The organism is Ruegeria sp. SATB045 (genome assembly GCF_059613525.1).
In genome coordinates this window covers 1-57671 of record NZ_JBXWSR010000011.1, presented here as the reverse complement: position 1 = coordinate 57671, position 57671 = coordinate 1, and the positions used below count along the sequence as shown (strand labels likewise).

General features: G+C 57.8%; 40 protein-coding genes and 1 pseudogene (1 of these 41 running past the window's edge). 9 read left to right on the top strand and 32 right to left on the bottom strand.

The window, feature by feature from the left end; genetic code table 11:
• The 3 genes from AC2FNR_RS01970 to AC2FNR_RS01960 form a co-directional block, all read right to left on the bottom strand.
• Window positions 1–707, bottom strand: the 5' portion of a protein-coding gene (locus AC2FNR_RS01970; protein ID WP_496847801.1) for an enoyl-CoA hydratase-related protein. It extends 67 nt beyond the left edge of the window; the window shows 707 of its 774 coding nt (coding positions 1–707); it begins with the start codon at window positions 705–707; its stop codon lies beyond the left edge, outside the window.
• 97 nt (window positions 708–804) lie between these two features.
• Window positions 805–2082 carry a CaiB/BaiF CoA transferase family protein gene (locus AC2FNR_RS01965; protein ID WP_496847794.1) on the bottom strand — a complete coding sequence of 426 codons (1278 nt, stop codon included), beginning with the start codon at window positions 2080–2082 and terminating at the stop codon, window positions 805–807.
• A 23-nt stretch (window positions 2083–2105) separates the two neighbouring features.
• Window positions 2106–3605, bottom strand: coding sequence for a CoA-acylating methylmalonate-semialdehyde dehydrogenase (locus AC2FNR_RS01960; RefSeq protein ID WP_496847783.1), 1500 nt, complete (start codon window positions 3603–3605; stop codon window positions 2106–2108).
• 93 nt (window positions 3606–3698) lie between these two features.
• On the opposite strand from AC2FNR_RS01960, the gene AC2FNR_RS01955 reads away from it, so the two are divergent.
• Window positions 3699–4616 carry a LysR family transcriptional regulator gene (locus AC2FNR_RS01955; protein WP_496847793.1) on the top strand — a complete coding sequence of 306 codons (918 nt, stop codon included), beginning with the start codon at window positions 3699–3701 and terminating at the stop codon, window positions 4614–4616.
• Between the two features lie 116 nt (window positions 4617–4732).
• Here AC2FNR_RS01955 and AC2FNR_RS01950 read toward each other — a convergent pair whose 3' ends face one another.
• The 7 genes and pseudogenes from AC2FNR_RS01950 to AC2FNR_RS01920 form a co-directional block, all read right to left on the bottom strand.
• The gene (locus tag AC2FNR_RS01950; RefSeq protein ID WP_496847792.1) at window positions 4733–5509 is read right to left on the bottom strand and encodes an enoyl-CoA hydratase; all 777 of its coding nucleotides are present in this window, start codon (window positions 5507–5509) and stop codon (window positions 4733–4735) included.
• A gap of 41 nt (window positions 5510–5550) precedes the next feature.
• Window positions 5551–6528 carry an NAD(P)H-dependent flavin oxidoreductase gene (locus AC2FNR_RS01945; RefSeq protein WP_170356416.1) on the bottom strand — a complete coding sequence of 326 codons (978 nt, stop codon included), beginning with the start codon at window positions 6526–6528 and terminating at the stop codon, window positions 5551–5553.
• 216 nt (window positions 6529–6744) lie between these two features.
• Window positions 6745–7194, bottom strand: a complete 450-nt coding sequence (locus tag AC2FNR_RS01940) for an AMP-binding enzyme (protein WP_496847791.1) — start codon at window positions 7192–7194, stop codon at window positions 6745–6747.
• A gap of 57 nt (window positions 7195–7251) precedes the next feature.
• Window positions 7252–8604, bottom strand: coding sequence for an AMP-binding protein (locus AC2FNR_RS01935; protein WP_496847790.1), 1353 nt, complete (start codon window positions 8602–8604; stop codon window positions 7252–7254).
• 163 nt (window positions 8605–8767) lie between these two features.
• A pseudogene (locus tag AC2FNR_RS01930) lies at window positions 8768–10071 on the bottom strand (coniferyl aldehyde dehydrogenase).
• 668 nt (window positions 10072–10739) lie between these two features.
• Window positions 10740–11819: a Hint domain-containing protein gene (locus AC2FNR_RS01925; protein ID WP_496847789.1), complete on the bottom strand. Its 1080-nt coding sequence runs from the start codon at window positions 11817–11819 to the stop codon at window positions 10740–10742.
• Between the two features lie 271 nt (window positions 11820–12090).
• On the bottom strand, window positions 12091–12768 hold the full coding sequence (locus tag AC2FNR_RS01920; protein ID WP_496847788.1) for a type 1 glutamine amidotransferase domain-containing protein: 678 nt from the start codon (window positions 12766–12768) through the stop codon (window positions 12091–12093).
• A 256-nt stretch (window positions 12769–13024) separates the two neighbouring features.
• On the opposite strand from AC2FNR_RS01920, the gene AC2FNR_RS01915 reads away from it, so the two are divergent.
• Window positions 13025–13606, top strand: coding sequence for a TetR/AcrR family transcriptional regulator (locus AC2FNR_RS01915; RefSeq protein WP_496847787.1), 582 nt, complete (start codon window positions 13025–13027; stop codon window positions 13604–13606).
• Window positions 13607–13800: 194 nt separating this feature from the next.
• On the opposite strand, the gene AC2FNR_RS01910 is transcribed toward AC2FNR_RS01915, so the two are convergent.
• The 7 genes from AC2FNR_RS01910 to AC2FNR_RS01880 all read right to left on the bottom strand — a co-directional run bounded on the left by AC2FNR_RS01910 (window position 13801) and on the right by AC2FNR_RS01880 (window position 24797).
• Window positions 13801–14268, bottom strand: a complete 468-nt coding sequence (locus AC2FNR_RS01910; RefSeq protein WP_496847786.1) for an NAD-dependent epimerase/dehydratase family protein — start codon at window positions 14266–14268, stop codon at window positions 13801–13803.
• Between the two features lie 144 nt (window positions 14269–14412).
• Entirely contained in the window at window positions 14413–16926 is a 2514-nt protein-coding gene (locus tag AC2FNR_RS01905; RefSeq protein ID WP_496847785.1) for a CoA transferase, read from the bottom strand.
• Between the two features lie 100 nt (window positions 16927–17026).
• Window positions 17027–18682: a GMC family oxidoreductase gene (locus tag AC2FNR_RS01900; protein ID WP_496847784.1), complete on the bottom strand. Its 1656-nt coding sequence runs from the start codon at window positions 18680–18682 to the stop codon at window positions 17027–17029.
• Between the two features lie 16 nt (window positions 18683–18698).
• Window positions 18699–20198, bottom strand: coding sequence for a CoA-acylating methylmalonate-semialdehyde dehydrogenase (locus AC2FNR_RS01895; protein ID WP_496847783.1), 1500 nt, complete (start codon window positions 20196–20198; stop codon window positions 18699–18701).
• Between the two features lie 198 nt (window positions 20199–20396).
• Window positions 20397–21203, bottom strand: a complete 807-nt coding sequence (locus AC2FNR_RS01890) for a crotonase/enoyl-CoA hydratase family protein (RefSeq protein WP_170356406.1) — start codon at window positions 21201–21203, stop codon at window positions 20397–20399.
• Between the two features lie 117 nt (window positions 21204–21320).
• The gene (locus AC2FNR_RS01885; protein ID WP_170356405.1) at window positions 21321–22976 is read right to left on the bottom strand and encodes a BCCT family transporter; all 1656 of its coding nucleotides are present in this window, start codon (window positions 22974–22976) and stop codon (window positions 21321–21323) included.
• A 195-nt stretch (window positions 22977–23171) separates the two neighbouring features.
• Window positions 23172–24797, bottom strand: coding sequence for an AMP-binding protein (locus tag AC2FNR_RS01880; protein WP_496847782.1), 1626 nt, complete (start codon window positions 24795–24797; stop codon window positions 23172–23174).
• A gap of 286 nt (window positions 24798–25083) precedes the next feature.
• On the opposite strand from AC2FNR_RS01880, the gene AC2FNR_RS01875 reads away from it, so the two are divergent.
• The 4 genes from AC2FNR_RS01875 to AC2FNR_RS01860 all read left to right on the top strand — a co-directional run bounded on the left by AC2FNR_RS01875 (window position 25084) and on the right by AC2FNR_RS01860 (window position 28914).
• Complete coding sequence (locus tag AC2FNR_RS01875; RefSeq protein ID WP_496847781.1) at window positions 25084–25974, top strand: LysR family transcriptional regulator; 891 nt, start codon at window positions 25084–25086, stop codon at window positions 25972–25974.
• 293 nt (window positions 25975–26267) lie between these two features.
• On the top strand, window positions 26268–27827 hold the full coding sequence (locus AC2FNR_RS01870) for a caspase family protein (protein WP_496847780.1): 1560 nt from the start codon (window positions 26268–26270) through the stop codon (window positions 27825–27827).
• Window positions 27797–28498, top strand: coding sequence for a hypothetical protein (locus AC2FNR_RS01865; protein WP_496847779.1), 702 nt, complete (start codon window positions 27797–27799; stop codon window positions 28496–28498). The genes AC2FNR_RS01870 and AC2FNR_RS01865 overlap by 31 nt, the downstream gene beginning before the upstream one ends.
• A gap of 11 nt (window positions 28499–28509) precedes the next feature.
• Window positions 28510–28914 (top strand): hypothetical protein, encoded by a 405-nt coding sequence (locus AC2FNR_RS01860; protein WP_496847778.1) that lies wholly within the window; start codon window positions 28510–28512, stop codon window positions 28912–28914.
• Window positions 28915–28918: 4 nt separating this feature from the next.
• On the opposite strand, the gene AC2FNR_RS01855 is transcribed toward AC2FNR_RS01860, so the two are convergent.
• Window positions 28919–30382, bottom strand: coding sequence for a caspase family protein (locus tag AC2FNR_RS01855; RefSeq protein WP_480869790.1), 1464 nt, complete (start codon window positions 30380–30382; stop codon window positions 28919–28921).
• 150 nt (window positions 30383–30532) lie between these two features.
• Here AC2FNR_RS01855 and AC2FNR_RS01850 point away from each other — a divergent pair, with 150 nt between their 5' ends.
• Window positions 30533–31588, top strand: a complete 1056-nt coding sequence (locus AC2FNR_RS01850) for an OmpA family protein (protein WP_496847777.1) — start codon at window positions 30533–30535, stop codon at window positions 31586–31588.
• A gap of 5 nt (window positions 31589–31593) precedes the next feature.
• On the opposite strand, the gene AC2FNR_RS01845 is transcribed toward AC2FNR_RS01850, so the two are convergent.
• The 4 genes from AC2FNR_RS01845 to AC2FNR_RS01830 all read right to left on the bottom strand — a co-directional run bounded on the left by AC2FNR_RS01845 (window position 31594) and on the right by AC2FNR_RS01830 (window position 39755).
• A complete protein-coding gene (locus AC2FNR_RS01845) occupies window positions 31594–33528 on the bottom strand; it encodes a caspase family protein (RefSeq protein ID WP_496847776.1) in 1935 nt (644 codons plus the stop codon).
• A 19-nt stretch (window positions 33529–33547) separates the two neighbouring features.
• Complete coding sequence (locus tag AC2FNR_RS01840; RefSeq protein ID WP_496847775.1) at window positions 33548–37159, bottom strand: two-partner secretion domain-containing protein; 3612 nt, start codon at window positions 37157–37159, stop codon at window positions 33548–33550.
• Window positions 37086–38825 (bottom strand): ShlB/FhaC/HecB family hemolysin secretion/activation protein, encoded by a 1740-nt coding sequence (locus tag AC2FNR_RS01835; RefSeq protein ID WP_496847774.1) that lies wholly within the window; start codon window positions 38823–38825, stop codon window positions 37086–37088. Before AC2FNR_RS01835 ends, AC2FNR_RS01840 begins: the two co-directional genes overlap by 74 nt.
• 174 nt (window positions 38826–38999) lie before the next feature.
• Entirely contained in the window at window positions 39000–39755 is a 756-nt protein-coding gene (locus AC2FNR_RS01830) for a M15 family metallopeptidase (RefSeq protein ID WP_496847773.1), read from the bottom strand.
• 292 nt (window positions 39756–40047) lie between these two features.
• Between AC2FNR_RS01830 and AC2FNR_RS01825 the strand changes: the two genes are divergently transcribed.
• Complete coding sequence (locus AC2FNR_RS01825) at window positions 40048–40581, top strand: OmpA family protein (RefSeq protein ID WP_480846910.1); 534 nt, start codon at window positions 40048–40050, stop codon at window positions 40579–40581.
• Between the two features lie 36 nt (window positions 40582–40617).
• A complete protein-coding gene (locus AC2FNR_RS01820; RefSeq protein ID WP_496847772.1) occupies window positions 40618–42801 on the top strand; it encodes a serine/threonine protein kinase in 2184 nt (727 codons plus the stop codon).
• Between the two features lie 8 nt (window positions 42802–42809).
• Here the strand turns inward: AC2FNR_RS01820 and AC2FNR_RS01815 are convergent, their stop codons facing one another.
• From AC2FNR_RS01815 to AC2FNR_RS01770, 10 genes are all read right to left on the bottom strand, one after another.
• Window positions 42810–43532 carry a PP2C family protein-serine/threonine phosphatase gene (locus AC2FNR_RS01815; RefSeq protein WP_170356391.1) on the bottom strand — a complete coding sequence of 241 codons (723 nt, stop codon included), beginning with the start codon at window positions 43530–43532 and terminating at the stop codon, window positions 42810–42812.
• A complete protein-coding gene (tagF, locus tag AC2FNR_RS01810) occupies window positions 43529–44215 on the bottom strand; it encodes a type VI secretion system-associated protein TagF (RefSeq protein ID WP_170755855.1) in 687 nt (228 codons plus the stop codon). Before tagF ends, AC2FNR_RS01815 begins: the two co-directional genes overlap by 4 nt.
• Window positions 44215–47787: a type VI secretion system membrane subunit TssM gene (tssM, locus tag AC2FNR_RS01805; protein WP_496847771.1), complete on the bottom strand. Its 3573-nt coding sequence runs from the start codon at window positions 47785–47787 to the stop codon at window positions 44215–44217. The genes tagF and tssM overlap by 1 nt, the downstream gene beginning before the upstream one ends.
• Window positions 47784–49217, bottom strand: a complete 1434-nt coding sequence (gene tssL, locus AC2FNR_RS01800) for a type VI secretion system protein TssL, long form (RefSeq protein ID WP_496847770.1) — start codon at window positions 49215–49217, stop codon at window positions 47784–47786. Before tssL ends, tssM begins: the two co-directional genes overlap by 4 nt.
• A gap of 93 nt (window positions 49218–49310) precedes the next feature.
• Window positions 49311–50651 (bottom strand): type VI secretion system baseplate subunit TssK, encoded by a 1341-nt coding sequence (gene tssK / locus AC2FNR_RS01795; protein WP_496847769.1) that lies wholly within the window; start codon window positions 50649–50651, stop codon window positions 49311–49313.
• 36 nt (window positions 50652–50687) lie between these two features.
• The gene (gene tagH, locus AC2FNR_RS01790; protein WP_496847768.1) at window positions 50688–52151 is read right to left on the bottom strand and encodes a type VI secretion system-associated FHA domain protein TagH; all 1464 of its coding nucleotides are present in this window, start codon (window positions 52149–52151) and stop codon (window positions 50688–50690) included.
• Between the two features lie 10 nt (window positions 52152–52161).
• A complete protein-coding gene (locus tag AC2FNR_RS01785; protein ID WP_170356385.1) occupies window positions 52162–52467 on the bottom strand; it encodes a PAAR domain-containing protein in 306 nt (101 codons plus the stop codon).
• Between the two features lie 2 nt (window positions 52468–52469).
• Window positions 52470–53060: a DUF6931 family protein gene (locus AC2FNR_RS01780; RefSeq protein ID WP_170356384.1), complete on the bottom strand. Its 591-nt coding sequence runs from the start codon at window positions 53058–53060 to the stop codon at window positions 52470–52472.
• An 11-nt stretch (window positions 53061–53071) separates the two neighbouring features.
• On the bottom strand, window positions 53072–55201 hold the full coding sequence (locus tag AC2FNR_RS01775; RefSeq protein WP_496847767.1) for a type VI secretion system Vgr family protein: 2130 nt from the start codon (window positions 55199–55201) through the stop codon (window positions 53072–53074).
• Window positions 55202–55235: 34 nt separating this feature from the next.
• Window positions 55236–57671: type VI secretion system contractile sheath domain-containing protein (locus AC2FNR_RS01770; protein WP_496847766.1), on the bottom strand; the 2436-nt coding region annotated here is incomplete at its 5' end.

Genomic DNA, 57671 nt, shown 5'->3' with positions numbered 1-57671 from the left:
GTCGCGAACGCTGCCTGGAACAGGCGGCGTTCATGCAGCACGCCCGGGGTCAGCCCGGTCTCCAGCGCGTTGTTCACTGCTTCTTTGGCCATAGCCACGGCGGGAGCGTTCAGACCGGCGATCTGATGTGCAGCCTCCAGTGCAGTTTGCAGCAGATCTTCGGTAGGAACCACGCGGGCGACGATGCCCGATTCCTTGGCTTCGGCTGCGCCAATTGTCCGCCCGGTCAGGATTAGGTCCATCGCAAAGGCTTTGCCAATCGATTTGGTCAGGCGCTGAGACCCCCCGATTCCCGGCAAAATGCCCAGTTTGATCTCGGGCAGACCAAATTGCGCGTCTTCGCTGGCGATGATGAAATCGCACATCAGCGCCAGTTCGAACCCACCACCCAGCGCAAAGCCGCTGACCGCCGCGACAACCGGTTTCTTGATGAACCGCATCTGATCCCAATCGGCAAAGATATCATTTGCCAGCAGGTCTACCAGATGCTTTTCCGCCATTTCCTCGATATCGGCACCCGCAGCAAAGGCACGGGGGCTGCCGGTGATGACCACGGCACCGATGCGGTCATCGGCGTCGAATTCCTTGAGGGTCTGCATCACCTCGGCGGCCAGTTGCAGGTTCAGCGCGTTCAGGCTTTTGGGCCGGTTCAGCGTGATCAGGCCAACACTTTCGCGACGCTCGACAATGATCTCCTCCAGTGCGATGCGCTCGGATTTGGCTGCGGGTGCGGCTTTCTTGGCGGTGTCGGCGGCTTTGGCCTTGGTCTTGTTGGTCGTCATGAGTTTTCTCCCGGAATCTGATTCAGTTCTTGAGACCAAAATCGGTCCAGTTAGTGCCCTCGGCGGGCGCTTCATCGCTGTGCTTGGCCTTGGCCGAGCCGTTCTGATCGTAGGATTCGAAATCCGCCATCTTTTCAGCCAGAATCGCCTCGCGGTGCTGGTTCAGCCCCGGCGCGACCTGCGGCTGGTTAGGGTCCATATCCTTGTAGGCCGACAGCTTGATCGGGTTGCCGGCGGTGCGGAACGGCTTTTTGCCCTTACCCTCGACCTGCACGATCATGTTGCGCGACAGCAGTTGCGGATGGTCCAGCAGCTTGTCGATGGTGTTGACCGGGCCGCAGGGCACACCGGCCTCGTTCAACGCGTCCAGCCAGTGTTCCATCGGCATTTTGGTGGTAACGGCTTCGATCGCCTCAACCATCTTGGGACGGTTGCGCACCCGCAGATCGTTGGACGCAAAATCCGGATCCATCGCCAGATCGGGCGCGTTCAGCGCATCGGCCATCAGCAGGAACAGCTGGTCGTTCCCGGCGGCGATGACAAAGCGTTCATCCTTGGCCTGAAACGTCTCGAACGGGGCCAGCGAGGGGTGGCAGTCGCCGGTGCGCGTGGGCACGACGCCTTCGACATCATACCGCGCCAGCGCGGTTTCCATCAGCGCTGCCTGACAGTCCAGCATGCCAATATCGACCCGCTCGCCTTGTGCGTTCTTGGTACGCTTATACAGCGCCGACAGGATGCCAATCACGCCGAACAACGCCGCGCCCAGATCGCCAAAACTGGTGCCGACGCGCGCCGGGCGCTCGCCGGGCCAGCCGGTCAGGCTCATGACGCCGCCCATGGCCTGCACGACCATGTCATAGCCGGGCAGATCGGTCATCGGACCGGAATGGCCAAAGCCCGAGATCGAGGCATAGATCAGATGCGGATGCGTCTTGGCCAGCCGTTCTGCGCCATAGCCAAGGCGGTCCATCACGCCGGGGCGGAAGTTTTCGACCAGAACATCGGACGTATCCAGCAGGCGTTCCAGCAATTCACGGTCGCGGGGCGATTTCACATCCAGAACGATGCTTTCCTTGCCCCGGTTGAAGCACATGAAATAGGCGCTTTCAGCGTCGATAAAGGGGGGAAAGGCGCGCGTGTCGTCGCCTGTCCCGAATTTTTCAACCTTGATCACCCGCGCCCCCAGATCGGCCAGCACCATGGTGCAATAAGGCCCCGCCAGCACGCGCGAGAAGTCAAGAACGGTGATCCCCGACAGGGGACCGCCTTCCAGTTTTTCGTCTTCGGGTTTTTGCATGGTTCCTCCTCCCAACCAGACAATCAGCGCGCGACGGGCATAGTGAACTCAGCGCCTTTTGAGATGCTTTCAGGCCAGCGTTGCATGATGGACTTCTGCTTGGTGTAGAAGCGGACGCCCTCTTCGCCGTAGGCGTGGGTGTCGCCGAACAGGCTCTTCTTCCAGCCGCCAAAACCGTGCCAGGCCATCGGCACTGGGATCGGCACGTTCACACCAACCATGCCCACCTGAATCTGACGCCCGAACTCGCGCGCGGCGTTGCCGTCACGGGTGAAGATGCTCACGCCGTTGCCGAACTCGTGGTCGTTGATCAGCTGTACACCCTCGGCAAAGCTGTCGACGCGGATGCAGGACAGAACCGGGCCAAAGATTTCCTCTTTGTAGATCGTCATGTCCTTGGTGACATTGTCGAACAGCGTGCCGCCCATCCAATAGCCATCCTCATGACCCTCAACCGTATAGCCACGGCCATCGGACACCAGCGTCGCGCCTTCTTCAACGCCTTTGGCGATGTAGCCGGTGATCCGCTCATGCGCCGCCTTGGTGACGATCGGACCCATCTCGGCATCCATCTCGACCCCGTTCTTGACCTTGAGGCTTTTCAGACGCTCCGCGATCATCGGCACGATCTTGTCGGCCACGTCGCCTACCAGCGTGGCCACCGAGATCGCCATGCAGCGCTCGCCGGCCGAGCCATAAGCCGCGCCCATCAGCGCGTCGACGGCCTTGTCCAGATCGGCATCGGGCATCACCAGCATGTGGTTCTTGGCCCCACCCAGCGCCTGCACGCGCTTGCCGTGACGGGCGCCGGTCTCGTAGATGTAATTCGCAATCGGGGTCGAACCGACGAAGGAAATCGCCTGCACGTCGGGGTGCTCCAGCAGCGCGTCCACGGCCACCTTGTCGCCCTGCACCACGTTGAAGACACCATCGGGGAAGCCGGCCTCTTTCATCAGTTCGGCATACATCAGCGACGGCGTCGGATCGGTCGGCGAAGGCTTCAGGACAAAGGTGTTGCCTGCCGCGATGGCGACCGGGAACATCCACATCGGCACCATCACCGGGAAGTTGAACGGGGTCACGCCCGCCACCACACCCAACGGCTGGCGCAGCGTCCAGTTGTCGATGCCGGTCGAAACCTGATCGGTGAAATCGCCCTTGAGCAGCTGCGGGATGCCGCAGGCGAACTCGACGATATCGATGCCGCGCTCAACCTCGCCGCGGGCGTCGGTGAAGACCTTGCCATGCTCGGCAGTGATGGCGCGGGCCAGCTCGTCCTTGTGCTCGTTCAGCAGGTTCAGGAACTTGTTCATCAACCGCGCGCGGCGGATCGGAGGCATGTTCGACCACGCCGGAAACGCCGCCTTGGCCGCCGCAACCGCCTTGTCCACATCCCCAACCGAGGCCAGATCAACCTGACCGGTCAGAGCCCCCGTCGCCGGGTTGAACACGTCCTGAGTGTTGGTGCGCGCACCACCATAAACCTCGCCATTGATATAATGACCGATTGCAGTCGTCGTCATGGATGCCTCCTCCTTGGGTCGACCTCAATCTGCCAAATCCAAACAAAACAAATCCAATGACTAATCATACCAAGTGATATAAGCAGCGTTAATATGAGACCAATTACCGACATCCGCATTTTGAACGCTTTTGTCGCTGTTGCGCAGGAAGGCAACATCTCGCGCGCGGCAAAGCGCCTGCACCTGACCCAACCAGCCGTCAGCCTTCAGCTTAAAAGACTGGCCGAAGACACCGGGTTGGAATTATTTCACCGAACCTCCAAGGGTGTCGAACTGACACGCGACGGCGAAGCGCTTGTGGCCAAGGCCGAGAAGGTTCAGAATGCGATATCCGAATTTGGCCAGACAGCGCGGCGGATCAATGGCAACGTACGTGGGTCCTTGCGCCTGGGAACAATCGTCGACCCCGATTTCATTCGCTTGGGTACGTTTCTGGCTGCGCTGGTGGATGGGTATCCTGATCTGCAGACCAAACTGGTTCACGGGATAAGCGGTGACGTGATCAATCGGCTAATCAACGATCAACTGGATGTCGGCTTTTTTCTTGGGGAATTGGAAGACTTTGAGCCCAAGACCGAAGACCAGACCGGCTCGCTTTTTTATCAGCGAGAACTGACCAAGTTCACCTATCGCGTCATCGCGCCCGCCGGATGGCGAAACCGTATTCAGGGAAAGGACTGGACCGAATTGGCCACAATGCCTTGGATTGGGACACCCCAAAATTCCGTTCATCAACGGCTGCTTACCAGAATTTACGGTGATCTCGACACTCAACCCGAACCGGTTTGCCTTGTCGATCAGGAGCCATCGATGCTGGCAATGGTTCGGTCCGGCATTGGCCTCAGCCTGTGCCGAGAATCCATTGCACTGGAAGAAATGCAAAACCGAGGGCTGGCCGTCTCAGATCGCGTGAGAATCGAAACCTGTCTGCGGTTTGTGACATTGTCCGCCAAGAAAAAGGACCCGAATGTCGAAGCGGCTTTCGACGCCCTTGACTCGACCTGGAGCTGACCGCTGCATCTTCACGATTACGCGACGACATGTGCAGCCACAGATAAAGATATCCATGCGGCCGCACACGCCCGAATCGCGGGGGATACGTCGCCAGCTCCCCGGCAGCTTTTGGCTTATTTGAAGACCGGTTTGCGCTTTTCTACGAACGCCGAGAAAGCTTCGCTGAATTCATCGTTTTGCAGCGCTTCTCCGAAGTCTACCAACTCTTCCGTCACCCGGCTCCAAAGGTCGCCGGTCAGAGGGCGACGCAACAGTGCTTTGGTTTTCATAACCGCATTGGGTGGCAGCTCGCCGAGTTCAGCAACAGCCGCGGCCACGGTTGTTTCCAGATCTTCCGGGCTGACGACCCGGCTAACCAGTCCTGTTTCCAACGCTTCCTGCGCCGAGAACATCCGGCCGAGCAAAAGCAACTCGGCGGCCTTAGCCTGCCCCATCAATCGCGGCACGATATAGCTGGAACCAGCTTCGGGCACCAACCCGAGGTTGACGAAGGGCATACGAAACAGAGTTTCTTCGGCCACGTAGATCAGGTCACAATGCATCAACATTGTGGTCCCGACACCGATGGCGACACCCTCAACCTGAGCAATGATCGGCTTGGGAAACTTTATCAGCGCTTCCAGAAAAGCAACGACCGGAGGATGATCGCCGGACGCAGAATTGTGGAAATCGCTCACCATGTTGCCGCTGGTAAAATCCCCATCCGCGCCCCGCAGCCAGACCACCCGGATGTCCGGGTCATTCGCCGCGTTGGTCAGCGCGTCGGCCAAGCCAAGATACATCGCACGGTCGATCGCGTTTTTCTTGCCCGGATTCGACATGGTAATGCGAAGGGCTGATCCCAGTTTTTCCGTAATTACACCTGGCTGGGTTGCGTTTTCGTCGGTCATTCTGCGCTCCTACCGCTGGTTGGTTTCTTATGTCGGGTCTATTAGGCGTTGTTATACCCGGCGAGGCGATTAGCGATGATCTGATCAGCCTCAGACATAATCCGATCCAGCAGCTCCTGACAGGATGGGATGTCATTGATCAGGCCCACAACCATGCCACAGGACCAGGCGCCAATATCCATGTCCCCGTCCTGCATGACACGTGGGTAGACACCAGCCACTTCATCAATGATGTCCTCGAATTGGATGGCATCGCCCTTTGCCTTTTCAGTGGCCAGAATACGTTCGACCGCCGGGTTGGTCAGAACCCGTTCCGTGTTGCGCAGCGGACGCATGACCAGGCGTGTGTCCAACTCGGTCGCGGCGACGATGGCATCTTTGACGTTCTGGTGCACGGGGGCTTCTTTAGTGGCCACAAAGCGGGTGCCCAGATTGATACCCGACGCGCCCATCGCCAGCGAGGCCACCAGCGAACGACCATCCGCCTGACCGCCGGACGCGACAAATGGGATTTCCAGCTCATCTGCAGCGCGAGGCAGCAGGATCATGTTGGGCACGTCATCCTCACCCGGATGTCCGCCGCATTCGAACCCGTCAACCGAGACGGCATCGCAGCCGATTTCCTGCGCTTTCAGCGCATGGCGGACCGAGGTACATTTGTGGATCACCTTGATCCCGGCATCCTTGAGATACGGCATCACCTGCGACGGGTTGCGCCCTGCAGTTTCAACGACGGTGACGCCACCTTCGATGATCGTCTTGATGATGGCCGGATAGTCCGGCGCATTGACGGTGGGCAAAAAGGTCACGTTCACCGCGATGGGCTTGTCGGTCATGTCCTTGCAGCGCGCGATCTCATTGGCCAGATCGGCGGGTGTTTTCTGTGTCAGCCCAGTGATCGTGCCCAGCCCGCCCGCATTCGAGACAGCGGCAGCCAGTTCGGCAAAGCCCACATAATGCATCCCGCCCTGAAGGATCGGGCGTTCGATGCCAAAGAGTTCGGTGATTTCGGTTTTCATGGCCGCAGCCTCCGTGATGATTCTGGCGCTGGTTTCGGTTTGAGTGCGAGAGAACATGTCGCTGCACACAATAAAAGCGCCTGACAGATGAACGTTGCGTCGAGAATAGGATCGACGTGAGTTTGGGGGAATTCGGCATCTGTTACGATCTGGAACCGGCCGAGTTTTGAAAAGGGAAAGGCACCATGGGATGCCTTTTTCCATTGACTTGGGTTACTAGATTTCGACCGTCGCCGAGAACAGATACTCGGCCAACGCATCCTGTACCCTTGTGACATCCGAGCGGTTTTCTTCAGGCAACGTTACAATCACATGCATACCGCGTGCGCCGCCATCGACGACCTCGATCTGCGCCTCTGGCAACTTGTGTTCGTTCTGAATCAGATCGGCCACGGCGCGTTTTGCCGCCTCAAGGCGCAGGCTTGGCTTGTAGATTTTGCCCACCGTCGTCAGCGGGACCTCATCCACGATGAAAATCTGTTTCGGCCAGGCTGGGCGTTCGTCAATATGCGCGTGCGCGTGTTCCTGCAGCTCATCCGTTGTGACCTCGGCACCGTCGATCAGCTGCACGAAACACACCGGCAGCTCTCCGGCATAGGCGTCGGGTTTGCCCACGGCAGCAGCGATGGCCACGGCGGGGTGATCGGTCAGGACATTTTCGATCATGGCCGGGTCGATATTGTGGCCGCTACGAATGATCAGATCCTTAGACCGGCCCGCGATCTAAATCCGCCCATCCGCGTCTTTGTATCCCAGATCGCCCGAGTTCAGGTATCCGCCCTCGAATACGCCCGCATTCTGGCTCGCGTCGCGATAGCCGGGCGAAACATGCGCGCCCTTGATGGCGATCACACCGATCTCGCCCACGTCGCAGGTATCGCCCAACGCGCCCTCTGCCGTCAGGCGCAGAATATCAACCTGAGAATAAGGCAGCGGCCAGCCGACCGAACTGACGGCCCCGGCACCCGACAGCGGATCAATACTGACCAGCCCCGAAGCCTCGGTCATACCCAGAAGTTCAAACAGGGTCGCACCTGTCACCTCGCGGAAATGCGCCCCGACCGCAGGGGGCAGCAAGGCCGCCCCGGTCAGACCGGCGCGCACACGGCTGAGGTCATAACCGTCGGCCGGAACCTGCAGCACCGCACCCAGCGCCGTCGGAACACCGCCGACCAGAGTTACTTTGTACTGCTCCACCAAACGCCAAAACCCGGACACAATCGCCGGAGTGCGCAAGCCACCGGGCGACATAACGACCAGCTCAACCCCGCGCATGAACGCGCTGAGCCCTGCGGCAATTGTTCCGGCCACGTGGAACAGCGGCAATGTCGCGGTCAACACGTCGTCGGGGCGGTATCCGCACATGGTTGCGCCGCCAAACGCCGCCACCAATTGCCCGCGATGGGTATGGGCCACCAGCTTGGGCACGCCCGTCGTGCCACCCGTATGGAAATAGGCCGCCACATCATCACCCGAGCGCGCTGCACCAAAGGTCAGGTGATCCATGGGCTGGCCTTGGATGGCTTCGGCGAAGTCCACCACATCTTCGACCGGCGGCGTCCCCGGAGACGCGATGCGCACCAGGATCAGGCCGGGAATCTGATCCCGAATTTCCAGCGACTTTTCCCAGATATCCAGCTGCGGATGCGGTCCGAGCGTCACAAGAATTTTCGCCTCGGAGGCGCGCAGCAGGTCAACGATGCTCTCGACCTGCAGCAAAAAGTTGATCGGCACCGCGTAACCGGCCGTTTCGGCGCCCCACAGGGTCACGTAGGTTTCGATCAGCGAGGGCAGCATATAGGCAACGCCAGGCGCGGGGCCGCCAAGATCGGCAAACATATTGGCCGCGCCCCGGATCAACCCCAGCAACTGACCATAGGTGACCCGGCGCGCCTGTTCGTCTTCGGCGCCGGTCATCAGCATAGTCAGGGCGGTCTTGTCGGGATAGGCGGCGGCGCTGGCCTCGAACACCTCAAGAATACTGCGTTCGGGCAGACGTTGCTCCAGGGTCAGATCGGATTCCAGCCGTTTGATATCCTCAAGGGTTCGTACAGGTTGATCGCTGAATACAGCCATGTAGTGTGCTCCTCCAAAACACTGCGTTTTGTCAAAGGCGCGGCGGACCGCCGCTGCCATGTCGTGATGACCCGGTTCCCCCCACAACCAGACAACCCGGACCATCTGCATCTTTGGCTGAGGGAGAAAACCAGTGCAGATGGTCCGGTTCTGAGCTGCGCGTTCAGGGTTTTCTGAAGCGGCGCAGTTGGAAATTGACCAGCAGTTTGAACATCTTGTTGTCCCACGGCGCGCCGACGAACTGGTTGCCGTCCAGCTTACCCTTGCGCACAACGCCCTTGGCTTTCGAGAAGTTTAGGAACCCTTCCTTGCCGTGGTAATGCCCCATCCCAGACGGGCCAACGCCGCCAAAGGGCATGTCATCAACGGCCACATGGGTGACAACCTCGTTAATGCAGACACCGCCCGAGTGGGTTTCGTTCAGAATCTTCTCGCCGCGGGCTTTGTCCCAATCGAAGTAGTACAGCGCCAGCGGGCGATCGCGGTCATTCACATAGGCAATCGCGTCGTCCAACGTGTCATAGGGAATGACCGGCAGGATCGGACCAAATATCTCTTCCTGCATCACGCGCATGTCTTCAGTCACATCTGTTACCAAATGCATCGGCAGTTTGCGCGTACCTTCAAAGCTGTCATTCGACGGATTGAACGCTGTGACTGTGGCCCCTTTGGCCTTGGCGTCCTCGATATTCTCTACCAGCCGGTCGCGCTGACGCTCGGTGATGATCGAGGTATAGTCCTTGTTCGCCGCAAGCGTCGGATAACGGTGTGAAAACGCTTTGACGAACGCTGCAACAAAGGCGTCCACCTTGCCACGCGGGACCATCACATAGTCGGGTGACACACAGATCTGACCTGCGTTCAAACCCTTGCCAAACACGACCCGCTTGGCGGCTTCTTCGATTTCAAAGTCATCATGAATGATGACCGGAGACTTGCCCCCCAACTCCAGAGTAACCGGCGTCAAGTTCTCGGCTGCGGCGCGCATTACGATGCGCCCAACTGGGGTCGAGCCGGTAAAGACCAAGTGGTCAAAAGGCAACTTGGTAAATTCCGTGGCAACGCTGACATCGCCATTGATCACCACAACCTCTTCGTCGGTGAAATGCTTAGAGATCAATTCGGTCAGTAAGTCAGCGGTATTGGCGCAAATTCCGACGTCTTGATCATCGCCCGGTTGCCTGCGGCCAGCGCACCCACCAGCGGCGAGAGTCCGAGGAAAACGGGGAAATTCCACGGCACCACGATGCCAACCACTCCCAACGGTTGATAGTGGACCTTGGCATGCGCCCCCATCAGCATCAGCGGCAGATGGCGCTTGGACTGCCCCATAAGCTTGCGCAGGTTCTTGCGGTAATATCTGATGCCTTCCAGAATTGGCAGGATTTCAGCCAGCATCGTCTCGGCATGGGCGCGGCCATCGAAGTCCTGATCGACCGCGTCGATGACCTTGTCTTTGAATTCCATCAAACCGGCGTGCAACCGGCTCAGTCGGTCTACCCGCTGCTCGTAGCTTGGTGCAGGATCGGCACGGTAAGCTGCCTGCAGCTTGCCAAGTACCGCAGAAAGAGCAGGTCCGACCGGTTCGATTTCAACGACGTTTTGAACAGACATGAGCTTCGTCCTCCGTTAGCATTGCCGAGATTATTTATTGAGTTTGGCCCCGTAAATATTGGGCAAACATCGATACTCGTTAAGAGTTCGGCAGGACAGATTGTTGTCCGCTCGGGACAAATTCACCACTAAGACCCACGCACGACGATTGTGAGAAATAGGGCATCCACGTCTTCCGCGGCTTCAGTACACGGCGTGCCACACCTCGACTATTTTCGTTTAACAGCCCCTTAGTCGCATTTTTGCACAGTTCCGGCCTGAGACATTGGCAAGACAATCGGATCGCACCGACAGACGGCCAATATCCGTAGGTATCAGAACGTCAAAATGGGTTTTTCGTTCCTACCATGCCGCTCGACAATGCGCTTTTGATGCTGAGTCGATGGAATAGGAAACGCAGGCTTCCAATGACCAATCTCGAGGCACAGTTCCGGAAAGATCGTCAAGATTTCCTCACGTTGAGCGGCGGTCAGTGAAAGCATTGCTTGTGCGCCCGGCAACATCGTCTCGGTCGGTGCGCTTTAGGCAAATATCACCTCATGCCGATCGCAAAGGATATGGAAATAGCTGACCTCTTTTACGTCGTCGGCCACTTCGATACCGGGCAATTCTGTCAGTCGGAACGCCGGAATCAAGACATCCTGACTCTCAGTTACCCGCTGTGCAATCTTCGATGAGACCTTCATCCGATGCTGTCGCGATACCAAAAGGTCTTTTGCAGGCAAGGCTCGACCAAGAGCACCAGCCTGGATACGGACCGGCAACAGCTTGGGATTGGCCAAAAGCTCTTCCAGTTTCACGACACGTGAACCTATCCACCGGATCGCTTCGTATTCACCCGAGTCGGTCAGGACCCGATCCCCTACTGAAAGGTCCTTTATCGCTACCTGGCCTTGGTCCGTCGCAATCATCGCGTCGCCTTGAATGCAGACAAAAGTAGCCGTGAGCGTCGCATCCGAAATCTGAGTATCGCCATCAAGAAAATTACCGGAAGTCAGCCCGATGAAAACCGAACGGTCATCCGTAAGAAAGCTGTCTAGCTCCGCCTCAGTGAATGTTCGTGAACCGACCTGTGTCCCGTCAATTGACCATGTCATTGTCCGCGAACTGGCATCCCAACTGATGACGTATGAGTGTTCGTTGCCATCATTCAAATCGACCGGCAGCGCATTGTTCGGCGCCGAAATATCACTGGAGGATTGAAAAATGTTTCCGTCTGTGTCGACGATATGGCTATGGTTGTCCGAAGTTTCGTCACCCCCGGTTGCGGCGTTATTTAAAAACGTGTCGAATTCGATCCCAATACCATCGTCAATTCCCCCAGTGCCGATTTGCCGACCAACCCCACCCAATGCGTTCGCACCGTCAGCGTCGTTGTGAAGCACAACAGAAAACCCGTCTGCACCCGTTAAAGTAGCATTCAATGTGAACGTAAAATCTTCGTTCAAGGAAATCTGCTGATTGTAAAAGGCGGATCCAATAGACGGATCACCACCAGGCTCTTCAACAGAACCATCCAGCAAATCCAGATCATCACCCGCGCCCATGGCGTCCCCGTTCAAGGTACCATTTTCAGTGTTCAAAATGATCGTCGAGGGCATGTGTTTCTCCTCACTGCAGAGCACTGCGAAAGGCGGCCCTGAGTTTTTACAACGCAGTTTCTATCGATTACAGCGGCTTGGATAAAATACAATTATAAAAAGACACTTACGCTTTACGGTAAGTGAATCGGCGAATCCTTGCAACTGACGAAAACGAGATTGGTGAACAGGTGACAAACTGGCGAAAGTCCGGGCGTCATAGAATGACTTAAGAAACAGTAAGACGGAACAAAAGTATCAGGGCCGTCCAAAGGCGGCCCTGAAGAAATGGTCAGCTTACAGCAGCCAACAAAATTGCTGCCGCATCTTCCGATGACGCAGGATTTTGGCCAGTGATCAACAACCCATCTTCGACGACGTGCGGCATCCAATCCTCCCCAGAAGAAAATTCGGCACCGTTTCCCTTGAGCATATCTTCAACTAAAAAGGGTACGATTTCAGTCAATTCCACAGCAGCTTCTTCAGAATTTGTGAAGCCCGTCACAGTCTTGCCCGCCACCAGCGACAGGCCATCAGGGCCTTTGACGTTTTTCAAGACGCCGGGGGCATGGCAAACCAACGACACAGGTTTACCAGCACCATGGAAGGCTTCGATCAGGGCAATCGACTTCGCGTCTTCGGCGAGATCCCACAATGGGCCGTGGCCGCCAGGATAGAAGAGCGCGTCATAGTCTTCTGCATTGACGTCCGCCAACTTTTCAGTCGTCGCCAATTGAGCCATTGCCTCTGCATCTGCCTCAAATGCCCGTGTGGCATCTGTCTGGAAACCTTCATCTGCGCTTTTGGGGTCAAGAGGCGGCAATCCGCCCTTGGGAGACGCCAGTGTGATCTGAGCTCCTGCGTTTTTGAAAACGTAATAAGGAGCCGCCAGCTCTTCGAGCCAAAACCCGGTTTTCAGCCCGGTATCACCGAGTTTGTCATGCGAAGTGAGAACCATCAGGATTTTCATGATTATGATCCATAAATGTTGCTTATATGTGTGTCCGCCCTTCCTTGGCCTGCAGCAACGAGAGGAGTGAGTCGCCACAGGGTAAGGTCGGTGAGCACTTCAACTATCCCTTATTAGACCGGTCGTCTAGTCATATTTTTCTGGACCCAACCATACTGGCAAAGAATATTTTTGTGCCCAACTGAGATATTGCGAACAGAGACGATTGTTATTAGACTGTTCGTCTAGTGAAATCAAATTCGCCTGAAGTAAACACATGAACACACGGTCTAATATCGTTGCAGCGGGCCAGACCCTGATCGGCCAAAAAGGTTTCAGCGCCGTAGGGCTTGCCGAAATCCTGAAGTCAGCCGGCGTTCCCAAGGGGTCATTCTATCATTTCTTTGTGTCTAAGGACGCATTCGGCGCCGCCGTATTAGACGATTACTTTGATGCCTATCATGCCGAAATGGACGAGATGTTTGGCATGCAAGGGCTCACGCCGGGCGAAAAACTCATGCTGTATTTTGCCAACTGGCGCGAACACCAGAGACTTAACGACTGTCAGGGCAGATGCCTGGCCGTCAAATTGGGAGCAGAGGTTTCAGACTTCTCAGAGACCATGCGTCATGCGCTAAAGCAAGGAACGGACGGCATTATCTCGCGCCTTGCAAATGTAATCGAAACTGGAAGGGAAGATGGTTCGCTGCAGCCTCCATCGTCCAGTGAAGATGCCGCCGCCAATCTGTACGCTCTTTGGGTCGGCGCGAGCATCATGGTCAAAATCTCACGCGAGCAAGACGCCTTCGACGCGGCACTGTTAAACACGCGGCAGATGTTGAAAATGGCTGCGAGCTGACACAGGCCTCATATACTTTCTAGCTTGTCACTGGTGTACACGGTGACTCCGTTCGCGGCGGTATGGGCGATTGTACCCACTGCCCGCGCGACCTGGCTGGTCTTGATGGGTCGATATTTTTTGAGTGGACCACATAGAAGAAAATTAAAGTGAGGCATAATGCGACCGGCCCATTTTTCTTTGAACCGATGGTCCTAGCGATCACCCAGCAACAAAGATGGTCTAAGTATATCGACAGAAGGATACCCAATCCTGGCGAGGTCACGTTCTGTCTCGCCTTTGACATGTGCATAGTAACTGGTAGACCCGATCCTTGCTCCCATTGAAGACACTAAAAGACACCGCGTGGCCCCCTTTCGATACGCAATTCGGGCGCATTGCAGGACATAGTCATGGTCGATCTCGCGGAATGCCTCACGACTCCCGGCCACTTTCTGAGTTGTTCCAAGGCAACAAAACACTGTGTCCGCACAAAGGCTCGCGGCGACCGCTTCGATAGAACCCTTGTCCGCCAGAACCTGGACAACCTTATGTCCTTCGTACCTAATTGGCTTGCGATCGACACAAACAACGCGTTCCCAGCGTTCGTCACGTATTAGCAAGTCGACCAGTGCTCTGCCGACAAGTCCGGTTCCTCCAAAAACAAGAGCAGTCCCAGACATGAACGGAACCTTCAGCACCCATGGTTTGGGTTATGGTTTTCGTTCGATAGACGATCACCGGTCAGTGACGCTAAGGAATAACCGAACATCGGCGCGCGAACCTAAGCGGCACCTTGGGATCAAGATACCGCTTAGGTCTTTTTATTAACTGGGCAGGTATTCCCTGCTCCAGCTCTCGCTGACCGTGCCATCGTTTAACATTCCGTCAATCGCTGCGTCGTCATAGCCCAGCTCCTGCAGAACCGCCCGCGTGGACGTGCCGAATTTCTCGGCCGGGTCCAGCGCATAGACCGTTCCGCGCACAGGGCGGATGGCAAAGGGGTCCAGCTGCGTGACCGTGTGGCCGCTGGGGTGATCTTCGCGAACCGAGAAGGAATAGCTGCCCCGGTCGATCCCCGGCGTGCCATCCGCAGGCCGCGCGTTGTAATAGCGCAGCGACTCGATGTTTTCGCAGATCGTTCCACCCACATCCGCTGCCTGCAGACGTTCGGCCCAGTCGCTCGCGCGGGCCTGATAGAAGGCGTTGGCCAGAAAGGCGTCGCGGTCCTCGGGGGCGACCTCTTCGAACCCTTCCAGACCCTCGACCGAGGCCAGACGGAGCACATCGTGCTCATAGGCGCTCAGCAGGATGAAACGGTCGGACGAGGTGTAGTAAAAGCGCGTCAGCGCGTCATAGCCGTTGAACTCACGGCCCGCCGGTTCGTCAAACAGGCCCCGGCGTTCATGGTCATAGCAATAGGGGATCTGCGCCAGACCGCTGAGCACCGCCAGCGAGGTGCGCGGACGCCCGACCTGACCGGTTTTAAGCTTTTGGTACAGCGCCGTCGCCACACCAAGCGAGCCGCCAAAGCCGCACATGACGTCAATGGTGCCCACATGCGCGTGTTCCTCGGGCGTCTCCATCGAGCCGCCAAAGCGCAGCATGATGCCTGTGGTGGCCTGCACCAGATCGTCATAGCCCAGATAGTTCGACCGCGGGCCCCGGCGGACGCCGCCAAAGCAATCCATCTTACAGAAGATCGCATCAGGGTTCAGTTTCGCTAGGTTTTCGCGGTCCAGACCCATCGACTGCACCTGCGCGTCGGTTGCGTTCCAGACGATGACATCGACGGATTTCACCAGTTTCTCAAAGATCTCGCGACCTTCGGGTGATTTCATATCCGCCAGAACCGAGCGTTTGCCCGACCCGTGGGTCAGGCTGAAGATCACCGTGTTCCAGCAGTCATAAAACGGCTTGGCCGGGTCCAGCTTGATCACCTCGGCCCCGAAACGGGCCAGATAGGACACGGAATGCGGCCCGGCAATCACGTTGCACAGGTCCAGAATGCGGACGCCGTCCAGCCAGCCGGTTTTCTCTTCTTCGGGCACCGGGTCGGGCACCACGGTTTCATGCGCGCGCAGCGAGTCCAGAGCCGTGTCGAAATCCACCCATTCCCGGCCGCGCGGTTCGAGCATTTCTTCGCCGCTTTCCTCAAGCCAGACCATCGGGCCGGGCTGGATCATGGTGCCAAACTCGGGGTCTTCGACCTCGACCATCAGACCGGCGGTTTCGGCGTGGTCATCGTGAATCCACTCCTGCAACCAGCGCTGGGGCGCGCCGGGGAATTTGCCGCGGCCGAAAATCCGCTCCCATTCCTTTGAGGTCCGTGTCAGGAACACCTCTTTCATCCGCTCGGCGATCTTGTCGGCCCATTCCTTTGGCAGCGGATAGACGCCCAGCGACACGTCGTTCTTCCACTCGGACATGGGCAGATAGGTGTCTTCTTCCTCGGTCAGCCCTTCCTCGACCAGCTCATCATAGATGCCAAGCTTCTTGAGGCAGCGCTTGGCGTGGTCCTTGTGGCTAGGGCAGACCACATAGAACATCCGCCCGTCTTTACACTTGTAGGACCGGTAGAACGGGTCCAGCAATTCCTGCAGGTCTTCGTAGCTGACATTCATCGGCAGACCTTCGACTCGGCGCCGCTCGATCTCAAGCTCGCGCTGGGTCTTATAGCGGTCGGGATAGTCCTCGATCTTGATCGAGTTATAGCTCAGCCCTTCCATCACGGCCGAGGCCAGCGGCACCTCGATCTGGTCGCCATACCCGGTACGCTCGCGCGATTGCAGCGCCAGCACGACCGAAGAGGCGGCCAGCATCGTGCCATAGGCCGAGGCCAGCGGCAGCGGCGAAAAGGACGGGTTGATCCCCATCAGCACCCGGTTCAGGCCCATATCGGTGAACACGCCCGAGGACGCAGCGATGACGCTTTCATAGGCCCGCCATTCGCGGCGCAGCTCGTCATTCGAGGCAAAACCGGGGATCGACAGAGTGATCAGTTCGGGGCGGGCTTTGCGCATCTCGGCGAAATCCAGACCCATGCGGGTCATGGTGCCAGGACGGAAGCATTCGACCAAAATATCAGCCTCGGCGATCAACTGGCGGACCTGATCCATACCTTCGTCGGTTTTCAGGTCCAGCGTCACAATCTGTTTGTTGCGGTTCAGCGTCGCATTGGCCGGGCTCTCCCACAGCGGACCACCGGGGACTTCCACCCGGATCACGGTCGCGCCGAAATCGGCCAGCACCATGGCAACGGCCGGGCCAGCGATATATTGACCAAAATCGATCACCTTGACACCGGCAAGCGGTAGCTCCGTGGACGTGTGACGTGTCATGTGCAATATCCCTGCAAAATGTCGGACCCGCAGCCCGATATGACGTGAAAAGCCCCGGGTCCGCCCATGAACCCGAGGCCAGATGTTTCTGGATGCGGTTTTACCGGCCCGCCTGAATCCACCGCGCTGCCTTTTCCGCGATCATCAGTGTCGGAGCGTTGGTGTTGCCGCTGGTGATCTCGGGCATGATCGAGGCATCGACCACGCGCAATCCCTTGATCCCCTTGACCTTGAGCTGAGGGTCAACCACGGCCGTCGGATCATCCGCGCTACCCATCTTGGCAGTGCCGACGGGATGGAAGATCGTGTTGGCGATATCGCCCGCCAGTTTGGCCAGTTCCTCATCGGACTGGTACTGGGTGCCCGGTTTCCATTCCTGCGGGTTATAACGCTTCATGGCCGGTTTCGCCATGATTTCACGCACCTGACGCAGGCTGTCGGCGGCGACCTTGCGGTCATCCTCGGTGTCCAGATAGTTCGGCGCGATCATTGGCGCGTCGGTATATTTGCCCGACCGGATGCGCACATGGCCACGGCTGGTGGGGTTCAGGTTGCACACACTGACCGTGATCGCCGGGAAATCATGCAGGTCTTCGCCAAAGGCCTCAAGGCTCAGCGGCTGGACGTGATATTCCAGATTGGCATGGGTGCGGCTGGGGTCCGACCGGGTGAAGGCACCCAGCTGGCTGGGCGACATGCTCATCGGGCCCGAGCGCTGCAGCGCATATTGCAGGCCGATCTTGGCCTTGCCCACCAGGCTGTTGGCCAGGGTGTTCAGGGTTTTCGCCCCGTCCACCTTGAACACGGCGCGGATCTGCAGGTGATCCTGCAGGTTCTCACCCACAGCGGGCGCGTCCAGCACCACGTCGATGCCCTGCGATTTCAGGAATTCACCATCCCCGATGCCCGACAGCTGCAGAATCTGCGGCGAGTTGATGGCCCCGGCGGACAGAATGACCTCGGCCTGCGCCTTGACGGTCACCGGCTGGCCCGCACGGCGGACAACCGCACCGGAACAGCGGGTCGCGCTATCATCGGTGGTGTCGAAGGTCAGACGCTCGACCTGCGCTTCGGTCCAGATGGTCAGGTTCTGACGGTCCTTCGCCGGACGCAGGAACCCTTTGGAGGTGTTCCAGCGCCAGCCCGACTTCTGGTTGACGTCAAAGTAACCGACCCCGGCGTTGTCGCCCGAGTTGAAATCGTCGGTCGATTCAATGCCCGCCTCATTTGCGGCCTTAGCAAAGGAATCCAGCACGTCCCATTGCAGGCGCTGCTTTTCAACGCGCCATTCGCCGCCATGGCCATGCAGGTCAGAAAAGCGGCTGTTGTCGCCAGTCGCCGGGTCCGCCCCGCCATCCAGCTTGTAGTGGTTTTCATGCGCCTTGAAGTCGAGCAAAGAGTTCTGCCAGCTCCAATCCTCTTCGCCGCTCAGCTTTGCCCAATTGTCAAAGTCACGCGCTTGACCCCGCATGTAGATCATGCCGTTGATCGACGAGCAGCCTCCCAGCGTCTTGCCACGTGGATAGCGCAGCGTTCGACCGTTGAGGCCCTTGTCGGGCTCGGTCTGGTACAACCAGTCGGTGCGGGGGTTGCCAATGCAGTACAGATACCCGACGGGGATGTGAATCCACGGGTAATTGTCTTTCTTACCAGCTTCCAGCAGCAGGACACGTTTCGACGGATCCTTGCTGAGACGATTGGCCAGCAGGCAGCCGGCAGTGCCGGCCCCCACGACGATATAGTCAAAGGTTTCCATGGTCAGTGCTCCGATCTCAGCGCGCGACGGGCATAGTGAACTCAGCGCCTTTTGAGATGCTTTCAGGCCAGCGTTGCATGATGGACTTCTGCTTGGTGTAGAAGCGGACGCCCTCTTCGCCGTAGGCGTGGGTGTCGCCGAACAGGCTCTTCTTCCAGCCGCCAAAACCGTGCCAGGCCATCGGCACTGGGATCGGCACGTTCACACCAACCATGCCCACCTGAATCTGACGCCCGAACTCGCGCGCGGCGTTGCCGTCACGGGTGAAGATGCTCACGCCGTTGCCGAACTCGTGGTCGTTGATCAGCTGTACACCCTCGGCAAAGCTGTCGACGCGGATGCAGGACAGAACCGGGCCAAAGATTTCCTCTTTGTAGATCGTCATGTCCTTGGTGACATTGTCGAACAGCGTGCCGCCCATCCAATAGCCATCCTCATGACCCTCAACCGTATAGCCACGGCCATCGGACACCAGCGTCGCGCCTTCTTCAACGCCTTTGGCGATGTAGCCGGTGATCCGCTCATGCGCCGCCTTGGTGACGATCGGACCCATCTCGGCATCCATCTCGACCCCGTTCTTGACCTTGAGGCTTTTCAGACGCTCCGCGATCATCGGCACGATCTTGTCGGCCACGTCGCCTACCAGCGTGGCCACCGAGATCGCCATGCAGCGCTCGCCGGCCGAGCCATAAGCCGCGCCCATCAGCGCGTCGACGGCCTTGTCCAGATCGGCATCGGGCATCACCAGCATGTGGTTCTTGGCCCCACCCAGCGCCTGCACGCGCTTGCCGTGACGGGCGCCGGTCTCGTAGATGTAATTCGCAATCGGGGTCGAACCGACGAAGGAAATCGCCTGCACGTCGGGGTGCTCCAGCAGCGCGTCCACGGCCACCTTGTCGCCCTGCACCACGTTGAAGACACCATCGGGGAAGCCGGCCTCTTTCATCAGTTCGGCATACATCAGCGACGGCGTCGGATCGGTCGGCGAAGGCTTCAGGACAAAGGTGTTGCCTGCCGCGATGGCGACCGGGAACATCCACATCGGCACCATCACCGGGAAGTTGAACGGGGTCACGCCCGCCACCACACCCAACGGCTGGCGCAGCGTCCAGTTGTCGATGCCGGTCGAAACCTGATCGGTGAAATCGCCCTTGAGCAGCTGCGGGATGCCGCAGGCGAACTCGACGATATCGATGCCGCGCTCAACCTCGCCGCGGGCGTCGGTGAAGACCTTGCCATGCTCGGCAGTGATGGCGCGGGCCAGCTCGTCCTTGTGCTCGTTCAGCAGGTTCAGGAACTTGTTCATCAACCGCGCGCGGCGGATCGGAGGCATGTTCGACCACGCCGGAAACGCCGCCTTGGCCGCCGCAACCGCCTTGTCCACATCCCCAACCGAGGCCAGATCAACCTGACCGGTCAGAGCCCCCGTCGCCGGGTTGAACACGTCCTGAGTGTTGGTGCGCGCACCACCATAAACCTCGCCATTGATATAATGACCGATTGCAGTCGTCGTCATGGATGCCTCCTCCTTGGGTCGACCTCAATCTGCCAAATCCAAACAAAACAAATCCAATGACTAATCATACCAAGTGATATAAGCAGCGTTAATATATCACCGACCGGAAACGTATAATAAGTTGTTTTTAATAAATTAATTCTCCGGAAAACGAGTAGATTACGACTCCCTCAGCGCCCAAAGGTGACTCTCGATGAACTAACTGTCGGGTCGAATACGCGCGGCCGTCTTGTTGGCAAACGCCTCAAGTCGCGCGCGGGCATCAGTTTGAGTATTCACCACACCGGCAACGACCGATTCGGCATAGGCCGCGTCCAAAGGAGACATGTTCTGCATGTGGCTGATCGCAGAGCAGATGGCAAAGTTGGTCAACGGCAGGTTCTCAGCCGCGCGGCGCGCAAGGTCCAACGCTTTGTCAAAGCTGGACCCCTCGACACGGTATTGCGCTAGGCCGATTTCAACTGCCTCCTGCCCCTGATAAACGCGGCCCGTCAGCATCATGTCGACCATGCGGGCCTTGCCAACAAGATCAGCCACCCGAATAGTGGCCCCTCCGCCGGTGAACAGCCCACGCTGGCCCTCGGGTAGAGCGAAATAGGTGCTGGCGTCGGCGACACGGATATGCGCCGCACTGGCCAGTTCCAATCCGCCGCCCACAACAGCGCCAGTAAGGGCGGCGATCACGGGAACGCCGCCATATTCCATTTTATTGAACGCTTCATGCCAACGCAGGCAGACATGCATGAAATCAGCAGGACTGCGATCGGCCTGATGGTGCTCGACCAAATCGAGGCCAGCGCAAAAGTGATCGCCTTCACCCGTCAGGACAATCGCCGCGGCGCCAAGTCGAGGCGCGCTGCTGAACAGGTCAACCAGTTCATCAATCGTGGCAATATCCAACGCGTTGCGTTTGTTCGGGCGGTTCAGTCGCACAATCCAGACGCCATCTTCGTGTCGCTCAACGACCAGATTCTTCAGTTCACTCAGTTGGTCGAGGGTCAGCATCGTCTATCCTATGGCTTTTTGTCTGGGTCAAACATCTAACGAATTCTGGGGCCCGCGAAAGGGCGGGCACAAAAAAAGGGCAGGCGTTTTTACGCGCCCGCCCCGATTTTTCAGACCTTACTCGGCCGGTTCAGCGGCGTGAACGCTGGTCACGCCCAGCTTTTCACGGCGACTGTCACGGATGATGCCCTTGATCAGTGCAACACCCATCAGCGCCATCACCAGGCTGAACGGCAGCGCCCCAATCACCATCGCGGTTTGGATCGCGCCCAGTCCACCGATGATCAACAAGGCACCCACAACCAACGCCAGAGCCGTGCCCCAGAAGATGATGTGCGGACGGCCTTTGGGGCCTTCGTCACCGCCCGAGTTGATGGTGTTCACGATCAGAACAGCCGAGTCTGCCGAAGTGACCAGATAGGTCAGCAGCAGGATCACAACAATTACCGCCATTACCCAGGCAAAGCCAGACGACAGGATCACGTCCAGCATCGCAAACAGCTGTGCCTGCTGACCGGCACCCGAAATCGCATCACCAGCGGTGCCGTTCAGGGTCAGGTCGATGGCGGTGCCACCAACGATGGTGAACCAGACGAAGCACATCATCGAGGGGATGATGATCGCACCCAGCACGTATTCACGAACGGTCCGCCCGCGCGAGATACGCGCCAGGAACACACCCACGAATGGTGCAAATGCGATCCACCAGGCCCAGTAGAAGACGGACCATCCGCCCTGCCAGCTGGCCAGCGCATCGCCAGTTTCGGTACCATCAGCTTTCCAGACGTTGAACAGCATACCCGGCAACGCCACGATATAGTCGAACAAGCCGACAAACAGTGCTTGCAGGCCGAACAGAGCCGAGCCGAAGATCAAGAAGAAGGCCAGCAGGAAGAAGCTGAGGCCCATGTTGATGTTCGACAGCCATTTGATGCCTTTGCCGACGCCCGACAGAGCAGACAAGGTGGACGCACCCATGATGACCAGCAGAGCAACAACGATGGCAGCAGTGGTGGCTTTCCCATCTTCATTCAACAACCAATCGCCAACACCAATCCGGTGCAGACCGGCGACGAACTGTTCAACGCCAAAGCCCAGCGTCTGTGCGACGCCCAGAATGGTGGCAACAACGGCAACGATGTCGATCGCGTGACCCAGCTTACCCGACAGCGCACTGCCGAACAGCGGTGCCAGACCCGAGCGGATGGTCAGCGGCAGGTTGCGGCGGTACGAGAAATACCCCAGCGACAAGCCAACCAGCGCATAGCACGCCCAAGCCGAGAAGCCCCAATGCAGGAACGACCACTTATAGGCATTGCGAACGTTGTCAGCCGATGACCCTTCTGCCAGACCCTGAATAACCTCGGGGTTATTGGCAAAGTGGTACATAGGCTCTGCGGTTGCAAACGTCAGCATTCCGATGCCAATCCCCGCCCCGAACATCATCGAGAACCAGGAAAAGCTTGAAAACTCAGGTTTGTCACCGGGCAGGCCCATTTTCAGACGGCCAGTCGACGGGATCAGCGCCAGCACCACACAGACGATGATGAAGAACGCCACGACCCACGTGTACCAGGCCGCAAAGTTCGACAGCAGGAAGCTGTTCATTGCGCCCAAAACACTTGATGCGTTCTCTGGGAAGGCAATCGCCCAGAAGATCAGCGCACCGACTAGGATTTTTGACGCGATGGTGACGTCTTTGCTGAAGCCATCATAAAAGCCGCCTTCGCTGACTTCGATGGGCAACTCCATCAGTGGTGGTTCTTTTGCCATTTATGTTTCTCCTCCGTGATTTCGTAAAGCTCGCACTTAAAATAGATGGTCATTAAGCACGATCCGCCCGGCACCTAGGTCTCCGTCTTGTGTATCGAGCGGTGTTTTGTGTTCGAGTGTCTCTCACCCTAAACCCGTTTTTCGCGCCTCAGAGCGTTGATCGCGCAAACGTGCTTCTGGTGTGACTGTATCCATCTACTCCTTTGCGGCTTTGGCGGTTTCCCGCAGCTGGAATTTCTGGATCTTTCCGGTCGATGTCTTGGGCAACTCAGCGAAGATCACCGATTTAGGAGTCTTGAACCCAGCCAGATTTGCGCGACAAAAGCTGATGATTTCTGCTTCGTCAGCCTCGTGACCCGGGCGCAGTTCAACAAATGCACATGGCACTTCCCCCCATTTCGGGTCAGCCTTGGCAACAACCGCCGCTGCTTGAACTGCCGGGTGGCGGAACAACACGGCCTCAACCTCGACCGACGAGATGTTTTCGCCCCCCGAGATAATCACATCCTTCAACCGGTCGCGGATTTGGATATAGCCGTCCGGTTGAATAACGGCGGCATCACCAGACCAGAACCATCCATCCTTGAACGCCTTGGCCGTGGCTTCGGGATCTTTGTAATACCCCTTCATCACCGTGTTGCCCCGAATGGCAATCTCGCCTTGCGTTTCGCCGTCACGCGGAACTTCTTGCCCGGTCTCGCTATCCAGAACCGTCACATCTTCGACCATTGGGAAAGCGATACCCTGCTGGGCTTGCAGCTGGGCTTGCTCCTCGGGGTGCTTGTGATCCCAGTCATCCTGCCACAAGCACTGCGAGATATGGCCATATGTTTCGGTCAGGCCGTATACCTGCATGACGTCCAGACCCATCGCCTTGGTCTTTTCCAAGACAGAAGGCGGCGGCGGCGCACCAGCGGTAAGGACACGAATTGCGGGATCAAACGGCGCGGCATCGGTATCTTCGTGCTCCGCGATCATCTGAAGTACGATAGGCGCTGCTCCTAAGTGGGTGACACCATGGGTCCGGATCGCGTCCAGAACTTTGTCTGCTGCGGGCGTCCGCGTGAAAACCTTGGTTCCGCCCAGAATAGCCATCATCCACGGATGGCCCCAGCCATTACAATGGAACATCGGGACCACAGACAGATAGATCGGATAGTGCGGCATTTCCCAAGCGGCAACAGTACCTAAAGCCATCAGATACGCACCGCGGTGGTGATACACGACGCCCTTCGGGCGCCCCGATGTGCCCGACGTGTAATTCAGAGCGATCGCATCCCATTCACTGGCTGGCGAGACCAACAGATCAGGATCGACAGGAGCAGCGGCGAGGTCCTCGTAGTTTCTGCCACCCAACGTGTCGGACCTTGGCGCATTCACATCGTTGATCTCGACCACTGGGACCGTGCGGCCAAGCCGCTCGAAAGCCTGCGACAGGAGGGGAACGAACTCACGATCAACAATCACCAGTTTGGTATCTGCATGATCCAGAATGTAAGCGATCGTTTCGGCTTCCAACCGTGTATTGAGCGTGTTGAGAACCGCGCCCATCAGCGGGATGGCGAAATGAAGCTCGAACAATTCCGGGATGTTCGGGCTTAGGATAGAAATCGTGTCGCCCTTGGACAAACCCAACGCCTTCAAGCCGCTTGCAACAGCACTCGCCCGAGCGGCTATATCGCTCCAATTGCGGCGAACATCCCCATAGATAACCGCGACACGGTCTCGATGGACCGAGTTTGCCCGCGACAAAAACGAAAGCGGTGAAAGCGGTACAAAGTTCGCTGCATTTTGCGCCAATGCGTCATAGTTGTGCTGCATGGCCTTTCCTCCCAAACGACCAGATCAGTTTTTTAGCTTGCCACCAACTGTTGGCGGCTCAGAACGTTCAGGAAGAAAGCTCAGTGGCACTGTCAGCGCCGAAACAGGAACCCGTCAAGCCACCACACGCCACGAGAAGACGTAGTTAACTTTTTGGAAACCAACCCGGATCACTTCTGGCGCATTGTGTCTTTTTCTGTCTGACTAATTTCTGGTCCGCGTTGTTTAATTAGAATGCGGATTCTGTAAAATATGGAAAAATTTTTAAGGGGTATCGAATTTTTCAATGTCACGACGTACACCGACACTCAAAGGCCTGCGCGCCTTCGAAGAAGTCTACATTCTGGGCAACTTTACTAGGGCCGCCGATGCTCTGAACGTCCAACAGCCAGCAATAAGTTATCAAATCAAACAGTTAGAAGAAGACTTGGGGACTCGTCTTTTCCTGCGAAAAAACGGCAAGCTTGAGCCCACGCCGCCAGCGCATGATTTGTTTCACTCGGTTTCACGAGCTTTTGATGGAATCCGCGAGACATCGGCCCGGATTCGACGTGCCGATCAAAAGCAGGTCTGGACGATCGCGACATATGCCGGTGTCGCCGCGCATTGGGTGTCACCCCGCCTACCGGCACTTTCCAAACACCTAAACGTGCGCACCAAAGTCGTAACGCTAGTAACGGATGCTGACTTGTTTCGAGAAGAGGCAAATTGCTGGATTGCATTCGGGGACGGATACTGGCCCGGGTTCGAGGCCCGCCTGTTGATCCGGGAACGTGTTTTCCCGGTCGCGTCGCCCAGCGTCGCCAGGCAGATTCTTAAATTGAAGGACCGGATCGAAACCGGAGGCGTTCCCTTCATCGAACTGGAAGACACCGAGCACCGCTGGTTGGACTGGCAATCCTGGCTTGGGGCCAGTTCCGAGAACTGGAACTTCTTGGACAACCGGATCATCGTAAACGATCATGGTATGGCGCTACATCTGGCGCTGGCAGGATCAGGGATCGCACTGGGGTGGCACGGCGTTTTACAAGGCCACCTGAACGCCGGCAGTCTTGTTCAACTTTCCCAGTACGAGGCTACCTCCTCCAGTGGATATTGGCTTTTGGGTCGCAAGGGTTTTTTTCAATCCGAAGAAGGTCAGAAAATCTACGATGCCCTCGCTCCAGAAACCGACTAAGGACTGGATAGTGGTTCCCAACACTACTATCGGAAAACGTAACTTTTCCGCAGGATCAATGTCTGTACAAGTCGACCTAGTCTATGTTTAACAAGCCTGCCGCTACAGCCCTAAATGCCGGCCAATAAAATGATGCAACAGGACGCGCGCAAGTATTGACGCACGGCTTTCAGCAAACCCTCTCGGCTGCTCTCAACAAACACTGCCCGGACAAAAACGCCTAACCGAACCCCGGTGACTGAGCGTCCCAAATCAGATTGTTATCTGTTCATCTGTTGGGCTATCGTGAAATCATGTGCCAGACCCGCATGACCATCGGAATACCCATCATTCTACTGTGTTTGGCTTTGAGTGCGGCACAATCCTACGCAGCCGATCGCGTCGCATTATTGATTGGCAATTCGGACTATGCCACGCAGGAAATGTCACTGCGCAATCCCGGCAACGATGTCGAAGCTTTGGGCAACACGTTGCAAGAGCTTGGTTTCACGGTCATTCAGGCCACAAACCAAAACGCACGAACCATGCAAGAGGCGGTAGACAAGTTTGGTGCTATCTCAACGGGCGCTAAGATGGCCGTGTTCTTCTATGCCGGGCATGGAGTACAGATCGGCGGGGCAAATTACCTGATCGGCACCGATTTCAACGGAAATAGCCTGCAGGCACTAAAACGAAGTTCGATCACGCTGGACCGAGTGCGGGACGTTATGACCAAGGCCGGGCCCGATGTCGGCGTCCTGCTTTTGGATGCCTGCCGTAACAATCCGTTTTCCGACAAGGGCCTCGTCGAACATGGCCTTGTCAGAATGCGTGGCGAAGCGGGTTTGTTGATAGCCTACGCGACAGACCCAGGAAACGTGGCGTATGACGGGCAAGGAAAGAACAGCGTTTTCACCAATGGGCTACTGGACCATATTGCGACGCCGGACCTGGACGTTCGACTAATGTTGGGTCGTGTCCGCCAACAAGTGGTTTTGGAAACCGATGGGCGCCAGATCCCTTGGGTCGAGGAATCTGTGCTGGACGAACACAGCTTTGCTCCAGGCCTGCCCAACAGTTCGCCCAAAGACGAAATCACTGCCGATCTGGAACATTGGAGACGTATCTCTTCCAGTTCGGACAGCCAGGAATTCAAAACTTACTTGAAAACCTATCCCGATGGGTTGTTTGCCACATTTGCCCGAGAACAGCTGGCATCCCTTGAAACGCGGGCGGCGACTCCGCTGACACCGGTCAGTGCCACATTCACACAGGCCGATCCTCAGAAGCTTGCGACCGCCTTGATGGCGTTGGGGCATCTCAAAGAACCGCAGTCTTCTGACCTTGGCCCTGCACTGGACAGCTATAGGAGGGGTTTGCCAGCTGCGGAAACAGCCACGCCGGAGCGGCTATTTGAAGACGCGGCTCAGGTTTCGGTGTATCTGGCGGTCACAACGATGCAAAGGCTGCGCACCGACATTATAGCCCTTCGCAGCGTCGAGCGCACGCTGACCATTGCCGAAGATGCTTTAAGGCAAATCGAAGACATCGCCCGTTCAAATGCAGACGCATTGCCGGTTTTGCAACAGGCACGCAGTGATATCTACGACATCTACCGGTCGCGCGGGATTATCCTGCGCCGTTTGGACCAGAGCCGCAGTTATTATGATGAGGTACTGGCCCGCGCTGTTATTTTTTTTCCACCCGACATTGATGCTTCGATTGTCAATGCTGCATCAGGGTCACGTGATCTCGATTTTGCCAATGCGCAACTGACGCAGGACGCGAGCTTGTTCCTACGGCATGTATCGCAAGCAGATGATAGCAGAAAAGGAAGTTACCAATGGCTGGCCGATCTTATCCCTCCCGAATAGGTGCAAGCCTTGTTGTTGCCACCTTAGTCCTGGCGGCGTGTGGCGACAGCACTCAGACGTCGGCTCCAGCAACCACCCCCTCGGGCATGACACAAGCCGAGGCTGATTTGGTCAAACAGGCCGCAGCCATGCAAAAAACGATCCTGCAGGGCGCAGTCGCCGGTGGCGCGGTAGGCGGAGGGATCGGCTTTGGTCTGGGTGGCAGTGATGATGTGGGCCCAGGCATCTCGATCGGTTTTGGCGCCGGGGCTTTAGCAGGGACTTACGTCGCCTTCGTCCAGCGCAGCTATGCAGGGCGCGAGGCGCGTTTGCGACAGATCAAGAAAGACCTGGATCGCAACACAGCTGAAATGCAGACGACACTAACCGTTATGAACCAGGTTCTGTCTGCACAGAAAGCCGAACTGAATTCACTGAACGCAAGCATCTCCGCAGGCACGGCCGACCCATCGCAGATCGAAAGAGAACTGGCCGAAGCCAACGGAAACTTGACCCAGATGGAACTGGCCATTGACGGCGCCACCAAACGACAGGCCGAATTCACCGAGGCCCGATCTCTTACAATTGCCCGCGGACAGGCAACTTCACCAATAGATGCGGATCTTACAGCTTTGTCGAACCAGATCACTCAGATGCGCGGGGTCGCCAGTGATCTGGCGTCGTCGTTGTGAAGGGTGCACGAATGATCCGCTTTGCCGCCCTAGCCTGCCTGTTTCTTACCGCGTGCCAAACCACGACTGATCCTGCAGATGGTGGGTTCTTCGCCGGTGTTTCTGGAATTACAACCGGTGCCTACGACGATCGTATCGCCGCAGCCGAAGGGGATGTGGCCACGGCGCAGGCACGAAATGATGCGCTTGCTGTGCAAATTCGATCGTCGGAATCTGAACTGGCCAAGCTCAAGCTCAAAATTCTACAACAACGTGACGCGACCGGTGGAGGCGACGCAGCAACGGCGGCTCGCATCGACCGTGTTTTGAACGACACGCCTGGGGGGGCTACGCCAGAAGCCAGACTGACGGCCCTGCAAAAAAGCATCTCGGACGCGCGCGCACTCAGCGCCGATTTAGCTAAACTGTCGGGTTAAACGTTTAGCCCTGACATCCGCCCAATGCCCAACGGCGCAGGTTGACTTTCAAACCGCCGCCAAAGGGGTGTTGCTTGGCGACATTCCCGGCTTCGGGGCGGTTGACATAGGTCTGGGCCTGATTGCACAGGTCCTCGGGCGTCCACTGGTGGCAATTCGAACAGGACTGGTCTTTCCACAACTCATCCGGCAAACCCTCGATCGGAGGGAACAGTGGCGCGCCTGCCACCAGTTGGTTAATCGTTTGCCCGCGCACATGGTCGTTGCCGAAATCCAGTACAGAATCGAGCGTCATCGGGGTGTTGCCCGGTGGTCCTGTTTCTGACAACTCACCATCCGCCTCGGTCTTACGGGTCACGGTTTCCTCACCGTATTTCAAGGCAGCCAAACGATCAGCTGCTTTGCCCGAGAACACCCCTTCAGGGAAACTCTGCAGATAGACCTCATATGCGTGAACTGTGTCATCAGCCAACGCCAGTTCGTACATCAGGCGTTCGGTTTCATTTGCCTCGATCACCGTTTGCTCTGGCACTTTGGGTTGCGGCGCGGTTCCAAAGGATTCGGCTAGAACGGTCTGCAAAAGATCGCTTGCTTCGGCAGCATAAGCGCTGTCTGGATAGGCGCGCATAAACAGCATGATCTGAACCGGATCACGCGAAGTCGTTGCCTCCTGCCAAAGCTCCTCTTCGCTTCGGGTCTGGACGGTGGGCGTCTGAACCTGCGATGAGAAGGCAAAATCCTGTGTCAGGGACGAGGTATCCCAAGGCGTTTGCAACCCTCGGGTCTGATCCAGAACATCCACGCGGACTTTCTTGAACAAGTGCTCAATAGCCATACCCGGCGTTTCAATGTGTTCGGCCAAGCTCAACGTAAACGGGCTGTTACCCTTCTCACCATCCAGTGCGACGCCGCCGGGATCGGTAGCATAGGCTAGAAATGTGCCTGTGGGGGCTTTCATCTCGGCCAGGCCGTTGTCATCCATATCGGCCAGATTTTCGAACGGGTTGTTCCGACAGGCATCCAGAATGACGATATTGGTCTTGTTATGCGCCGAGGCCATCTGGTGCAGGACCGAACGCGCCTCGACCGCCATTAAATCAAGATCAGCGGGGTCGCTCAGCGAGATATCGACAGGCAGCAAATAGTTCGATCCAAAGGACTGCACCCCGTGGCCCGCATAGTAGAACAACCCAACCGCATCCTCGCCACCCTGCCGCAGATCGCGACCAAACTGGGCAATGGCGCGCTTCATCTCGATCTGCGTGCTGTCAGTCAAATTGCGAACGTCGAACCCAAGGCCCTTAAGTTTTGCCGAGATCAGCGTGGCGTCATTAACCGGATTGTCCAATGGCGACACCGACGCATAAGCCGAATTGCCAATAACCAATGCGATCCGCGGCTCGGCCATCGCCGGCGCGGCCCACGAGATCGAAATCATCGCAATCAGAAAGTAAAAAATGCGAAGCACGTCGGGTCCTTTGTTTCGGGTCCTTTATCACGCCCGTGACGCCATGGCATCACGTAAGCCTGATTATATTTAAATATGTCATTTGACTTTATTGTGGCCATCGCCTGACATATCCCGAATTGACCAGCAAGCATAGGAAGAGGTTCACACATGCCAGGCTCAAACTTGATGCGAAGCATTTGTGCTGTAGCCATCATTTTGCTGTCTAACGCAGCATGGGCGCAAAGCGCGGATCCGTTTGAACATGGCTGGACGTTGGATGCAGGCGCCTCGGAATTGCAATTTCTATCCGTTAAGAAAAGCTCGGTTGCAGAGAACAGCGGTTTCGCCAGCCTGTCAGGCGTGATCGGCCCCGATGGTGCCGCCGAGATACGGGTGCAGATGGACAGCGTGGACACCAAGATCGACCTGCGAAACGTGCGGATGCGGTTTTTGTTCTTTGAAACCTTCAAATACCCCGAGGCCATCATCACCACCCAGCTTCCTCCCGAAAAACTGGTCGACCTGCATCAGGCGCGGCACAAGATTATCGACCTTCCCTATTCTCTGTCGCTACACGGTGTGACCAAGGACGGCGTTGCGCAGGTTGCGATCACTCTGGTCGACAACGACCGCGTGGCCGTGGCCAACACCACACCGATTGCCATCGCCCTGCCCGATTTCAACTTGGAAGAAGGCCGCGGCAAGCTTCAAGAGGCCGCGGGCGTTGACATCCTGCCCTTCGGTTTTGTCAGCTTTGGCTTCGTGTTCGACCGCGCGAAGGCGGGCACGCCCCCGCAACTGGTCGCGGCCTCGGCCACCCCCGGCGCTGCGGCGCTTGAGACCAAGGGCAATCTGGACCGCGAAGCCTGTGAAGGTCGGATGGAGATCCTGTCCCGCACCGGAAACATCTATTTCACATCGGGCAGCGCGCGCTTGTCCGAAGACTCTATCCCACTGCTGACGAACCTGCATGACATCGTGAACCGCTGCCCGGAACTAACAATCGAAATCGGCGGGCATACTGACAGCGATGGCTCAGACACCGCCAACCGTGTGCTCAGCGAACGGCGGGCGCAGGCGGTGAACGCCTATCTGGTAAATCAGGGGATCGCGCCGGAACGTCTTGTGACCGTAGGCTATGGCGAGAGCCGCCCCGTGACCTCGAACGACACGGCTGAGGGCAAACGCCGCAACCGCCGGATCGAATTTGTGCCGGTGAACTAGAGGCGTCAGTTCGCCGCCAGGATGATCGGATCGAACCCGCCGCTGCGCCATTGTTGCAGGGCCGAGATGAAATTCTGCCCCGGCACCCCGTCGATGGTGCTGTTGTAGTAGCCGGCCTTTTGCAGCAGTTTCTGCACTTCCATCAACGTCTCGCGCGTCCACTGGTCCGAGGCCAACGACAATTGGTTCACGATTGCCCCGTCATCCTCGGCTGCGCCACGCAGAAGCATACGCGCGGCTTCGAGCGGATCGCGGGGCACGCCGCGCCCCTCGTCCAGCAGGATCGCCGCCGCCAGATAGCCCTGAAATTCGCCTTCACGTGCGGCACGCTGGAAATAGCCAAGCGCCTGATCCGGAGTGCCTGCTATCCCATCCTGAGCCAGAACGCCCAGATTGAAAGTCGCCTTGGCTGACCCACCATCCGCCGCCTGTTGCAGCAGCGCGATTGCGCGCGCTTGATCCTTTGGAACGATCTGTCCCTCGAACAGTGTCACTGCAAGATTGATCATCGCATCAAAGCTGCCCCCTTGGGCGGCTTGTTCATACAGAGATAGCGCAGCGGCCTGATCTTGCGGAACACCGGTGCCGCCCTCGTGCAATTGCGCCAGAGAAACCATGGCCCTCAAGTCCCCCGCTTCGGCTGCCTGCTTGTAAAGCGTCACCGCTCGGTCCACATCCCCTGCCGCAATCGTAGCCCGCGCCAGCAGGGCCACGTAGTGGGACAGGTCTGGCGTCTGCGCCGCTGCAGCGCTGCACGCCTGAATGGCGGTCAGGGCGTTTTCCTGAAGACGGCTGAAGGGCACGCCGGGGATGCTGGCCGTGCGGTCGCGCGGGTGGGTAGCCAAACGTTCACATATGCCGCCGGGTGTGCTGTCCTCGGGGCGCGGGATGGATGCGATCAGACGCTGCGCCTGTGCCGCATGGGCGCCGTCGGGATATTGCTCAAGGTAGAACTCCAGCAGCGGGCGCATCCGGCTGCGCTGTGCCAGTTTCCAAAGGCGTTCGGCCTGTTCGTCTGCGTCCTCAACCGTTACCGCGCGGGTCAGTGTCTGCCCCTGCCCGGCCCGATCCAGAAAGGCCACGACCTCATTCACATGCGCGCCTTGCGGGTAGCGATCCATATAGAGCTGCATCAGGGACGCATCCTGCGCATTGGCGGCAACCTGCCACAGCAGCGTCTCCTCAGACGCCGTGACAGGGCTGTTGTCGAACCGGAACTGCCGCGTCAGGGATGAGTTGTCCCACGGAATCTGACGTCCCCCTGTCGAAGCCAGCACGTCCTTACGCACCGAGATCATCAGGTCCGAAATATCCTGCCCGGGTGTGTAAATATGGCTCAGCAGCGCCTCGGTGAAAAAGCTGTTCCGGCCGGTGCCGTCATAGGCCACGTTGTCCGGCTGCGTCGCATAGGCGAACATGAAATCCGCCGCGCTGCCGACCCGAGCCAACCCCTCGCCGCCGACCTCCAAACCCGTTCCTTCGAATGGGTTGTCGCGGCAGGCATCCAGAAACACCAGACGGATGCCATCCGAGCGTTCCATCCGGTTGACGAATTCCTCCATCTGGATTGTCTGCTCGGGGATGTCTTCGGGCTTGGTGATCTGCGCATCGACAGGAACCAAATAGTTGCGCCCGTTCACCTGAAACCCGTGCCCGGCATAAAACAGCAGCGATACGTCGGAATCCGCAGCAGTCGTGCCATAGGATTCCGCCAGCGACAGCATCTCGTCCCGTGTCAGGTCGGTGCCCAGAAACACCTCGAACCCCAACCCCTCCAAAGCGATGGCGAGATCAGAGGCATCGTTGATCGGATTGTCCAACGGGCTAACCGACACGTAGTCGGAATTGCCGATAATCAGCGCAACCCGCTTGTCCGCCAGAGCGATGGTCGCACTGAACAGCATCAGGAAAAGCGCTGCGAAGCACCGTTTCAGAGCCAATGGTCTACTCTCCGACGTATCAAAGGCCGATGGCGCGGGTCAGTCCGATATCCGCCTGACCGACCGCTGCCACAATCGTTTCTACCTGTTGGTTCTGAACGATGGCAAGCTCGGGATCGGTTGCTCTTATCAACGTGATGGCCTTGCGGATCTCACGCTGGGCCTGACGGATTTGCCGCCGCGCCTGCTGTACCGCTTCGCGGCGGATCGCGTTGCGCTCTTCTGCGGTAGTGGCCAGCGACAAGCGGCGATTGGCTTCGTCACCTGCCTCGCGGATACCCGCGCTGGCGCCGCGAATGATGTCACCGACGGATTCGAGCCCCGGTGGCAAACCCTTCACGATACCGTCAAGTTCGGACGCGTAGTCATCCATCGCTTCGGCAAGACAGGCCAGGTATTCACTGACATTCTCACCACTGCTGGCACAGGATGCGATCTCGCCTCCGAATTCCTCGGATACGTTTTCAACAGTCCCAAGTGTTGCTTCAGCCTCGGCGACTGTTGTCACGGCAGTGCCACCACCTCCGCCGCCTCCGGTTATAGTGGTATCAACGGTCGGAGTAACTTCTACCTCGGGTGTGGGCGGAACGGGTATCGGCTCCACTACTGTCACAACCGAACCGGGCAAAGACACAACTTGATATCCTATTTCGGCTGAGCTGAGCAAAAACGAGGTCGACAGCGTAAATGTCGTGGTGCCATCGTCGTTTTCGATGAAGTTCAACCCCTCAAATACTGTGGACGTATCCAAAGAATCAGATGGGGGACCAAACAGGTAAACGGAAGGCCCACCAAAAATCGTGCCCGTCGTCGCATTGGGCGGCTGTTCGCCCTCAACAACCGCAATATCGTCGGGAATAGCAAACACAACCGGCGAGGTCGTGTAATTTGCCGGGCCTGTCTCACCCGATCCCGGAGCCCAGTTGTTTTCAAAGTCCCAGCCTTGTTCCGAAGCAAGGTTGAAGAACGTCACTGTGTCGTTCAGTTGGAACGTGGACAGTCCCGTGCCACCGGCGCTGGTATTCTGCCCGGAACTCTGCGTGTCCCAGAAAGATGCGGTAACGGTCCCGGAATTACTGCCAATCAATCCGCCCAACATCGGAGTGTCGCTGCCGGAGAAATCCACGCTGCCGTTCGAATAGCTGCGTGTGACCGAACCACCGTTGTTTATTCCGACCAGACCACCGACGGCTACGGTATCCATCGGGCTGGAAAACTGGCTTACCCCTCGGACGTCCGAGTTGGAATACGAGTCAACGATCGAACCGAAGTTCTCGCCGACCAATCCGCCCATGATAAACTCGCCAAAGCCAAGTCCGGTCACCGAACCACTACTGAACGAACGCTGAATGACCCCAGAATTCTCTCCAACCAAGCCACCGACCAAAACGAAATCAGCCTCGATCGGATCAACCGTCACACTGGCAGTCGAAAAACTGTCACTGATTTTACCGCCATCGTTAATGCCAACCAGCCCGCCGGTCACGTCGTCACTGCCGGCGAAGCTGCCCGACACACTAACGCCCGAGATTGTACCAAGGTTTTCACCGGCAAGTATGCCACCACCCTGAGCGGTAATATCCGCATTCGTGATACTCAGGTTACGCACGGTACCGTCCAGAGTGCCGAAAAGGCCGCCGAAGGTGAAGTCGTTGTCTATGAACAGGTTGTTGATCGAAAACCTGTTACCTTCAAGCGTGCCTGAAAAATCTGCAGGGACAAAACCAAATGACCAGCTGGACGTGGGCGAGGCATCGATGTCGTTGACCAGCGCAAAGGATTGGCTAGAGCCGTTGAGACCCTGCAAACCATAGATATCGGTTAACTGGAACGGGTTCGCGCCCGACCCGTTGCCGCCCGTGGCGCGCAGGAATGTGGCGTTTGGCGAGACGATGAAATCGCCCGCGAAAAAGCTGGGCAGCGTGGCCGAAACCTGATCCCAGAATCCTGCAACCAAGTTGAAAGTGGCCACACTTATGCTACCGCCGGGGCCGGTGGTGATCCGGCCTACTCCGTCGACCGCCCCCATTGCATTCAGCAACAACCCACCGTTGACCGCGTTGATCGCACCGTTGATCGTGATCATGTTATCCGCGATCAGGAACAACGTATTTGCCGCCATCCAGTCGATATCAGCGTTGATCGTGATATTGCCGTCATCTGTGCCGGTCACAGACGTAGTCAGAAACACATCCGCAGATTCAAGCTGGGCTTCCAGACCCGCTTCGGTAAACGTGCCTGGAATCGTTATGTTCACCGGATCAATCAACAGATCTCCGGTTTCCCCATTTGGAGCGCGCAGGTCGGTAAAACCGCGATACACCAGATCGATCTGCCCCGAGACCTCGACAAAGCCGCCATCGCCCGCGGTATCCCCACCACGGGCTGATATCTGGCCGTGGAACTCGGTCAGATCATCGGACCAGATAATAACGCGACCGCCATTACCTTCGTCTCCGCCGTCGGCTGAAATACTGGTGCTCGCATCTACGAAGGTTGTCTGCGCCGTCGGGAGCGTGCCGCCACCCTGAAAATCGCCACCGACCAGAATGGTTCCACCATCTCCACCACCCGCCCCGTCGGATGTCAGCGTGGCCCCTGCCAGCGTGATCGCTTCACCAGTTATGGTTATAGACCCACCGTTCTGAGTACGCACCTTTGGCCGCAGCGACGTTTCGACAAGTGTTTCCTGAGCCGACGTATCGATCGTGCCACTGACCCGAACGCCGCCGCCGCTGCCACCCAAAACGACAGCTCCGGATACTCCGCCAACCGATTGGGCCTCGATCACGCCAGACATGTTGATTACCTGTCGCGCCGCATTCCGTGCACTGGCCGCTTTGAGGTGAACAGAACCGCCATTGGCTTCGATCCGCCCTGAATTGGTAATCAACGCCTCCATCATGGCGTCATCGCTATCCGAAGGAACAGCGACCTGCAAAAAGCCATCGCCAGAAATATCCAGTGTTACTTGTTCACCCGCACCAAGCCCCACCTTGCCAAGAGGTACACGGATCAAGCCCGAATTGGAAACTTGCCCACCAATTAGCGCTGCATACCCGCCCGGAACAATCGAGATTGTTCCCGCGTTTTCCACTGCGGTTGAACTACCATTTCCGGCAAAGCGATAGCGCCCGTTAAGGAAATCTTCATCCGTTACATCCAGGGTCGAGGCCACGAAGCCACCCGCATTGACTGCGCCGTTGGGGCCAATAAAGATACCGTTAGGGTTAACCAGAAACACCTGACCATTGGCATTCAACTGGCCGAGAATTGCGCTGGTAGTATCCCCTGTCACCCGGTTCAAAATCACGCTTTCTTGCCCGGGCTGGAAGAAATTAACTGTCGAGCCAGAACCGATCGAAAACCCGTTCCAATTCACTACGGCCGCGCCCGACCCCTGCGTAATGTCCAGCTGGTTGCCGCTGGGTTGCGCAATCGTAACAGTTCCCGCCGCCACGGTTCCGCCATTGGGCAGCGTTTGTGCCAGAGCTGTCGTGCCCCATAGCGTTGCCGTGGCTGTCAAAATTGCGCCGCGGATCACTGTGGCGCGAGCCCTAAAATCTGCGGCTTGCAACAATAGTGAAGCGGTTTTCGTCTGCCCCCAGGTCATCGCGTTCACCTCTCCCATATTCAACTCGTAACGATCCCGACTTGTAGGTCGAGTCTTCAATTGCAATCAAATCAGCACCGATCCCATAGGCGTAGGCCGTAGTCGTGCTTTGCTCAAAAGCCGTAGGTTGTTCTATTCCCAATTCGCCGTAAGCACCAAATACATAAGGCTTCAGGATCAGCGGCAACCCAGCCACTTCGACCCGCTGCGATCGACCCACTTCGGACCGCACGACCCATCCGTCATCGCCACGCAACGAACCCGCATCAAAGGTCGACAATTCGCTGGTGCTTGCGATACTGAATTGCTCGGACGTCACCAGAGCGTCCCCGAAGCTGGTTTGAATTCGGCCGTTCAAAGCCAAAGACCAGTTGGCATTCAAAGGACGCTGATACTGGCCAGACAGAACGAGTTTCGTAAATTCCGGTTCAGCATCCTGGCGCGAGAATGGAGTTTCTCCGGGGCCGACCGAGGTCCGTGCGCCAAGGATATCCAAACCCCTTGAAAGCACTACACTCCCGCGCAGGAAGCCACCATTATCATAGGCGCGTGTGCCATCCAAAGTAGCGCGCAGCACGCTGATATCGTCGTCAAAGACCGGAATCTCAAAGGGGCCGACCAACAGGTTCTGCGTATCGCTGATACGATCCAGGATCAGTTGCGACGAAAGATTAACTTTCCTGGATCTAATCCACGGATAATAGAGCCGCAGCGAAAACCGTTCGAACTCGCTTTCGTTAGGTAAAAAATCCGTGTCGGGGCGCGCTTCGCTAGAGGTCACCTCGGCGTTAATCGTAAAGCCATCATACCCGATCGGGAATACCGCACCTGCAGCCAAAATCCGATACTCGGGGTCACCCGAGAAAAACCGCGTCGGAGACCCACCCAGGTTAAAATAGAATGTCTCACCCAGATCCAGCAGGCCATTGAACTCAAGTCCAAGGCTCAGATTCAACGGACCAAGATCGTCTGACAGTGTATTGTCGAACCCATATGAACCGGTAAATTCCTTGAACTCTCCGTCCAAGGTCAGAACGGTGCCGCCATTGCTGTCACCTGCCGACAAAGTCGACGCCAAGCGAACTCCGAACGTATCACCTGCAAGCAGCAAGGCGCGCTCGATCTGCTGCAGTTTGATGCCACGCTTGCCGATTAACGGCTGGGTAATCTTGACCACGCGGTCCCGGACCTCTTCCGGAACTTTTGTTGCGTCAATACGCTCGACGAACCCGTCGACCACAACGATCCGCAACGTTCCACCATCCCGCAAAGTTTGCTGCGGCAGAACTACCCGACTCAGAACAAAACCGGCATTGCTATACGCGCTTTCAAGGCGATTTGTGGCCGCAAAAATTTCAGAGGCAGCGACGCGCTTTCCCGTCAGTCGCTCAATAAAGGCGGCATTGGCAGCCTCCATTTGCGGCAGAGCGCCTTCGATGTCCACGCGCCCGACTGTCACAAACAATCTGTCCGCACCTTCGGGAACCGGCGCGCCAGGGTCTCTGGCGACAGTAACAGGGCCCGTATTGCGTTGATTTTGCGGCTGAAATGTTGACGGTGCCAAATTCGACGCGCTTTGGGCCAGCACCGCGTCCGAAAGGACAAGACTGCCACCGGTTGCAAGAGCCAATATCATGCTGAGACGCGGAATCCGCATGATCGCCTGAGGTAGAGTCTTTGGCATTCGTAACCCTTAGTGAAACCTTAAAACAGAACCTAGCAAAGCCCAGCCCGCAGGCCAAAGCAAGATTGTATTTCCCAATACAGGATACCCGTCTGGATTGAGGTTATCCATATCACGATTGATTCCGAGACTGTCCGTGTCCTAGTTCACAGAGCATCTTATCATTCGACGATTTTACAAAAGTCCCTGCTCCAACCATTCTTCGATCTTGTTGCGGCTAACCTCGAAATGCATCGAGTCTTCTCGACCCCAGGCCGCACCCCATACCCAGCCCTCCTGCCGGAAGAAGTCGGCCAGAATAGTCAGACCCAGCTGGGTTTTACCATCGCCCAGCGTGTCCAACACTCCGTCGATATTCAAGTCAACAGCCAGGCCATAGGCATGGGCCGATGCGGATGAGGTCGCGCCACGAATCCGCCGCACACATAAGGACCCGGCTGTATTAATACGTGCAAAGAGGTCGGGGTCCGTGCGACGGATGTTTTCGAAAACAACGCGCAGAGAGTCTATTGCCGGTTTCAACATGCGTACCCGAACCGGGCCGACTTCTTCTAATACAAGGTTTTCTTCTAACCGCGGGTTGGTCATGGACTGACAATTATCTGTTAAGTCTTCGCGCGGCAGCCCGAATTTCTCTTTCAGAAACGACGAACTCGCCAGTTTGAGTTCTTGATTAACTTCGTTGCGGTTGGCGATAAGGACAACCTGAGCGTAAGCATCAATGATCTCGTTTGGGCTGGTGCTGTCATATCCATAGTCGTTCGCCCCGTCTGCGCCTTGCAACACGGCCGAACCGTCGCTCTGGGATCGCGATATCTCGAGCGACAGCCTCTCAATCTCGTTGCGCATATCTTCAACCCGTTGGCTCAGCATTTCGATTTCGATCCGCGCGCCTGAATCGATTGCCGGCCCCTCAAAATCACTTTCCATAGGAACGATCAGTGGAAAAACATACCAGATAACAGGGGCCAAAATAATCGAAACCCCAAGAATTACTGCCGGAACTATGCGCATCTGATGTGTTTACCTGTATCTCAATTCAATTGCGCCCAAATCTAAAAGTCGTCGCGCAAGATGTCACGTGCTCGGCTTTATTTCTTAATCACAAATGTGACTTTCTTCATTGTCGCACACCTGAGGCACGGGTACTCTTTGTCCCAAACAGGGAAGGACTCCGGTAATGATTACTTTTTCTCGACTTAAATTTTTTGGGGCTTCGGCCATGGCCCTCGTTTGCACGACGCAATTCGCTTTGGCCCAATCCAATGAACTAACAGCCGACGAAATCACCGATGCATTCAACAAGCAAAAAACGCGCGGCTTGGTGATCGTCCCGTCAACAGCCGCGACTGAAGCAACCGACGACGCTGTGGAAACCACAGTTGCTGCCGCCCCGGCCGAATATCAACCGGTGGCCTCGGAAGATCAGGTTAATATTCAGGTTCGGTTCGACTTCGCCTCGGCCGCCTTGCGCGATGATCAAAAACCCAAGCTGTCCTCCTTGTGCCAAGCGATGAAAAACGTCGACGTTAACGTCTTTCAGATCATCGGCCACACTGACAGCGCAGGATCTGCGGACTACAACCAAAATCTGTCTCTGCTGCGCGCGAAAGAAGTCAAACGCTTTCTGGTCAGCGATTGCGGTATCGCCGAAGGGCGACTGGAAGTACTGGGCGTAGGTGAAGCCGAACCTCTGAACAAGGACGATCCGCGCGCCGACGAAAACCGCCGCGTTGAATTTCAGGCGCTCGGCTGATTTAGTCTCCTCATAAAACACAATTTCGAGGGCAGCATGACTGAATCCCGCGCAGGCGACCTGTTTCAGCCGGGCGATCTGGTGAACAATACATATCGGATCGAGGCAATCCTTGGGCGGGGTGGTACCTCTGACGTTTATCGCGCGCGCTCCGAGATATCGGGGCGTCTGGCGGCGCTTAAGGTTCTGAAGGCCGAATTTTCCAGCAACGACGATTATCTCGTTCTGTTAACCCGTGAGGAAGAGATCCGCGACATCCGCCATGACGCGGTGGTGCGCTATTCCGAAAACAACCGTACTGCCGACGGACATGTCTATCTGGTGATGGACTATGTCGACGGGCCGGGGTTGGACCGGAAACTGGCTGATGGTCCTATGTCGGCAGACGACATTCTGACCATATGCAAACGCGTCTGCGAGGGGCTCGAGGCCGCGCATGCGCGCAATATCGTCCACCGTGACCTGAGCCCCGACAACATCATCCTGCGTGACGGTGATCCTGCGCAGGCAGTAATCATCGACTTTGGCATCGCCAAGGATACCAACCCCGGCGCAGAAACCATCGTGGGCGGAGAGTTCGCTGGCAAATACGCCTATGCCGCACCCGAGCAGCTGTCGGGAAAGACCGACCAGCGTACCGACATCTATTCCCTGGGCGCGCTGCTGCTGGCGAACTTCCGAGGCGAAAAGGCCAATTCCGGGCGTAACTTGCTGGAGGTTGTGGAAAGTAAAAAACAACCGCTGGACACTGCAGATGTGCCCGAGCCTCTGAAAACCGTGCTGGACAAGATGACAGCGCCGGACCCCGATGACCGGTATCAGTCGACCAGCGATGTATTGAGGGCTTTGTCCTCGGCCCGGTCGGGACAGGCGGAATCCCCCCCTGCCGAAACCGATGACGACGCAACCATAATCGTACCCAAAAGCAAACCTGCGGCCCCTGCGCAGCCTACCCCGGCCGTCGCAGCACCCGCTGCACCTCCGGTCGAAACGCCTGAGAAATCGCGCACCGGGCTGGTTGCCGCCCTTGGCGCGCTGGTCATTGTCGGCGGTGGCGCAGGTGCCTATTTCAGCGGCGCATTCGACAGCTTTACTGGGCCCCAATATCCCGTAGCCGCACCCTATACGTTGGTGGCGGACAAGCGCGAGGGCCTGCCGCCACGCGCCGTCGGTTTTGTTCCTTCGGAAGACACACGGGACACGATGACACGCGAGATCACCGATCAGGGTGGGACGGTTGATCTGACGTTGGCGTCTGGGGAAATCTCGGAAAGCTGGGGCGCTGCGGTCAGTGACGTCATCGAAACAGTGATGGAGCTGGATGAATGGCGGCTGGTCGTGAACGGAAACGATGCTCAATTGACCGGACAAACCACGGATCAGGCGCTGCATGACAAGCTGGAACAGCTTTATTCAGCAGGACTGCCCGCCGGGTTGCAGGGCTCAGTCGAACTAGAGCTTGAGCCAATGTTCCTGCCCGCTGCCGATATCCGCCCGATCCTTGCCGGTCTGGCCGATTGCGGCGCACTGAAACTGGAAAACGCCCCCACCGCCGGGTACGGCCCTGAGACACCTGTTCGGGTCAGTGGCACTCTGGCGTCTCAGGACAGTTTGGTCGGGCTGAATACCGCTTTGACCGCTCTGGTCGGTGAGCGGCCGATTGATCTGGACGGTGTGAACGTGTTGAACCCGACCTTATGCCTGATCGAGAACTACCTACCCAGTGCTCCGGCCAGCGACATCTCTATTGCGTTTTTCAACGGTGAACAAAACGACGCCCCGAACCCAACCGGAGATTTTGTCGTAGGACAGAACCCGGTGATTGACGTGGACTTACCGCAGGATGTGCAAGACGGGTTCCTGTCTGTCTCGGTTCTCGATGTGTCTGGTAACGTGTTCCACTTACTGCCAAACGTGACACGGCAAGAAAACGGGATTGCCGCGCTGCGGGATGGAGAAAGTGGGCCATTGTCGGTTCGCGTGGCGTATTCCATCCCCGAAAGTCAGGAAAACGGCGGCATTGCCTTTCAGGTTGATGACAGCACCTTGGGAAAAAGCAAGGTAATCGTGCTGCATACCGACAATCAACTGTTCGACACACTGCGCCCCACCACGGAATCCGCCGCCGGATATGCCGAGGCGCTGCGCGAACAGGATCGCAATGTGGAAACGCAGATTTTGTCGCTGGACAGCCGTATCCTGACCACCCTCGCGCAATAGCGCGGGGTTCAGGGAATATCGACCACGATCACCGAGATATTATCGGCCCCGCCCCCGTCCAGCGCGATCTGGATCAACTGATCGGCGACGGTTTCAATCGGCATCTCGGACAGCGCCTTTTCCAGCATCGGGAATGTCGCGTATTTGCTCAGCCCGTCCGAGCAGATCAGGAACCGGTCGCCCGGCTGAACCTCGCCCCGGATCTTGTCCAGTTCCAGCACATCCCCGACACCAACCGCACGATTGATCGCATTTGATTGGGGATGCTGTTCCGCTTCATCCCAGCTCATCTGGCCCGCCAACACCAGATCGGCCACAACCGAGTGATCGGTGGTCAGCATTTGAATCTGGTTGTCACGCAGCAAATAGATGCGGCTGTCGCCCGCCCACAAACCGACGAAATGGCCGTTGGCCAGCATCATACAGGCAACGGTCGTGCCCATGGTTTTACCGCCACGGGTCTCAGCCTCTTGACGGATTGCCGAATGCGCTTGCTGTAACACATCCCGCAACTTCACCAGTCGATCCGCTGGTGGCAGTCCCGGCGGGATTGCCGCGACCATGTCAGCGACAAGACGGCTGGCGTAATCGCCCCCTTCGTGGCCGCCCATACCGTCCGCGACCATCCAAAGGCTTTCCTCGGGCAGGGCCAAAACGGCATCTTCATTGAGCTTGCGCTTGAGGCCGACATGGCTGCGGGCGCTGTACCGAACGCGGTGACTTGAATTCATAGTGGCCTTGCCTCGGTCCAGACTGCAGCGTGAAGATTAAACAAACCTTGCATGTTTGATCCTTGCGGTAAACCTTCGCAGACCATCATCCGAGGGACGCCGCCGATGTCAGTGCTCCAGATTGTCGGAGACCGATAGCGATGCGCGACCAACCCCGCCGCGAGGTCGGGCAACAGACTGTCAGCGACTTCCCCGCGCGTCAGAACCAGCGTGTTTCCCTCGGCCCGAACCGGAGAAGTCGGCTCTTGTAATGGAACCACCAGCGCCTCCAATCCCTCGGCCAGTTTGTCCCGCGTCATGTCATCCTCAAGCGCAGCCAAAGCCAAGTCTTCAAGCTGGCGGTATGTCGCCTCGGCCCGGAAGTGAGACAGAATTGCCGAACCTTCATTAGATACGCCCGATACCAAAGTCAGGGGAAACCGTCGTCCGACCCGATCCACTGATGGCATCAAAACGCCCAACATCTTTTGCGGGCCTGCCAATCCCGGCGCCAGACAAAACCGCCAAATGGGTGCGGACATGTAATGCGCGTCCCACACAGGTCCCAGAGCTTCAGCAGCGTTTAACATGCTGTGCTGAATCCAGGTATCCCATGGCTGGACGAAATCCTGTGAAACCCCCAGCCGAAAAAAATCTCCGACCGAAGGCATCTTACCAAACGCGCCAAACCCAGTCCGCTGCATCAGAACGATTTAGGGCAGCTGAACTTTTGCAGCGCCGGAAGGGCAAAGGGATTGATGACTGAGCCAGATTGCAACTGGAAGATCGCAATCCGGCCGCCGACATTGAAGATCACCTTCTTGCGGTCCGATACGTTGGTCCGCCGCACCTCGGCCGCGTCCAGAAGGCGGAACCACGCCCATGGCCCGTCCTTGGACAACACACTTTCGATGTTGCGTTTATCGGGCTGGAACGTGACCCGCGCCAATCCAACCTGCCCCGGCCACGTGACCGCCATCGGCGAAGGCAGCCCGCCGCGATGGCGGAATTCCAGCGATTGTCCGTCAATTTCAAGCGTGACGCCCTTTGCCTTGGGGTCCAGCGCCTCGGGCATGATCTGGAACTGAATCTGGGGTTGCGGGCCCGCGGCAAAGAAAGCCTCGCGGATTTCGGCGGCGTTCTGGAATTGGGTCAGAACGGCCTGACTAATGCCCAGATCGGCCTCGTTTACGCTGCTTTTCCAACTCCAAGGGCGCGTGCGCATGTCCACGTGTTTGGCGAGGTTGTCGGTAAAGAAGGTGTCGATCAGACCTTGCGGGCCGAACAACCGGCTGAAATCACCCATCGCCACATCTGCCCCGGATCTGCGACTGAACGGATAGCGGTCAGTGACGACCTGCTCGCAGAAGGGCAGCACATTGGCCTGCCAGCGTGCGTTCAGCGAGGCCCGCGTACTGTCAGACGTGATCCCCGACGATCCGTCGATGATCTGCACCGCCCAGCGTTCCATTGGGCCGGGAATGCGAGCCGCTTCTTGCTGAAACTGCTGCAGCGCCTGCCCGGACTCGCCGCCCGAGGTTCCGCTGAAGGACATCTTGTTCAGCTCTTGATAGACGCCCGTCAACGACCCCATCAACTGATCCAATTGCGAGGGCTGCCCCTCGGGTCGGTCAACAAGCTGGTGCAGCCAGGCAAACCGATCCTCGACATATTGGCCAGGCTCTTGCACCGGCTGTGACGCAGTCGCGCCGCTGGATTTGGCCAAGGCCTCCAGCAGGATTTGCGTCTGGACCGAGGTCGCCGACTGCAACTCGAGGCTGGCCGCGCTGGACAGCCCTTCACCCAGAGCATCCGAATTGGGTAGAACCGATCGGCTTTCGGTCAGCTTCGTCTCGTCCGAGATCGAGTTCAGGATATTCACGATAGGCGAGGTCGGCCCGGACAGCACATTGGTCACTTCGACAGCGTGGCTGAGGCTTTCCATCGGCACGATGTCGATATCGCCCAGCATCGCGTCATAGCGCGCAATGTAGTCGTTGTAATACAGGTCCAGCACATCGCGGCTGAGCGCGGCCAGCGCCAGTTCGGTCTGTTCCGCCTCGCCGCGCGGGCCCAGAACCCAGCTTTCCTTTTGCACCCGTTTGGCTACGCCAACTGCTTCGCCGACAAATACGTCATTGAAACCGCGATAGGTAAAGATCCCCTCGATCCCGTCATTCAACGGTTTGCCCGAGGACCGCACCAAAACGCGCGCAACAGCAGGGCCGCCGACTTCGGTGATCCGCCATTCAGGCAGAGCCGTCGCGGATGGACTTGAGATGATCCCATTGTACACGCGCTGCGCCAGCGGCAGTTCCGACAGCAGGCCCTGTATCTGCTCGACCATGGGCCCGTTCAACGCAACGGCCTGCATCGGCTGGCTCAGCAATGCCTCAAGATGGTCGTTAAGATCAGCGCGGAATTCCTCGCGCGAGGGGCCTGGGAAGGACACCGTCCAGTCGATATTCATCCATTCCTTGACCAGATTCTGGTTCATCGGACCTTGCAGACCCAACATCAGATAAACCTTCAGCGCCTCATACAGCACATCGGGGTTGTTGATATTGGCGCTCATCTGTTCTTCGAGCCGCAATAGCAGACGTGGCAGAAGGCGCTGGTTCAGCGCCGCGCGGTAGGTTTGCGCCGCCTGCGTGCCAATCACATCCCCCTGATACAGGCCATAGGTCAGGCGCGTTTCAGGGTCCGGGTCGGACAGGGTCGGGTTCGCGGGCAGATCGCGCAGCGTGTTCAACGCCTGCACCACCGGCACCAGATCGGTATCGCCCACCGGGCTGGGTGGCAGCGTCGCCGCTGCAGCCTGATAGGCGGATACGCCCTCTTGCGCCTCAGAGATCAGTTCGGAGTTGCCCGAAAAGCTGCGAACCAGCAGGGCACCCACTGCAACAGCGGCAATCAGCGTCGCCGCGACCGAGGCCCATTTGGTGATCTTATAGCGCCGCTCAACCTTGTCATCGGCGCTGACCAGACCGGCCTCGCGGAAGATCACCTGATCAAACAGGCGGGTCAGGAAATACGACCGGCCCGAGCCCTGACCCGAACCAATCGCCTGACGTCCGATCCCGAAAGTACGCGCCATGCCCAACATCAGCCGGTCAATCGGAGTGCCTTCTTGCGTTCCGGATGTGAAATAGACCCCGCGCAGCATGTGGCGGTGTTGATAGCGGCTGTCCTGAAACACCTCGGTCAGGAATTCATGCGCCACTTTTCGGAACGAGGCCACCTGCATCGGGAAGCCCGCAACCAAGGCGCGGCGCTGGGGGTCGGTCTCGGTCTGCATCCGCTCCAGCGATTGGGCGTTCAAACGGCCCAGCAGCAAGGCGAATTCCTCGTCAAAGGCGGCGACCGGGGATTGTTCAGACCGGGACTTGTCCAATGGCAAGGTAAAACCCCAAACCTGTTCGCGATCTTCCTTACCCAGATTGTCATAGAACTCGGCAAACCCGGCAATCAGGTCGGCCTTGGTGAACAGGATATAGACTGGAAAGCGCACGCCCAGTTTTTCGCGCAACTCTTCCAGACGACGACGCACGGCCTTGGCGTGTTCTTTCTGGGTGATCTCATCCTGCAAAGACAGATCCGACAACGAGATCGCGATCATCGCCCCGTTGATCGGCTGGCGCTTGCGGTATTTCTTGAGCAGCCCAAGGAACCCAATCCACGCCGCGTTATCGACCTGAGCGTCGCTTTCCTGCGTCGTGTATCGCCCGGCCGTATCGATCAGAACGGCGTTTTCGGTGAACCACCAATCGCAGTTGCGCGTGCCGCCAACACCACCAATCGCGGTTTTACCCATCTCATCGGCCAGCGGAAAGTTCAGGCCGGAATTCACAATGGCAGTGGTCTTACCCGCGCCCGGCGGGCCGATCATCACGTACCACGGCAGCTCATTCAGATGCCGCCGTCCGTTCTTGGACTTGCGCAGCTCTGCCATAGCAGTTTTCAACTTGCCGCGCAGTTCCGAGATTTCGCTGTCGATCATGTCGCCGCCGTCGCTGACGGCTTCGGTGATTTCTTCGGTCAGCTTCTTTTCGCGACGACGACGAACAAAGAAGATGGTTAGCGCAATGATCAGGAAAAACGCATAAATCACACCGCACCAGATCAACCGCGCCGTCATCCCATCCAAAGGACGCCATTCATCCGACCCAATAAGTGGTCCGAAAAAATAAAGGCACAAGGACAACGCCGTCGCCGTAAAAAACAGCACGGTGTAAATCGACAAGAAGATGAATCTCAGGATTCTACGGGCGGTCATTGAGTATCCTCCTGCACCAACAGGACTTCGATCCGGCGGTTGGTGGCGCGGCCTTCACGGGTGGAATTGTCGGCAATCGGGTCACTGTCGGCCCGGCCCTCAGCGCTGAGGCGATTGGGGTCGGTCAATTCGGGTGACATCTTATTCATCACCGATTTTGCGCGCGCCAGCGACAAGGCGAGGTTGGATGGAAAGCGCGCTGACCGGATTGGCACATTGTCCGAATGTCCGGTCACGATCACCGTGCCCGGCTCGGCATTCAACGCCACGGCAACCCGGCGCACCGGCTCTTGGAATTTGTCTTGCAGACTGTCCGAGCCTGACCCGAACATGCCCGACCCCTTGATGCGGATAACCAGCGTATTGCCTTTCTCAAAAACCTCGACCAGCCCCTCATCAATCTCGGGCTGAAGGAATTCGACGACCTTCGCGATCTGAGGTTGCTGTTGCGGAGGTGGCGGCGGAGGCGGGGGCGCGCGGCGCTGCAACTCGGTCACGGGGCCCGCGTCAATCACCGACATCTGACCCACAAGATTTTCCGTCTTGTTCGACAGGACATAGGACAGACCGCTGAATTCAATCACCAGCAAAAGCGCCGTCACGCCAAGCGCAATCCAGACCGGTTTCCACATGCTGAGCGCGCGGTAAGGCTTGTCCACGCCTTCCCAATGCGGGGCCAGATCACGTTCGACAGGGCCACGTTGCGCTCGGATGACCCGAGCCAGACCCTGCCGGATTTGCAGATGCTTGTCCGGTCCGCCTTGTTCGACCCGCAAGCGACCTTCAAAGCCCAGCGACAGGCACATGTAGACGAATTCCAGCAGCTCGATATTGTTCGCAGGCTCCTGTTCCAGCCGCGCCAGAAGGTCGTAGAAACGATCCCCGCCCACCGTCTCGCGGTGGAAGGTGCCAACAAGTGATTGCGTCGCCCAACTGGACTGGCCGCCCCACGGAGTGTTCAGCACGACATCATCCAGCGTCGCACATAGGGCATAACGCGCCACTTTGACCGATTGCGCCGGGATGCCCGCCTGTAGGGCGGCATTTTCAAAGCTGCGCACTTCAGCCACCACGCTTTGGCGCAGCTTGTCGGGGTCCATGTGCTGGGCGCGGTTGCGAATACGGCTGATCAGCGAAAACAGCGGTGCGGCGCAGGCGTTCAACCGGTTCATCCCGGTTGCGGCCACCTGTTCCCCACCGCCTTGTGGCGGGCGCGACTGTGGGGCCTGCGCCGGAGGTACGCCATATCCGTCCCCTGCCGCAGCGGGCTGCGGCTGAGGCGCTTCCATCGGCTCGGGGTAACCCGCCGGTTGCTGAGGCGCGGCGGGTTGTTGCGGCATGGTCCCGGCCTGACGTCGTCCACCCGGGTTGGGGCGAATGACCGTCTTATCTGTATCGTCCGGTTCGGCAAAAGGATCGTTGTCGGACATGATCTACCTGCTTCCTCACAGCGCCCGCATGGTCCAGTGGTCCACGCAGGCAGCCCCATCAATTTGTTTCGTACCAATCAACGGCCCGAACGGCTACTGATTGCGGATCGCCCAAAGCTCCATCTGCAATCCGGGATAATGCCCCGACACATGCACCGCGATCCCGCCCGAAGTGGTCATCTTGCTCCAATACGGGCTGGCTGCGTCCAGTTCGAAATAGACCACGCCCGAATGGTACGGGATCTGGCGCGGCGCGACCGGCAGCGGGCGCAAAGTGATGCCCGGCAGGGCCGAGTTCACCAATTGGCGGATTTCCTCAACCGGGCCGGTCTTGGCCTGACCCGCGAAGTGCCGCCGCACGTCTTCGGCGGGGATATCCGCATTAACTGCCAGCACAAATCCGGCCGAGCCGATCAGCTTGCGATCAGCAATCACACCGACGCTGATGCCGTACTTGCGCGGCTCCAACGGGATCGAGATCGCCGTCTGCTCCAGCACCGAGCTGAGATATTGGCGCAGCACTCGGATCACCGGGGCAAAGCTTTCGGTCAGGTTGTCGTGCTGATAGGCGGGGAATTGCACGGCTTCTTTCTCGGCGCTCATGAACGTGGCCAATTCACCGGCAAGGGCTGCGCAAACGCGGTAGGCGTGTTCTGGATGCACGTTTTCGATATTGGCGAAATGACGCACCAGCGGCAGGTTGCGGTTGATCACCATCAACAGCAGGAAATCCGAAATCTCGGCAGCACCCTTGGCAGGTCCACCTTCGGACAGCCGCCCGGCTAATGCCTGCATCCGGTGCGACAGCATCCCCTCAAGCTCGTTCATGAACCCCGCCAATGCCGGGGCTGCGCGCACATCCAAGACCGAGGGCACAAAGCCGCGATCCAGGACAATCTCTTTGTCCGGACGCACTTCGATGATGCGGGCAATCGGAATGGCCAGCTTGTCGGCCAGATCGTCTACCGCCAGCGCAAATTGCAGCCGTAGCTTGCCAACGCCCAGCGTCACCGGCTTTTTCTGCTGGCTCATCACGTCGGTGATTTCCTGTTCGGCGGGACGCAGGCGGCTGACGGATTGTTCCGCCCCGCTCAGATCCACCTCAGACGCGCCTTGCCGCCGCTGCGGTACGGTCAGGTAAACAACGCAATCCTTGATCGTTTCGGGCACTTCCAAAGCGGGCGGATGGTCTTCGGCTTGCGGTACGCGAAACACCTGCCCGTCCGGCGTCAGCCCTGAACAGGATTTAAGCGCAATTTGCCCGACTTTGAGCACTTCGTCATCCAGCTCAAGCGCACTCAGCCCCCAGGCATAGGGTGTCACCCGGCGCGCAAGCCCGGCCACCAGCGCCTCTGTATACCGGTCGGCCTGCTGGAAATGGTGGGGCTGCAAAAACAACCCTTCGGTCCAAAGCACCTTGCTGTCCCAGGACAATGGCTGCCCTCCCTTTTTATTGCGCCCGATGGGGCGTTACTTCAGCTTTTCCAGCTGTTCTTTATACGCACGCGCGAATTCCCGGCTGAAGAGATCGTGAAAATCATTCTCGGCCTGATCCGAAATTTCCGCATACATCTTTTCATACACTTCCCAATATTGGGCCTTCTTACCCTTGAAAAGTGACCCAAGTTTGCCGGAGCCTTCGATTTTCCCGGCCAGCACCTCGGGGTCGAGCCGCGACAAAACGCCTTTGAGCGCGGCCTCCATGCCTGTGACCATGGCAACTTCATGGGCCTTGATATCGTTCAACGCCTCGGCGGTGGCCTCCTCAGAAGCGAGGTAGCCTTTGACCCGCGGTTTCACCAACGCCTCGATCGCCTGTTCGGCGCTGATCGAGAATTTTAGTGGGTTGTTTCCGCCTGCGCTGATCATCGTCTGGTCAATGCGGAATTCAGACTTGATCGAGGTACGCGTCATCAGAATTTCGCGCAGACCCGTGATCATTGCCCGTAACACGCGCCCCATCCGGCCCATCGTGGCGGGCAGATCGGCGTCGTCGATGCGCAGATCGTCCACCTCAAGCGCCTCAAGCAGCGCGCGGGCGGCGGATTGATCGCCGCTTGAAGCAGCAGGCGCAGGCGTTTCGACCACTGTGGGCTCATTCGCAGGCTCGGGCGCAGGCGTCGGAGCCACAGGTTCCGACGGCGGAGGTGGGGCCGCACGCCCTCCCGGTGTTGGCTTGGCCGGTGGAGCGGCCGGTTCCGGCGGTGACGCAGCAAACGGGTCCGAAGAGGACGGCTCTTGCGGCGACAGGAAATCGTCATCCCAATCGTCGGGGATCAGGTTCGCGCCGCCACCACTGGCGGGTGCTGAAAACGCATCCGTGGCCGAGGGGTTGTGCATGGGGTCGCTCGCCCCCAAGCCCTGATGCGCATCGGCAGGTTTGGCAAAGAACGGGTCATCATCACCGAGCGGTGGCAGCAGTTCGTCCATGGGATCAGGCGTTGCGATCTGACCCGGTCCTTTAGGGGCTTCACCGCCCAGCAGGTCATCCAGAAAATCCCCTCCCGGCGAGGACGCGTCCAGCAAATCCAGCGGGTCCGGCGCGTTTTGCGACTGTCCGGGCGAGACATTGCCCTGCTGCATCGGCTGCGGGATCATCTCTTCGAACGAGGGTAAATCGGCGCCGATCTCGACCACCATCTCATAACCGCCCGCCGTCAACACATCGCCATTGTTCAGCGGTGTCGGCGTTCGACCCAAAGCAATCTTTGAATAGTTCAGAAAGGTCCCGTTGGTCGACAGGTCCACGATCACCACGTTGCCATTGTGATCCTCGATCACAAAATGGTTCTTGCTGAGCGTCCGCTCGGGGTCGGGCAGTACAAGATCATTGGCCGGACCACGCCCTACGGTCAGCGATCCCCCCTGCATCGACACAGGACGCCCGTCGCCCGGCACAATGCCGGTGGATTGGAATTTGATCGTGACCGTCATTCTTCTGTCTTCATCCTCCGACCAGCACGGTAAATTCACCTTTGACGATAGGTCCGCCACAGGCGCAGGTATCCATCACCCGCGCAGCTGGCATCTTGCCAATCAGTACCGTCGCCGAGCCTTTGATGATCGGGTGCGGAAAGGCGGGTGTGGCCATGTCAAAAATGCGAGCGGCAGGCATCTTGCCCACCAACACTGTGGGGCAGCAGGGCGGCAGGATCGGCATCGGCGCAGGCACCGGCGCGGGGGGCGCAGGCGGCGGGGCCAGAAACGTACAGGTGTGTAGATCCGCGACGCGGGCTTGTGGAAATCCCATGTCTATTCCTTCGCCTCGAGATTGCCGTTTCCACCACGAGCGATATCAAGGCCACGGTCGATCAGCAATTGCACATAGGCGTCGAAATCGCCATCATGATAGCCCATCGCTGTGACATTCATCGCAAATGCCAGCGCTTCGGCTGCGCCATGCGGGGCCGGCATCGACGCAAGCTCGCCCGTGCCAAGCGTGCCGTCGGCATAGAGCACGCCCATGGCGCAATTTATGGTCTCATCATCGGGCTCGGCCAGATCAATCGTATGCTCGGCCTTTTCGCGATTTTCCTGCGTCGGGCGAAACACCCAAGCCTCAGACGCCGCCAGAGATGGCGTGTTGTGATCGGGCGCGGCTCCGATATAGTCACGCGCAGCCAGACACGACCACCAGACCCGTTCGCGCGGCGGTAGAGCCACGCCCAGCAATCGCAACATGTCAATCGGTGCGCCTTTTTCTTCAAGCTCGGCCAGAACAACGTCCAGAGGCGCACTGGCCGGTGCATCCAGCTTGGTGCCCAGCCGCGCATTGGCATCCGCCAACATCCGGGCGGCAGGCATCTGGGGTGTCTTGGTCAAATTGGCAAATCGTTCGCTCATCCGTTCGCCCCTTAGTTAATCATCGTCACGCCACCCTTAAGGGTCAGCATAGCATCGCCACTGACCGTCGTCAGTGGGCTTTTTGCGTCCATCTTGGCGGTCGCCTGCACATTGATCATTGTGCTTTTGATCGTCACCGAGGTCGGATCCAGCTTAATTGACGAGGTCCCGACTTTCAGCTCGATTGACTGCATGGCTGTCATGGTGATCTTGCCCGCCTTGGCATCGACCTGAATGTTCCCCAGTTTCACAGTCGTCGTTTTGTTACCGGAATCGACCGACGTGACCATGTTGCCTTGCTTGATCGTTTCGGTGTCGTTGCCGGTAACGGTACGGGTGGATTTGCCCTCGATCGTTTCAGTCTGGTCAGTCTTGATGCTGACCTTCTGGCTGCCGGTTTCAATCGTGAAGGTATGATCCCCTTCCTTGATCGTTTCATTCACGTCTTTCTTCACCACCTGGCTCAGGCAACCGTCGCCGCCGTTGCCGCCCGTGTCCAGCTTGTCGTAGCCTATCGTGACCGTGGACTTGTTCTTGACCAGCTTCTCATGATCCTTCTGCGCCTGAAAGCGCACCAGTTCCGCATCCTTTTTGTCTTCGAACATCAGTTCGTTAAATGTGTCGGGTTTGCCTTTCTCGGACGACCGGGTCCTGATCCCGGACTGCGTCTGGTTTGCCGGCAGATCATAGGGCGGCATCGTTTCGGCGTTATACAACATACCAGTGCAGATGGGTCTGTCGGGATCGCCCTCTTCAAACTGGATGACGACCTCTTGCCCGATCCGGGGGATATGGATCATGCCCCAGTTCTTACCGGACCACGGGGTGACAACACGCACCCAGCAAGACGTCTTCTCATCCTTCTTGCCCGCACGATCCCAATGGAACTGTACTTTAATCCGGCCATATTTGTCGGTGTAGATTTCCTTGCCCGAAGGGCCGGTGACGATGGCCGTGTGAAGCCCTGCAATCTCGGGCCAGGGCGTGGTACGGGCGTTGCGATACTGGACCTTCTTGGGCTGAACGTCGAATTCAACCATATACATTTCGCTATTGTCTTCGGGAAATTCCAACGCGCCTGTATCCAGGTCTTTGGAGTTCTTTTCAAAACCGTAGCCTTCGGTCGTCTGTAGATAGAAGGTAGCCGCAGTGACCAGATATTCCTGGTTCTGATCTTTGTCGGGATGTTCCTTCAGAGTGAAGGTCTTGCCCACCTCCATCGCCCGGACCGAGGCACGGCCCCGGCGGCAGTCATATTCGGTTTCTTCAGCCTCCATCCGAACCTGCGCGCGGGGCTTGCCCTTGTTGGCGTCAATGTAGTGACCGGGCGTGTCATACAGCTCGTACTTGTTGTGCTTGTGATCGGGCGAGAGGGTGGTTTTCGACACCGAGGCCATTTTGGCACTGGGTGTCTCAAAATTGAAATCTCCTAAAGCAACGACACCGGGAACGATTTGCTGCGCGCTGGCCCATTCGGTCACGCTGTCGGGCAGGCGCTGTTCATAATCGTCGCCCGCCCGGTAAAACAGGTCCGACTTTCCGGTCAGCGGCGTGTGCCCCGACAGCCCGTCACACAGGACCAACGTTTCATATTTGTTATTCGCCTTCGCATAGTCGAAGAAGTAATAGATGCCCTCTTCCTGCATCAGGCGTGAGACAAAGTCGAAATCGGTTTCCCGGTACTGAACGCAATATTCCCGCTGTTCATAGGTTCCGCTCAGCTTCTTCTGGAAATCCGAGAACCCGTGCGCTTTGAAAACGTCCTCGATGATCTTGTCGACCGTCATGTTCTGGAAGATGCGGCTGTTGGTGGTCTGTTGCAGCATCCAAAACCACGGGCGCAGCTCGGCCAGCAGATGCACGAACCCGTCCCGCAGCGCCAGCCGTTCAACACGCACAATCGTACCCGTGAACTTGCGTTCTTCCCCCTCGGCCGCAGCCATATGGATAGTAAGAATTTTACCCAGCAGCTCTTCCAGCTTGATGGTTTTGTCGGGCGACAGCATCTCGACCTGGATCTCAGTCAGTTCACCCATCTTCTCGGTGATGATCGCGCGACGAATGACAAGCTCGTCTTCCTTATATTTGTAACTGCCCGTGATCCGAAGCGGCCATTCCTTGCTTTGCAGACTGTCAGACATTTCCTAATCCTTCCAAATCGCGTTGGATACGCCGTTACAGATCAGCCAATAATGCGGCCAATTCCGGGTCCATTTCGTCGTCATCCTCGTCTTCTTCCGCATCGTCATCGAAGGAAGCAAGGAAATCATCCAAATCGTCCGAGTCACCAGAACCGGTATCGTCCTCTAGCCCCAGATCATCCAGATCAAAGTCATCCTCGACTATCGTTTCATCAGACTCTGGGTCATCGGGTTCGGGCGCATCAGGTATATCCGGCGAAGGCGCCGGGGCGGGAACACCGGACCACGGCCCCAGAATCTCTTGCCCGGCGACCGAGTTGAACGAGCCCAGCCGGATCTCATCCCGTCCCTTGACGGACAGCACCGGCATATAGCCCCGCTGAACCGAGTGTTCGTGCTTGTCCATTGTCAGGTTGCGTTCGGTACAAGGCAGCGCCACCTGGTCACCGTATCGGTCGTTGACGAAATGATAGGGCACCCCACCAAGGCTCATAACGGACCCCAGATTCATAGCCTTGCCATTTTGCTTAAAGGACTGTGCCAACAGGATTGTCACCAACACCGCCGGATTGGCCCACAGCATCCCACGCAGACCTTCAGCTTCGGTGAATTCCTCAAAGTCGAACTCATATATCGGCTCTGACTTGGCCCCATAGGGCCGTCGCAGCATAAAGCGGGGTGAGGCAAGCCCGACATGCCCGGCCTCGGGCATCGCGCGGAACGTATCCCAGGCTTTAACCACCAGCGGGTGGCGATCCTCTTTCTTGATGTCCAGATAGGCAGGGGTGATCGCGCTAATGAAAGGCGCATCCACATGGGCCGCGACCCGGCCAATACGTCCCAGCAACTCGGCATGGGGCGGGGTTTCCTCAAACGTATAAAGCCCGATCAGGGCGGAATAGCCGCCGCGCCCGTTTTCCTCATCCAAGGGTTCCTCGGTCAGAAGACGGACCAACCCAGTCTGGGCCAGATCCTCTTCCGACGCCAGATCGGCCGCAATCTCCTCGGCCGAAACATCATAGAGGATCACGTCCAGCGTATCGTCATCCTCAACGCTGCGCGCGATCAGGTCCAGACTGCGCCACTGCGCCTCGATCGACTGGAATTCGGGATGATGCAGAACCATGCGCATCGCCGTACTCAGCGCCTCATCCACCGCTGTTTTCATCGCCGCAACGTCCGGGCTGGGCAATTTGCGAATATGCGGCCCGACCACCCGTTTCAGTAGATCATCCACCGGAGAAGGCTGCGCCAGCTCTCCGCTCGTATCTCCGATCAGCTTCTGAAAATCACTGAGTTTCAGATCAGCCCGCACGGTATTTCCACCCGACGTTTTGCGCGGCGGAACCACGGCCTGCCCGAATTCCTCGCCCCATGCGGTCAACTGCTTCGCCGCATGTTCGGCGGTTGCCCCGGCCCCAAGCTGGCCTTTCAGGCCCGACAGCCCTTCGAACAGCGCGACCTTTTCATAAAGTTCGTCAGGGTGCAGATCGTCCAGTTCGGTCAGCTTGACCTCAATCCCCGCGCCGTCCTTACCAATGGGCAGAACCAAGTTAGTGGCAAAGCTTGAGATCACATCTTCGACTGTATCGGCGTCCAGCGGGATCGGCGCGCGCGCAGCCAGCGCATCACCAGTTTCCATCTGCCCTCGCGCCGCACGGCCCGAGAAATCACCAAAGATGGCAATGCGGAACCGGCTGCGTTTCAACTGTTCCGGCTCGGGCCGGTCGGCGCTCATGCGGCCAAAGGCCAGCACCGGTTCGCCATCCGTCTTGACCTCTTGGGAAACGGATGCGTCATCCAATTCGTCATCGCCTGAAAGCAAGTCATCCAAATCGGCATCGCCCTGTTCTTCGGACTCGGATACGTCATCCAAATCCCCCAACAGGTCGTCCAGATCCAGATCATCCAGGTCAACTTCGCTGCTTTCCTCGGTTTCGGTCTCGTCTTCTGCCAACAAGCTGTTCAAATCGAGGTCATCCAAGTCGGGCTCTTGCGCCTCGCCGTCGCGTTCGGTGTCATCAGCACTCAAATCGCCCAGAAGATCATCCAGGTCTATGTCGTCCGCGCTGTCCGGCTCAGTAGCGGTTTCAGCCAAATCGTTCAGCAGCGCGTCAAGATCATCGTCATCCTCTGCGTCCTCATCCGGGGCAGCGTCGGCAAGATCGCCGAGAACGTCATCTAAACTGTCTGCGTCCTCATCCTCGTCAATGTCAGGCAGGGACGCCAGGACGTCATCGGTGTCATCACTTGCGTCAACCTGCTCAGAGGGAGCCTCGGCAAGATCGGCCAAAAGGTCATCAAGATCAGAGTCCTCATCGTCAAACTCGGCCACATCGGGCAACGACGCCAGAGCCTCTGCCGCAGAGCTTTCGTCAGACGTGTCCTCATCGGGAGCCATGTCAGCAAGATCGCCCAGCAAGTCATCTAAACTGGTGTCTTCCGGATCGTCATCAGGAACTGCATCGGC

Excerpts from the sequence above, each read along its gene's own strand:
- AC2FNR_RS01965 (WP_496847794.1), bottom strand. The coding sequence starts at position 2,082 with ATGCAAAAACCCGAAGACGAAAAACTGGAAGGCGGTCCCCTGTCGGGG.
- AC2FNR_RS01960 (WP_496847783.1), bottom strand. The coding sequence starts at position 3,605 with ATGACGACGACTGCAATCGGTCATTATATCAATGGCGAGGTTTATGGT.
- AC2FNR_RS01955 (WP_496847793.1), top strand. The coding sequence starts at position 3,699 with ATGAGACCAATTACCGACATCCGCATTTTGAACGCTTTTGTCGCTGTT.
- AC2FNR_RS01950 (WP_496847792.1), bottom strand. The coding sequence starts at position 5,509 with ATGACCGACGAAAACGCAACCCAGCCAGGTGTAATTACGGAAAAACTG.
- AC2FNR_RS01945 (WP_170356416.1), bottom strand. The coding sequence starts at position 6,528 with ATGAAAACCGAAATCACCGAACTCTTTGGCATCGAACGCCCGATCCTT.
- AC2FNR_RS01940 (WP_496847791.1), bottom strand. The coding sequence starts at position 7,194 with ATGATCGAAAATGTCCTGACCGATCACCCCGCCGTGGCCATCGCTGCT.
- AC2FNR_RS01935 (WP_496847790.1), bottom strand. The coding sequence starts at position 8,604 with ATGGCTGTATTCAGCGATCAACCTGTACGAACCCTTGAGGATATCAAA.
- AC2FNR_RS01925 (WP_496847789.1), bottom strand. The coding sequence starts at position 11,819 with ATGCCCTCGACGATCATTTTGAACACTGAAAATGGTACCTTGAACGGG.
- AC2FNR_RS01920 (WP_496847788.1), bottom strand. The coding sequence starts at position 12,768 with ATGAAAATCCTGATGGTTCTCACTTCGCATGACAAACTCGGTGATACC.
- AC2FNR_RS01915 (WP_496847787.1), top strand. The coding sequence starts at position 13,025 with ATGAACACACGGTCTAATATCGTTGCAGCGGGCCAGACCCTGATCGGC.
- AC2FNR_RS01910 (WP_496847786.1), bottom strand. The coding sequence starts at position 14,268 with ATGTCTGGGACTGCTCTTGTTTTTGGAGGAACCGGACTTGTCGGCAGA.
- AC2FNR_RS01905 (WP_496847785.1), bottom strand. The coding sequence starts at position 16,926 with ATGACACGTCACACGTCCACGGAGCTACCGCTTGCCGGTGTCAAGGTG.
- AC2FNR_RS01900 (WP_496847784.1), bottom strand. The coding sequence starts at position 18,682 with ATGGAAACCTTTGACTATATCGTCGTGGGGGCCGGCACTGCCGGCTGC.
- AC2FNR_RS01895 (WP_496847783.1), bottom strand. The coding sequence starts at position 20,198 with ATGACGACGACTGCAATCGGTCATTATATCAATGGCGAGGTTTATGGT.
- AC2FNR_RS01890 (WP_170356406.1), bottom strand. The coding sequence starts at position 21,203 with ATGCTGACCCTCGACCAACTGAGTGAACTGAAGAATCTGGTCGTTGAG.
- AC2FNR_RS01885 (WP_170356405.1), bottom strand. The coding sequence starts at position 22,976 with ATGGCAAAAGAACCACCACTGATGGAGTTGCCCATCGAAGTCAGCGAA.
- AC2FNR_RS01880 (WP_496847782.1), bottom strand. The coding sequence starts at position 24,797 with ATGCAGCACAACTATGACGCATTGGCGCAAAATGCAGCGAACTTTGTA.
- AC2FNR_RS01875 (WP_496847781.1), top strand. The coding sequence starts at position 25,084 with ATGTCACGACGTACACCGACACTCAAAGGCCTGCGCGCCTTCGAAGAA.
- AC2FNR_RS01870 (WP_496847780.1), top strand. The coding sequence starts at position 26,268 with ATGTGCCAGACCCGCATGACCATCGGAATACCCATCATTCTACTGTGT.
- AC2FNR_RS01865 (WP_496847779.1), top strand. The coding sequence starts at position 27,797 with ATGGCTGGCCGATCTTATCCCTCCCGAATAGGTGCAAGCCTTGTTGTT.
- AC2FNR_RS01860 (WP_496847778.1), top strand. The coding sequence starts at position 28,510 with ATGATCCGCTTTGCCGCCCTAGCCTGCCTGTTTCTTACCGCGTGCCAA.
- AC2FNR_RS01850 (WP_496847777.1), top strand. The coding sequence starts at position 30,533 with ATGCCAGGCTCAAACTTGATGCGAAGCATTTGTGCTGTAGCCATCATT.
- AC2FNR_RS01840 (WP_496847775.1), bottom strand. The coding sequence starts at position 37,159 with ATGGGAGAGGTGAACGCGATGACCTGGGGGCAGACGAAAACCGCTTCA.
- AC2FNR_RS01835 (WP_496847774.1), bottom strand. The coding sequence starts at position 38,825 with ATGCCAAAGACTCTACCTCAGGCGATCATGCGGATTCCGCGTCTCAGC.
- AC2FNR_RS01830 (WP_496847773.1), bottom strand. The coding sequence starts at position 39,755 with ATGGAAAGTGATTTTGAGGGGCCGGCAATCGATTCAGGCGCGCGGATC.
- AC2FNR_RS01825 (WP_480846910.1), top strand. The coding sequence starts at position 40,048 with ATGGCCCTCGTTTGCACGACGCAATTCGCTTTGGCCCAATCCAATGAA.
- AC2FNR_RS01820 (WP_496847772.1), top strand. The coding sequence starts at position 40,618 with ATGACTGAATCCCGCGCAGGCGACCTGTTTCAGCCGGGCGATCTGGTG.
- AC2FNR_RS01815 (WP_170356391.1), bottom strand. The coding sequence starts at position 43,532 with ATGAATTCAAGTCACCGCGTTCGGTACAGCGCCCGCAGCCATGTCGGC.
- tagF (WP_170755855.1), bottom strand. The coding sequence starts at position 44,215 with ATGCAGCGGACTGGGTTTGGCGCGTTTGGTAAGATGCCTTCGGTCGGA.
- tssM (WP_496847771.1), bottom strand. The coding sequence starts at position 47,787 with ATGACCGCCCGTAGAATCCTGAGATTCATCTTCTTGTCGATTTACACC.
- tssL (WP_496847770.1), bottom strand. The coding sequence starts at position 49,217 with ATGTCCGACAACGATCCTTTTGCCGAACCGGACGATACAGATAAGACG.
- tagH (WP_496847768.1), bottom strand. The coding sequence starts at position 52,151 with ATGACGGTCACGATCAAATTCCAATCCACCGGCATTGTGCCGGGCGAC.
- AC2FNR_RS01785 (WP_170356385.1), bottom strand. The coding sequence starts at position 52,467 with ATGGGATTTCCACAAGCCCGCGTCGCGGATCTACACACCTGTACGTTT.
- AC2FNR_RS01780 (WP_170356384.1), bottom strand. The coding sequence starts at position 53,060 with ATGAGCGAACGATTTGCCAATTTGACCAAGACACCCCAGATGCCTGCC.
- AC2FNR_RS01775 (WP_496847767.1), bottom strand. The coding sequence starts at position 55,201 with ATGTCTGACAGTCTGCAAAGCAAGGAATGGCCGCTTCGGATCACGGGC.